Raw genomic sequence first — 57,671 nt, forward strand, 5'->3', positions numbered from 1 at the left:
TCGCCCTTGATACTTTTATCGCAACCTTTTTCGACTGTTTGTCAAGAGCGATTGCGGGGCCTCACGTCCCCCCAATGGAAGTGATCTAATACTTTACATAGTTTTCATAGAACTTTTGACACTACCAGGCCTCCCTCTTAGAAAAGGGAGTTCATTAATTCTTATATAGCGCCAACAACTGGATGTGGAACATATGGTTCTTCCAAATAGACTACCTCTTCAGGTGTTAACGAAACAGAAAGTGCTCCTACAGCATCTTCTAGATGGCTTATCTTTGTCGCGCCAACAATCGGAGCTGTTACAGGTTCTTTTTGGAGCAACCAGCTAAGCGCTATTTGAGAACGAGACACATTATATTTTTGCGATAGTTCTGCCACTCGATCAATGATGATTTGATCCGCATCCGCCATAGCATCATATTTTGATTTTTGCGTTTTGTCCGTTTCGGAACGATGTGTTTTTTCTGATTTGTCACGCGTTAACCTGCCTGAGGCAAGCGGGCTGTATGGAATCACACCAATTCCTTGGTCAAGGCATAACGGAAGCATTTCACGCTCTTCCTCTCGGTAGATAAGATTCAAATGGTTTTGCATGCTAACAAACTTTGTCCAACCGTTTTTCTCTGCTACATGATTTGCTTTTAAAAATTGCCACGCGTACATTGCGGAAGCTCCGATATATCTGACTTTTCCAGATTTCACAAGGTCATGCAATGCTTCCATTGTTTCTTCAATAGGAGTGCTATAATCCCAACGATGAATTTGGTAAAGATCGATATAATCGGTTTCAAGACGTTTTAAACTATGATCAATCTCCGTCATAATCGCTTTACGTGAGAGCCCTTTGCTGTTCGGACGCTTACTGTTTAAATCATTACCCATTGGAAAATATACCTTTGTGGCCAGAACGACTTCATCACGATTCGCATAATCTTTTAACGCACGACCAAGGATTTCTTCACTTGTTCCGTCGCTATATACATTCGCCGTATCAAAGAAATTAATGCCTAAATCAAGTGCTTTTTTGATAATCGTGCGGCTTTTTTCTTCATCTTGTACCCAAGGATGAACCCAACGTTCAGCAACCCCAAAACCCATTGTTCCAAGGCAAATTCTTGAAACATCTAATCCTGTGTTTCCTAATTTTACATAATTCATTTATATTCACTCCAGATTTAAGATTTAGATTTAAACAATATTAATTATAAGCAATTTAACAAAAAACCTCTTACCTATTCGTCTTCAATGTTTGCCTAATCCTCTTTGGATGCATATTCAGCCTCCCTTCATGAGTCGAACAAAAAAAAGAGCCGCAGCTACGACTCTTTGACTCGCTCAAACCTCGTTAAACACTCTTCTTCCGGCTTGATGTTAACCTGTTTCCACTCTTCATTGATGAATCTCCGAAATTGAGCAATTTCTACATCCGTTCCATTCGTCAATGTAACATATATAAACCAATAATCTGCTCCATCCGTACCTTTAAAATAAATATGTTTAAAGTATCCCTCTCTCACAGTGGGGTAAATTTGTTGTATTAATTTGCACCATTCCCCATATTTCACTTCGACGACTGCTTCCCCATCATGGTCCCAACCATGATAGGGTGCACATAAAAAATCCTCTTCAAACTTACTCATATCCGATATTTTAAAACCCTCTTTTTCATATACAAGATATATAAATCCATAGGAATAACCAAAATACTCCGCTCGCTTCCCTTTAAACCCCTCAATCGTTTCCATTTCGTAAAAAAATTTCAATCCATTTTTTCCATCAGGTACGTAAAAAAGCTTGATTAAACTCGTATGCCCGATCCCAGCAATCGAATCAAAATATTCATCAAAGCTTGATTTTTTTTTGATACTCTCTAGACAGAAAATTATAAGCAATTGGAAATGGAGTACGTGCCTGACCTACCGTACCGCAACTCCTCCCTCCTAGATTTTCAGCTTCACGCAGGATGCTAAAATAGTTAAGAAGGGTATCTTCCGGAGTTCGAAGCCATTCAGGCGGTAAGTGGATTTGGTCATGAGGCTTTTCAGAAAAAAGGGAATAGAATTCCCCACCGAATCTTACATTTAAAGCTTTCAAGCAAGATGGACGAAAATACTTTTGATGAATAGAAGAAATCTCCATCTGGTTTTGTTTTTGCATATTCATCACCCTAATTTCAGTTTATGGGTGTTTGAAGGATAGGTGAAAATTCTCTATTTCTTTCGTTTGTTTAGCTGTGAGAAAACAGGTGTGGCCTATTTACGCATACCCTTGACCCACATGAATAATTATCATGATTAATAAAAAATGAGAATACGATAGATATGAATGAAAATGAAAGCGTATAGGAATGGGGGATTTGTATGATCCAAATATCAGGGGTCCCGTTTCAACCAAATGAAAATTGGCAACTTGGGAGTATGGAGAAAACAATAATTCAACAGATGCAGAATGCTTCCTTTTTATATTCTTATTATTCCGAGCATGAATTATGGTTTGAGCTTCAAGTGCGAAAGAACATTATCCAAAGTGCGAAAAAAATGAATAATAGTCAAGCAGTGTTTACAACCTTTGCTTATGCCCGCTGCAACCCCAGGTATTGGCAATTAACAAGGGGAGGCGGGTTCCTATTAAGACCCGATGTGCAACCGTCAGATGCGATTCTGGATATTTATCGGAACAGTTCACTCTATGCATTTGAATGTGCAACAGCTATTCCAATCATCTATTACCATGCCATATTGAATAGCATTGGTAGCCATTTATTTAATTCACTGTTTCGAGATCTATATCTTTACAGCTGGCATACAGATACAGACCTAGGGATCAATACCTTTTATTCCAATCACTTTTTACCTGGAGATGTCCTGTACGTTAATAATCCTGACTTTGATCGAAGAACACCACATTTCAGAGGTGTTAATGCCGTTCTCCTTAATGATGGTACGCTGTTTGGACATGGATTTAATATAAGAACATCCGAAGAAATGATTCGAATTCTTAATGAAAAAAGAAAACCGGGTAGTCATCAATCAGCTTATATAACAAAGTTGGTGACAAGGCCATCTTTTAAGTATTTATACAGAGTGGCCAGTTGGAATAGAAACGGTCGAGCATACAAAATGCAGCGTCCGATCGTGCACCATAACAAAAGCTCTATTTCATATGCTCACTATCTTTATTATTCCATGTAATACACAATCCATGACATTCACCCATTTTTTTATAGACGGGCTCCAAATTCCCCTCCGAGAGTATAATATAGAGAAATTCATTACACGAAGGGAAGTGTAATCATGTATCCAAACGTTAACGCAGCACCGACTCTTGGAGCTAATGTTCCTCCAAATATGGCCCCAATGCCTACCTATACCGCTCCTGCTTTTGATTATGGATGTGCATATCCTGTCTGTCCTGATAATCGAAACGATTTTATCTTAATTGTCGTATTGTTTATTTTACTCATCATTGTAGGTGCAAGTTTTTGCTATAGTAAATGCTAAAATAATAAACAACCTACTGGCTTGAGGAACTATCCTCAAGCCTCAATTTTTATTTTCCAAGCTGTTGATGATAGCAAATAGTGATGATCTGTCCATTTACCATTAATTCTTAGATTTCCTTTAGCTATACCATCTTTTTTAAATTTTTCTAATACACGAATAGATGCTATATTGTCAGGAATAGCTCTGGATGTTTTGGTCCAAATCGTCAATGGTAAACCCATTCATGGCATGATAACTCAACTAAGCTACGTTGAATCTATAGTGAAGCATTTAATCTTACAAAGAATTTGAAAATAAACGGAGCTTTTCCGGTTAGACGGCAGAGTAGAGCTCTTTTCATGGTATATAAGCGGAGGTTTTCCGGTTAAGCAAAATAATATTACCCATTTTCACGTTTTTCGAGTCAATAGCCGGAATCTCTCCGTCTATTTGAGCTATTTTCAGTGCAATTTCTTAATTAAGCGAAAATTCTCCGCTTAATGATCAAACCCTCCCGATACCCTCATCTGGGTTCTTTTTTCAAAGACCCATGACCATGAGCTAAAGAAATCTCCTAATGCGACTAATAATTCAAACATGACTCAAAACATCTCCCTTATTTATTTGTTTACGTCACAAGTGAAACAAAGGTTAGCATTCCTATTGAGGTAATTCAATTTCTTATACAAAATCCTCCGATTTTTCCATTAAGAGAATGCTGCCCCTCTAGTTCCAAAAGAAGGTTTCAACTAATTCCTCTACTAAACTGCTCTTTTTCTACCAATAAGGAAATCCAACAAAAAGAAGCATAAATCCTATGGAATTAATGCCTCCGAAGTTATATAAATCAACTCATCCCTATTGACTATTTTACAAGTCATCCAATGTTTTTTGGGCCTTTTTGAAGTAAGCTGCCATTATTGCTTAATAAGATAACAAAAAAGCGTTAATCCGTTATGGATTAACAGCCCTGTTTGCTTATGTGATGTATTTACAATACGCTCTTTTAATACCTCCTGTACAAACCATGCTTCCAACAACTCCAACAAGTATACTAGAAGTTATGATTTTTAACGCATAATATATACCTGTACCAGTAATACAATCAAGTATAATAAACTTTTTAATTGTCGAACCTCTAATTGTATAGAAAACTACATTATGATTCTTCATGGCTGATCACACCCTATTTTTTTCATAAAGATATGAGTGATCTGGTTTGTCTTATTCCACAAAACTGCTCATTTTGTACAGTAACTTCAACAAAAATGGCTTTAATCCTTCTTGGAACAAAGCATATTATCGGATGTGGAATGAGCTTACACATCCAAGCTGTTGATGATAGCTAATATTTGATGATCTGTCCATTTGCCGTTAATTCTTAGATTCTCTTTAGCTATACCTTCTTTTTTAAATCCTACTTTTTCTAATACTCGAATAGATGCTAGATTGTCAGGCATAGCTCCTGCTTCAATTCTATGTAGTTTTAATTCTCTAAAAGCAAAGTCTACAACAAGTTGAAGAGCTTCTGTTGTATAGCCCTTTCCGTTATATTCCTTATCTAAAGTAAATCCCGTATAACAGCTTTGGAGGTCTCCCCTTGCAATTTGAGTTAATGAAATGTCTCCGATCAGTTTATCGGTGGCCTTTAAAAAGATTCCAAAAGCATATAATTGCCCTTCATCTGTCTTTTTTAATACCCGTTCAATGCGTATTCTTTGATGATCTTCTGTATAAAAGGCTTCTGGGAGTAATGGGCTAACTCGTTGAAAAAATTCACGATTTCTAGTTTGTAAGTTTGCTAACTCGCTGGCATCAGAAGTTTTAAAAAATCGAAGATAAATTTGTTCCCCTACTAGCTTCATAAAACCCCTCCAAAATCTTTTACTACCATTTTATTCTGATTGGGCAAAAGTATGTTGTTCTTATTCAACAAGCTACCCCTTTTCTACAATAAGGAAATTCAACAAAAAGAGGCGTCAATCCTTCTTGGATAAATGCCCCCGTTTCTTTAAGTACATTTCTTCACAATTTAAATAACCCACCCTTACTGGTGTATTTTAATTCAGTGAAAATTTTTGAAACCCCTTCCGTTTTCATTCGTAAATAACTGAAAAGGAGCGAGAACAATGATTAAAAATAAAAATTGGACTGTGCTATTTATTTTACTCTCAACATCTTTCTTCTTAGGTGGGGTATCATTAAGACCGCTATTTGAATATTCACCAATCTTTGGTTCAACTCTAGGTTTTCTATTTTTAATAATAGCATTATGTTTTTCATTAAATAGGTACCAAAAATAGTAAGTTTAACTTGAACTATCCTGCCACGTTAATCTGGTAATGAGGTGATTATTATGAACAGAACATTCCAGTTAGTTCAAAAAGTTACAGGGTTTGTTTTACTAATACTAATTATCTTCTCTTTACTAATGGAGAAATTTAGTGTCAGTTTAATCTTTTGTTATATAGGTATCTCTATTTACAATGGGGTACGTGCATTTGAATACTTAAATGCAAACCAGTTAAAAAAAGCACTTCTTTACTCAATTCTTTCGATTGGATTCTTCTTAATTTTTATATTTAGTCTTTAAATAGTTCTAATAGCTTTGTGAACAATAAGCTTGAACACAATAAATGATGTATTTCATCTTGTACAAAACTGCCCCTTTAGTTCAAGTAAAAAAGACTACTAAAATTAGCAGCCTATCTTAAAGGAAAGCCCCACAATGTGGACAAACGGCTTAAGAACCCTGTGCACTATGGTGTTAGTTTGGATGGACCTTACATTGTTTCGGTTCTTTCAACTGTGAAATTTCCATTCCCCATTTGTTTTACAGGACTATACATGTAGTATCTTATTAAAATAAATGCCAAGCATAATAATAACGATAAAAAGCCTACTAATAAGAAATATTGTGTACCTAATTGCGATATAAATAATCCACCTGCTGCGGTACCCACTGCGATCCCCAAGTTTCCTGATGTTAGAAATAGTCCATTAGAAAACTCTGGAGCTTCGGGCGCTGATGACACAACCCAATATTGAAGAATATTACCTCCTGCTCCAGCTACAATTCCCCATAAGAAAGTAGAGATAAACATAGGTACCGTCAACTGTCCAAACAGGAATAACATGATGTAAACAGCTCCCAAGGCAAAAGGAAAAGCTAATACCGTTTTAATAGCATTATTAGTAAGCAACTTTCCTGCCACGATGTTTCCTATAATATTGGCTCCACCGTATATGAATAACATGATTGTAATGATACTCGGAGACAAATTCATTCCCGTTTTCAGATACTCAGAAAAATAACTGTACACCCCAGTTATGGCTGAATTAATGAAAATGGCTGCCAGAATGGAGTGCCAAACCATTGGTCTTTTTAATACGGATAGTTGTGCTCCGTAAGAAAGTCTTTCCTTAACGGGCATAGATGGTACAAATACTAATATTGCAATGAATGCTACAGCGTTTACAACAGCATTGAATACCATCGCCATTGGGAAAGAAATGGAACTAGCAATAAACGTAGCGATCGGTGTACCGATAACCATACCGGCAGATACTCCTATAAATACTTTAGCAATAGCTTTTGGAGATTCCTCATTGCTTACCGAGGCAGCAGCAACTGTGAAAGCTAAAGAAAAAAACGCCGGATGAAAAAAGGCTGGAACTGCGCGAGCAATTAATGCAATGGTAAAGTTGTCTGTAAATATGGAAACGATGTTCCCTAGAACAAATACGCCAAGTACGAGTAACATGATCTTCTTCCGATTAAACCCCGAAAGTAATAAAGGAATAATTGGGGCTGAAATGGCGACGACGAGGGCAAAAAGACTCACCAACCATCCTGCCTTTGATACACTGACATTAAAGTGTTCAGCAACGAATGGCAGGATTCCCATCATTCCCAGTTCAGTATTAATAAGTCCGAAAGCACCGATCGCTAATATAAATATTAGCAAGTTGTTTTGTTTAGCCACAAAATATACCTCCTTTGTACTCCCACAACAAAAAATCATCACCGAACGATTAATCAACAGCCGTTTGTGAGTCGGCAACGATTGGTAAAACCAGGCTAGAAATGTAGTGGATTTGGATTAACTTTTTATTGATATTTTTTGTCCCGTTAATCCTTTACTATTTCAATTGTCACCGATGCGTTGTCTGGGATTGCACGAAGCTCGTCTATACTCGCGTTAATTCGTCCCAGTGGAACTTTTCCAGGCCAGTAACCAATATAACCATAATAGAGCGCAATCCATTGACCAGGCTCGTAATAACCAACTTCAGGAATCTCTGGCTCGTCGCCACGAGGCGCACCTTTCATTGAAAGCGGGTTTGATAGTCTAACAACTTTTTCATCATATCCAGGATAATTATTAACTTCTAAGGTAAGCGGCAATCGAGACATAAGGTCATTTGCCGTTGGATTGTCGTATAAATCGACGGTAAACGCATTTTCACCGATACGTATCGTTATTTTATTGTCGGACGGCGTTCTCGAATTACTATTCATGGAGCTTTCTTCTTGTGTATTGCTCCTAGTTTCCGTTGGTTGGTTGTTCGTCGATGTGTTCGAATTACTATCCGTAGATCTTTCTTCTTGTGTATCACTCTTAGTTTCCCCTGATAGGCTAGCAGTTGAGTTTTCTGTACCACTACAAGCGACTAAACCAATTAAAAACAAACACATGCCTAACAATAGTATCGTTTTACTTAATTTCATGTTCATTTCTCCTAAAAAGTAACTTTTAATCGAATCTCAACAGATCGTATTACAAATGACTCAAAACATTTTTACCTATCAATAGTGCTGTTTACCACAAAGCCAACGATTCCTTTGACGTAGGTTTACGAAATACTGTATCAATCTTACCAAGTTCATCAGTGGTGAGATTGATTTGTGCAGATTTAATATTTTCCAGCATGTGTGCAGAATTACTTGATTTAGGGATCGAAATGGTATTGCCATCTCGAATACTCCATGCGATTAATATTTGTTGGATAGTTGCTTGATGATTGGAGGCTACTTCTTCTAGAATGTTTTGTTGTTGGAGATTAAATCGTCCAAATTTCCCTTTAACCACTGGGGAGTAAGCCATTAATGGCATGTGTTGCTGTTTCATGTAAGGAATCAAATCATATTCAATTCCACGATAAATTAGATTGTACTTAACTTGATTCGTCAAACAATTTGTTCCATGAGGTAAAGTGAATAATCGTTTTAAATCAGCTGTATCAAAATTCGATACGCCCCAGGCTTTGATTTTTCCAGCAGCTCTCATCTCTTCCATCGCTTCAACTGTTTCACGCAAAGGAATCGAGCTTTTCCAATGGAGTAAATACATATCTAGATAGTTAACTTGTAGCCTTTCTAGTGTATTCTCTAAGCTGATAGGTAGATATCTCCTGGAGGCATTTTCTGGTAAAACCTTAGACACTAAATATAGAGAATCTCTTTTATATCCTTGAATTGCTTTTCCAACAAGTGTTTCAGAAAGTCCATCTCCATATGTTTCTGCGGTATCAATCACTTGTGCACCTGCATCTAACCCAACTTTTAAAGCTTCTATTTCTCTAGCTTCATCCGCCAAGCGATTGCCAACTTTCCAAGTTCCTATACCGATAGGGAAAACCTTTCTATCGTTGATTCCTACTTTATTTACCATCGGATTCCCTCCTATTGGAATATTGATAGAATAATGATGTTCATTGTTATTATAAAAGTCCTTTATATGATATTTCTCATACAAAGGACTTCCATTCTACTAATGCAGCCTTATTTCAGCTTTCCACCAAACACCGGGTAAATGCTTGCCTCACCATAATCCTTGATACGCTCGGCATTTTTCAACACGTCCATATCTGCATCAGAAATCTCAAAATCCACGGCAGCATTGCTACGGATATGATCTGGGTTTGCTGATTTAGGTAGAGGTAACAGACCAAGTTGCAAGCAGTAGCGAATGCACAATTGTGGTATAGTTACTCCATACTTTTCAGCCATAGCCGCAATCTCCTGATTCTTCAGCAGCTCACCATGTGCCACAGGAGAATATGCCTCTACTAGAATCCCTTTGCTTTGGCAATAATCAATCAACTCAAATGGTGTGTTACTTACATGAGCAAGCACTTGATTAACGACAGGTTCGACGGTACCGTTTTCCAGAATATTATTTAAATCCACCTGTTCAAAGTTGGAGACGCCGATAGCACGCAGTTTGCCTTCCTTGTATGCTTCTTCAAGTGCACGCCATACTTCTAAGTTTCCCTCAAAGAAATGCTCGCCCTCACGGAACTCTTTCCACGGTTGAGGACTGTGGATAATCATCAGGTCGATATAATCAAGTTCCATCTTTTTCAGTGAATCATTGATAGCAGCAACTGCCTCGTTGTAGGACTTGATGTCAGCTTGGAGCTTGGTAGTCACAAAAATCTCTTCACGAGCGAAGCCGCACGTGCGGATCCCTTCTCCAACACCTCGCTCATTCATATAACCCTGTGCTGTATCAATGTGGCGATAGCCAATTTCAATTGCATCTCTAACTGCCTGCGCAGCCTTATCATCTTCAATATTCCAAGTTCCCAGACCCAACTTTGGGATTTTCACTCCGTTAGATAGTGTATAAGTTTCATTAAAAATCATGTTTTTTTTCTCCTTTCAACCTTTACCATTCAAGGGCTTTGTTTGATTTTAGTTTTCTGATTAAAAAATCCATACAGTACAACTTGTCTTGTTTCGCATGAACATCAGATAGAAGTTTGAAACGATAGGACGTCAGAATCCGCCTTCCTTTATCCCTCTGTCCCAAACGGAAGCTTTCAATGAATTGTTCAATCATCTCCGGTTCCATTCCTAACTCCTCAAAAGCAAGAAGTATCTCCTGCTCATCAACAATTGGACTATTCAACTTCACACCTCCTATACCTTAATTATGCTCGGAAAAGATAGAATTACAAATACTTATATCACATGAATTCCCATACTTTTTATTTATGGATTGTTATGGTTTAATAAAGATAACGGAGGTGGTCTGATGGATATCCGAATTTTGAAATATTTCCTTGCTGTTGCACAGGAAGAAAGCATAACAAGAGCTGCCGAGGTTTTGAACACTTCTCAACCAAATCTTTCAAGACAGCTAACCGAACTTGAGCAAGAAGTAGGTAAAAAGCTGTTTGAACGTGGAAGCCGAAAAATAAATCTGACAGAAGAAGGGATGTTCCTTCGCAAGAGGGCAAAAGAAATCATCGAATTGGTAGAAAGGACAGAAACAGAACTGTCCTCCTTTGATGAAGTGATCAGTGGAGTGGTTCACATAGGTGCAGCTGAGACCCATGCCATGCGGCTTATGGCTGATGCCATGCTGTCACTCAGAGAAACTCATCCACAGATCCAATATGATATTTTCAGTGGCAGTACCATAGAGGTAACAGATCAGCTTAATAAAGGATTACTTGATTTCGGAGTTCTGGTTGAGCCAGTAGATTTGCAAAAATATGATTATCTCAGGCTTCCGGTGAATGATATTTTTGGTGTCCTGATGCGAAAGGACAGCCCTTTGGCAAAGCTAAACTCCATTAGTCCAGAAGACATAAAGAATCAACCGGTACTTGTTGCCCATCAGCAACAGGGTGGAAATGTTCTGTCCGGATGGTTGGGAGATGATTCCCAAAATCTGAATATCGTTTCCACTTTCAATCTGATAACGACACCTGCCATGATGGTAGAAGCTGGGCTCGGTCATGCTTTTACCTTTGACAAGCTAGTTAATACAGAAGGGGACCGGAATCTCTGCTTCCGTCCATTGGAGCCGAAGCTGGAAACAGGACTTTATCTTGTCTGGAAAAAGTATCAGATGTTTACAAAAGCTGCAAAAGTGTTCTTAGAGCAAATTCAGCGTAGTATGTTCTAAGTTGAGTAGCTCTTTCATCAATAATCCTGTTTTAATATTATCCAAATTATTCCTATGAAGTAAAAGGTACTTTTAAAAGACCTACTAACCATGCTAGTTTATAAAATTTGCTCCATCATAAAAAAGCTGATATCCTTTGTCTCTCTTGGAAAAGGACATCAGCTTTTTTAGTCTGAAGAACTACACACAAACATCTCTATTTCTTTTAATTAAACCAACCCTTTTATCTTCCTATTTTTTACAACGGAATCCCTGTCTCGCATAAGATCCCCCTTATTCCATTCAATCTTATTAAAGAAATCAGCCCCTATAGCGACACAAGAGAAAGGCTTTACTTTTATAAAGGAAAGCCACTAACACTGATTTTACAGTGTTAGTGGCTTTTAGTTCGAGTCCAAACTTTCTTGCACGTTTCATTTAAAGACGAATAGAACCATAATGATGTCGACCCTCAAAAAGAAACGCAATGATACTCTCATAATATGGTATAAATTGTTTTAGTTCGATTAGCTCTAAGATTTCCTCTTTAGAAGCCCATTTAACTGCTTGCACCTCTTCAGTCTGTAAAGTCAAATCATTCAAATCAAAGTCATATTCAATTAAATAATAATCATCAAAGCCACGTTCAAAGTTAATAGTAAATTGTGGACGAACCTTTTCAAAGTTATAATGAATTCCCAACTCCTCGAATAACTCTCTTGAAGCAGCCTGCTGACTTGTATCGCCTGCAACTGCACTACCACCACAGGTGATATCCCAAAGGTTCGACCATCCTTGCTTAAAGGGCTGACGCTGCTGAATAAGCATTTCTCCTTTTGAATTAAATATACATACGTGTACTACTAAATGAAACTCATCTGGTGTCATTTCATCTCCACGAGTTATTTGTTTCTCTATTTTATTACGATGCTTATCAAATAAATCCCACTTTTCCATTGCTAAACTCCTTATTTAATTATGAAGAATCGCCCTTTATCTAGTTTATATCTCCCAAATAAACAGGAGATTTTTCATTCTTAGAATATCTTACTATGTATTTTCTTAACTCCTTCGGATATATTCTATAATCTAGTAAATCGTTAATTTGAACCCATTCAACTCCCACTTGGTGACTGTCAGGATTAGTTGGTGATCCATAATTATTTAGTCCATTAATAAGGTTACAAATGAAGTAATATTCAACTTGATGAACATTAAAATCGAAAGAAGAATGTTCGTGGTTTTTACCTATATACTCTCTAATATGAAGGAGCTCTTTAATTTCTACTAGTTCCCCAATCTCTTCAATACACTCTCTAGTTAAAGTACTATGAATCGTTTCTCCGTGCTCTTGCCCTCCACCAGGAAAAAGATAAAAATAACCTTCTTCATCCTTATTTTTTGTTAGTAAGAGTTTATTGTCTTTAAGTATTATTGCTTTTGCTGAGTTTCTAATATTCATATATGCCCCCTCCTCTACCCTAATTTTACCATATGTTTGATTGACACTTATTTCATAAAACTGCCTCTTTTCTACAATAAGAAAAAAGAAAAATACAGCTGCCTATGGCAACTGTATCGACTGAAGGAAAGCTCCTTTAGTTTAAAAACCAGTTTACTACTTTAACGTTTTGCCCATCCTCTACCATTTAAGAAATCTTTCATAAAGGATCTAGGAAGACGCGCAAAACTTCCAATTGCTGATTCAGACCATGTACGATTCGATTTTCTTCCAGTACGATTTGCATAATACAATTTAGTAGTCTCGTCATATTGTTTAATTATCTCTTTTGTATGGCTGTTATAACGATTTGTGTGATAAATACCTTCAAATGGAATTCTAGGCTTACTGTCATTACGTTCAGCTGGATAACCAACGACGAGTCCAAAGACAGGGAAAACATACTCAGGAATATCAAGCAACTCAGATATTTTTATTATTCCATCTCTAACTCCACCAATATAACATACACCTAATCCCATGGATTCTGCAGCAATGACCAAGTTTTGGGCTGCCAATGTAGCATCTATAGCACCTACGAGAGCAGCATCTATTCCCTCAATTGTCTCTGTGATATCCATGTCTAATTCTTCTGCCATTTGTTTATGACGATTTACATCCGCACAAAACACGAAAAAGTGTCCGCCCTCTGCTATAAATGGTTGATTCCCTGCGAGTTCTGCTATTTTCTGTTTTAGTTCTTGATCAGTTACACCGATAATGGAATATGCTTGCTGAAAACTTGCAGATGATGCTGCTTGTGCTGCAGTAACTAGCTGCCTAATTTGCTCCTCTGTTAAAGCTTGATTAGTAAAAGAACGAACAGAAACATGGTTTAAGATGGTTTCAATAGTTTGGTTCATTTTTATTTCTCCTTCTACTTTAAAATATTTTTTGCTTTTGATTGTAGCCTAATTAATTTTTGAATAAACAGTACAAAATTATTGCAAAAAAAACAGCAAACTCAACTAATAGATGTTTGCCATAGTACCCTCGACGATTTGTTCCGCCATATCACGATTTTGTGTAGTGACGTTGAGAGTTCGTAGACCATAGTAACTACATATAAATGTCCTTGACAACTCTAGTGCCGATCTATCCGATGTGATTTCTCCGGATTCTATTCCTTTCTCTATCACACGATTGAGAACACTTTCCAGACATTCTACATGACGATTAGACCAAACCTCTACAATGGAGTCAGTTCGACCACGCTCCATAGTGGCATTAATTAAAAAACAGCCTTTACTCGAGTCCTCAAAATCCTTTTCCACTGCCCATTCCAACAGACCACGCAGTCTTTCTTTTACAGGACCAGGCTGTTCCAAAATGGCGGTTTGCACCTGAATCCAGTGCTCATGATAACGTTGGAGGGTTTGCTCATACAATTCATGTTTACTTCCAAACGTATTATATAAGCTTCCACGACCAAGCCCTGTACTGCTGCATAAATCCTCAGTAGAGCATGCTTCATACCCTTTTAACCAAAAAACATTCATTGCTGCATCAAGCACTTCAGGCTTATTAAATTCACGAGGTCTTCCACTTTTACTCATGTTGTCTCCTTTCTTAAAAAGTAATGTTAAACACAGTATATATATTTTGTAACGTTCAGTCAATAATTGAAATCACGTCCTCCATTTGAACGATACGCCTACCATTTACCCTAGAGTTAAAGACTTTTATTATTTGCATACCTTCTTCCCATTAACGAAGGTGAAAACTTTATTTTATATTTACCTCTGAGCTCTAACTTAACTTTTTCTGTTAAATAAGCACCTTGTCTGTTATGTTCCTCTTCTATTTCAACACCATTTTCAATTATTTGATCTAAGTCCCAATCAACCCATTCACCATACTTTGTTGCCCACTCGCTCAATTCTCTTTTTAGTTCATTTGAAATTGGAATATCATCTAAATCAAAATTACAGCCACATTGATTGCACCAAATAGGATCAGCTCCAACATCGCCTTCGACCTTTAACTTGTATGTTTCTTGTTGTTCACAAAAACACTTCATTTTCGGCTCCTCTGAGGAAAACTTTTTATTATTATTAGTATATATTCAACTCGATTAGTTTGCATATCCTTCTTCCACTAACCTGCTCTTAGTCGAATAAGAAAAGGCGATTTCCCTTTATAGAAGAATCCTGTCTCCATTGCTTATTTTTATAACAATCCTCATTTAATGTTTTTAACGACTTCATAATCAGGTGGAAGTTCTTTAATATCCCTTTCGTCGAAAGCTGCTTTCAGTTTCTTGGAGTCTTTCATAAAATGATATTCAATTTTCAGCTCCTTAGGAATAGTGGTAGAGGTGATTCCAGCTTTCAGGAATATATAAAAATAAACAGAGTTGCTACTCTGGCTTGGCCTTCGACAAATCATATAGGATTCTATATCACCCCATCCAATTTCAACGTTTCTTTTATCTTTCTCGACAATTACACCTGTTTCCGTCACAGTTATAAGTAATGTTGGATTTATTAATTGTTTAAACGAATAAACAACCATATATAAAAAAAGCATCGCAAATAATGAACTAAAAATCAGAACTGCCCAATAACGCCAATTCATTTCATTACCTAAATTAGAATAAATACCCGTTGCCATCATAATGAACAAAGGACCAGAAACAATTAATATGACAAACATATAAATTCTTGAATTATAAAACTTTTTCTCTTCCAACTAATCACTTCCCTTCTATTAAATTACGGCTCACTATGTAAGGAAGTTTCAAAATTTACTTCTAAGCTTAACTTGCCCATTAGTCAAAAAACCCCTTCATTACAGGAATTATTAACAAACGATATAATAAAAGCCTTTAATTTATGGGAATTATTACAAATATTTGGTAATGTATATAAAGAGGTGATTAATATGGGGCAATACACAGGACTATACGTGCTTTTGGGAATAATCTTCATAATAGTAACTCTTAATAGAAACTTGTTTTGGTGGGTTAAAGTTACTATCGTCGTTTATTACTCTATTATTTCTTATATCTTTATCACCATTAAAAATAAAATCGATAAAGAATATGAGAATATCACTCCTGTGCCAGATTCTTACTGGGATGAAAATTCCGGTTGGGTATATACGATGGTTGATTATTATTTCTGGCCTCTATCGCTCCTTCTCCTTTTTATCTATTACAAATGGTTTAAAAGCGTGCAAGGTAAGACAACAAGGCTATTAGTGTTATTAAGTATGGTTCCATCAGCTGCGATCTTTTTATTTTTTATGTTTATTTTTGGTTTTTCTTACGGGTACAGGCCATAAGGTTTGTACTTTTTATTTACATAATTGTTCATATCCTTATTAAATAAACCTGCTTATTTAGTTAAAACGCTGGTGGAGTTACCGAAAATAGAATGACGGCATTTTCAGTGAAATTATTTTCCCATTTATGTTTCATATAAGCTGGTATTTTGACACTATCACCGGTTTCTAATATATATTCTTCATTATCTAAAAACACTTTAATTTTCCCTTGTAGAACAAATGCAACTTCTTCCCCTTTATGTTCCAAAAGTTTCTCAGACGAAGATGTATTTGGAGGTACATTCATAATCGCGCTAGCCAGTGTTCCTGTAAATTCAGGCGACACTAACTCATATGAAAGGTTTTCAACAACCATTTTCTTACGATCAGTTGATCTAACAACTAAATCTTCGGTATTAGATTCTTCAAGTAAAAAACTAAAGGTGGGAACATCAAGGGCTTTGGCTAAAACCTTTAAAGTCTGAATGGAGGGATTTGCTAACCCCCGTTCAATCTGACTTAACATGGAAGGTGTTATTTCTGCTATTTTTGCTAATTCTCTACTGCTCCACCCTTTGGCTTTTCTAAATTTCTCAACTTTTCTACCAATATCTATATTTTCCATTCATTTACCCCTTAATATTAAACGTAATTTAATTTTATTAAATTATAGTTAACATAAATTCAAATCTCTGTTAAACTATACTTAACAAGTGTTAAATATTATTTTATCAAATGATGTTTTACAAGTCAGTAAGGAGTGAGGAGAATGAATGAGTTTTTTACGTTCCTAGTCCTTTCGTTATTTGTTGTTATGAGTCCAGGGATTGATACAGCACTTATTACAAAAAGGACCATTACGGACGGAAGAAAAGATGGTTACAAAATGGCTCTAGGTATTACAACTGGCTCATTAGTCCATACATTCGCTGCTGCTTTTGGACTTTCAGCTATTTTGATGCAGTCTGCTGTTGCATTCGAAACGGTTAAATACATTGGTGCCATTTACTTAATATACCTAGGATTGTCTTCCTTTATCTCAAGGAAAAAGAAGGCATCTGCAAGTGTTGATAAACAAAATAAATCCGCTTTTAAACAAGGTTTATTTTCGAATGTACTGAATCCAAAAGTTGCGATGTTCTTCTTAACATTTTTACCCCAATTTGTGAAAACAGGAGAACATGCAACCCAGCACCTGATAATAATGGGTGTGATATACACACTTCTGTCTATTTCTTGGTTTTTTATTTATGTCTTTTTTATCAACTATTTACGTGAATGGCTACTGGCTCCAAAAGTACAAAAGATCATGGATAAAGCTACGGGGCTTGTCTTAATTGGATTTGGATTAAAGTTAGCTTTAGATAAACCGAATTAAGATAGAAAAATAAAAAAAGAGCTGCAGAAACAGCTCAACGATCTAAAATTTGATTTTACTTTTTCAAAACTGGAATCCAAATTTCGCTTTTTACTGATGGTGAAGTTAAATCCTTACTTTTGATCGACAAAATTTCGGGTCCTTCTGTTACATGATAATTGGAAGATGGAAACCACTCAGAATAAATCCTTCCCCAAGTTTCCTGTAGGGTATCAGGAAAAGGACCAGTAGTTTCAAATATTGCCCATGTTAAAGCAGGAACTTCAAGTTTTGAAAAATTTTGAGGGTAGTCTTGTGTTGTTGCCACCCCAATATACTGATCAAGCTCGCCTTTTTCTTCCATACGACCATCCGAAAAGTTTGTTGAGGCTTGAATCATCCCTAGAGGTTCAACATTAGACAATTTTTTTAGTTGATCTATTTTTTCCATAGTCAAAGATTTCCACATCCGTGTAATTTCCGGGTTTTCCCCTTCAAAAATAATTGGAACTCTTTTCATAATACCCACTATGTTAAATGCGTCTTTTTGTTCGATACGGTAATTCATTTCGTTTCCTCCTCTAATTGATAATTGGAAGGTCATTGGAGGAAAAGCTTTTAATGGCTGTCCATCATTTCTTGCTTCTGATGGGGTTACCCCATGTAAATTTTGAAAAGCTCTAGTAAAGGAATCCGGTGAATTGTATCCATATTTAAGCGCAATATCAATTATTTTCAATTGACTATTTGTAAGTTCAAATGCTGCCAAGCTCAATCGTCTACGGCGAATGTATTCTGATAATGTTATACCTGCAAGAAAAGAAAACATTCGTTTAAAATGATATTCAGAACAATGAGCGACCCTAGCCACCACTTCGAAGTCTATTTCGTTAGTGAGGTTATCCTCGATATACTTCATTGAATCATTCATGCTCTTAAGCAAATCCATTATATGACCTCCTTTCATCAATAGAATAACAGGAGTTGAATGGTTCCGTCCGACATTCTGTGCACCATTTTGTCGGTTTCATCTCATCTTTTAGGTTTGTGGTAACTTGAGTAGGAATATATTAGGATTTATATAATTCTAACAATTTAAATTTTATAGAACTTTAATCTTACAGAAAGTTTGTAAATAAACGGAGATTTTCCGGTTAGACTGCAGAGTAGAGCGCTTTTCAGGGTATATAAGCGGAGGTTTTCCGGTTAAGCACAATAATATTACCCTTTTTCACGTTTTTCGAGCCAATAGCCGGAATCTCTCCGTCTATTTGGGCTATTTTCAGTGAAATTTTTTAATTAAGGGAAAATTCTCCGCTTAATGTTCAAATCTTGTGATACCCTCATCTGGGTGCTTGAGGGTCCGCTCTTATAGGGTGCTTTTCTAACTATACCCTAAAATATATTTGTCTTAAAATAGCCTAATTACTAGATACATTCCCTTATTTTTTGATTAGGTTGATATCCAGCAATCAAAAGAAGAATTGATTGTTTATAGGAGTCTACTACACGTCCTTCCATGTAATAGTTGTACCCTCTATCTAAAATAGTCTTGTTTATATAACTCTTAAAATCATTAATGTGCATATCTGTTCCCTCTTAAAGAATTTTTTTCATCTTCTTTGGTAGATTGATGCATTATTAGGGATATCAGCTACTTAAACAGCACTTTTTATACTTTTTCCCACTGCCACAGGGACATGGTTCATTTCTACCTATAGCAGGCGCAGCTTCTACAGGCTGAAGGTTAACCGTGGAGTCAGAACTGCCCTCACTCTCCTCGACATAGTCTGGAAGTAATGCTAGCTTTTTCGCATATCGTTTTTCATTAAATGGCTCATTATTTTTCATGATATAATACATTTCTTCTATAAGAATACTACCAATCATCTCTTTGGATTCACCCGCCTCGTAACCTAAATTCAATAAACGGTTGAAGGTTTTCTTTGTACATTTAGGATCATTTGCTTTTAATTGATTATCAACTGTATCGAGAATCTGAGATTTCAATCTATAGTTAACCATTACCTTATACTCCTATCATTTGTTAATTTATATGTATCTATCATTATGACACTTCCAGTATTTTTCTAACCCTTTAATTTCATGCATTCTTAAGAATGCTATACTTAACATAGTAACATGTGAAGAAGAGGGATGTATCCTTGGGGAAAAAGAAGAGTGAAAAGAAAAGAGAAAAAAGAAGAATGAAAGACCTAGAATTAGAAGCGTATATAGAATCCGATGAAACCTTCGCCTTCATTGCAGGGTATACCGAAGGCGGCGCTCCTTATGGGATTACACATGAGGAAATGGACGAATATTCTTCATTAAACAACAAGAAAAAAATTCAATCAAACGTTTGATTGAATTTTTTTTACTATTATCCTCTTTCATCTTCTACTATAGAAGCAACATCTCTGTTACATCTGTGCATTTCCCGCACCAAGCATTGCCTAGTAGGCTTTTTCACATCTCATTCGGAATAGAAAGGCACTAATCACCATACCTTGTCTAATTCTGTGAAACTCTGTTTACTGATTTAATGTTACTTTTTTGTTCAATCACATAAACTAATTCCTCGATAATATCGTTTAACCTCATTTGGCTAGTATCTTTACCTAATATAATGGTAGTTTTATTACATAATTTTTTCTCCTGTTCAGTCATTCCTATCCCTCATCTCTAACATGGTCTTACACTCATTATTCCCTCTTTTTTAAATTATATTCATAGTTTCGAAGTTTTTATTGAACAATAAAACGATTTTCTCCATGTTTCGCCTCCCAACCCCTTTAATACAATAAGTAAAACTTATTAAAGAGAGTATGATAGGTAGTCTCTTTTAGGATTAATATTGAAATAACCTATGGAAATCCAATTGACGTCGCCGGTCCTGGTGGAGATAAAGGTCCATTATACGATAGCTTATATCGGAAAGATCCAAAAGGCCACTGAGAGGATCTCGGTGGCCTTTGAACTGTCTATTAGCAATACTTACTCATTTTTTTGCCTATAAAAATAAAAGGATTCTAGGATGTGCCACAATGTTACATGAGTTCCTGAACCTGTAATTAAATGCACTAATATGCACTGTTTCCTGTTTCACCTTGGACAATCGCCACACTAGAACTTGCTCCAATACGTGTCGCACCTGCTTCTACCATTGAATCTACACCCTCTCGGTTACGAACACCACCTGAGGCCTTCACTCCGATTTCCGGACCAACGGTTTCACGCATGAGTTTTATATCCTCAACCGTTGCTCCACCAGTCGAGAAGCCCGTTGATGTTTTCACATAATCAGCTCCTGCTTTTACAGCAAGCTTACAAGCTCGGACCTTTTCCTCTTCACTCAGTAAACTTGTTTCAATAATTACTTTAACTAGTGCTTTCCCATCTGCTGCTTCCACTACTCCACGGATATCCTGTTCAACAGCATGATCATCACCGTCTTTTAATTTACCAATATTGATGACCATATCCACTTCATGAGCACCTTTTTTAATTGCGTCTTTCGTTTCAAAACTTTTTGTCTCTGTAGTCGTTGCCCCTAATGGAAAGCCAATGACTGTACATACTTTTACATCAGAACCCTTTAATAATTCGATTGCCGTTTCTATCCAAGTAGGATTTACACAAACGGAGAAAAATCCATGTATTTTCGCCACTTGACAGAGAACTTCCACCTGATCCTTTGTAGCATCGGCTTTTAATAGTGTATGGTCAATCATGTTTGCAATATTTTTCGTCATTCGTTTCACCTTTCCTTTTGGAACTTATTTGTTTATGTTAAATCCTCTGGAGAAAATGCTCCTGGTATTAGTTCTTTAACCGTCATTTCCTCTACGTCGCCCTTTAAGTTCGTTAAAATCACTGCCATATCTGGATCACATAGCTCTGAAATCACTTGGCGACATGCACCACAGGGTGGAATTGGACGATTGGTATCTGCCACAACAACAAGCAGATCAAATTCCTTGTCTCCTTTTGCATAAGCACTAAAAAGCGCTGTACGCTCAGCACAATTACACATCGAATAGGCTGCATTTTCAATATTACAGCCATGGTATACCTTCCCATCTTTTGTTCGTAGTGCCGCCCCCACCTTAAACTTTGAATACGGAGCATAGGCCTTCTCTCTTGCTTTTTTTGCTTCTTCAAACATGAATGGATGATTCATCCTTCCTCCCCCTTTCTCTTCGAGTTAGTTCTTCAATTATGAGTTTGTAAAAGTTTTAAAAATAAAATCGACTAGTACACCACCGAGGTATACACCGAAAACTCCTAATACACCTGCAAGCACAGGTGGAGCTGGTAATGGTAGACGCAAGAACTTAAAGACAACCCCTATTACAATTCCTGCAAAAATACTTAAAAGTAACTCCTTCATCTTCATTCTCCTTCTTTTCGTAAAAATAAAAGTCTTTACGTTGTAGGATGTCCGACATCTAATGGTAAAAGTCAGGCCACTCATTGGGCCCTGTTTTCTATTGATAAATAATGTCATAGTGTAAAACTTTAAAATCATATATTTATAATTTTGTAGAAAACGCTTACTAATTCTTCTAAAAAAATTTCATTGTCACCTTTATTAACGGGACATTCGTTATCAGACGTCTGACAACTATAAAACAAAAAAATTTGATGAAAAAGTATTTGGTTACTTTTCATCTTTGTATCCCCTTTCATTTTGTTGGATGACTTTTCTCTCACATTATAAAGGTAAGAGGTCTAACAACTCAACACTTTTTTTTGTAAATAATAACCGGTTTGGAAACAAAGACAGCTTAAATACACCTTACCACTAGAAAAAATTCAATCAAACGTTTGATTGAATTAACTCCAAATGCTCTAAATCAAGCTTTCTCATCACCAGTCAAGGATACTTATATACAAAAAGAGAACAAATCATAGTTTGTCCTCTTCTTATACTTCACTTATATGAATAATCCGTGAATCGCCCCAAGCAGTGTGAATATAAGAATATGGCCACTGCCTCCCCCTCTTGAAATAAGCGGAGAAATTTCTCTTATATAGGAAATTGCACGGAAAAAAGCTAAAATAGGCGGAAGGATTCCGACTATTGACTCGAAAAACGTGAAAAAGAGGAATTTTTCTTTGCTTAATCGGAAAATCTCCGCTTATATACCCCGTACCGAGCTCTATTCTTGAGTCTAACCGGAAAACCTCCGCTTATATACCCCGTACCGAGCTCTATTCTTGAGTCTAACCGGAAAACCTCCGCTTATTTCTTACCTATGGCTGGTTTATGTTTCCTCCCCTTTTAAACTCTAAGAAAACTTAACAAACAAGCTATCAATCCTTCTTGAATCAATGCCTCGTTTGTTAATTTTCTTGACGGCAATATCCTGTAATGTGGTTATATCCCAACCAATATAGTTGTAGCTTGCGTTCCTCTAAAAATATTTTATTGACAACCTATTAATGAGCAATTACACTGATGATAGTGATAATCATTATCAACTAAACTTATTATAGGAAGGATACATACAATGATTGCAAAACAAAAATTCTCATTATTCTTAACATTACTACTTGTTACGCTTATGACGGCACTAGTTGGTTGTTCAGCTGAGGAAACAAATTCAACTGAAGAATCTAGTACGGAAACAGCTGGTTCCGAGGAAGCATCAACCGAATATCCAATCGTAATTAAGCATGCACTTGGAGAAACGACCATTGAAGAAAAACCTGAAAGAGTGGTTACCATTGCATGGTCAAATCATGACGTTGCTCTTGCTCTTGGTGTTGTACCTGTAGGTTTCTCAGCTGCAAACTATGGTGTTCAAGATGATAGCGGAATGTTACCTTGGACGGCAGACAAATTAAAAGATCTTGGTGCAGAAACACCAACTATTTTCCAAGATACGGACGGTTTAGATTTCGAAGCCATTGCTGACGCTAGCCCAGATGTGATTCTTGCCGCATACTCAGGTATTACTCAAGAAGAATATGATACATTAAGTGAAATTGCACCCGTTGTTGCCTATCAAACTAGCCCTTGGGTAGCTTCATGGCGTGAGCAAGTGACATTCAATGCAATGGGTATGGGAATGGAAAAAGAAGGCGAACAACTGATTGCTGATACAGAAAAATTAATTGAAGAGAAAGTAAATGAATACCCTGAAATTAAAGGGAAAAAGGCTGCATTCGTAAGTATTAGTGCCGCTGATTTATCTAAGTTCTACATCTACTCACCTGGAGATCCACGTGGTGCATTCCTTTCTGAGTTAGGGATGGAATACCCTGAAAGTATTACAAGTCAAATGACTGATCCAAATAGTTTCTATATAGAAGTAAGTGCAGAAAATGCAGATATGCTTAACGATGCTGAAATTTTAGTATCCTATGGTGATGATAATACACTTGCCGCTCTACAAGCTGATCCAATCCTTGGGAAAGTTCCAGCAATAGAGAGAGGTTCTGTGGTCATTATTGGAGATAACACTCCACTTGCAGCAGCAGGAACGCCAAATCCACTGGCCATTGAATTCTCCATTGATGAGTACTTAACTTTACTCTCAGAAGCAGTTAGCAAAGTTCAATAAAATGAATCATACATCCGTTTTAGAAAATAAGCAGTTACTTTTACCGAAACATTTCATAAAAGTACTTGTACTTTCTATTGTCTTACTCGGTATATGTGTATTGGCTTCTCTTGCTTTTGGATCTCGTATAGTTGGATGGAATGAGCTTATAGATGGCTTATTCCATCCTGAAGTACAGAGTCATGGGGCCAATGTTGTCCGCCAAAGAATAGCTAGAACCGTATTTAGTATTATGTGTGGGGCTGCATTGGGTGTTTCTGGCGCTCTCATGCAATCAGTCACTCGTAATCCTATTGCAGACCCTAGTATATTAGGAGTTAACACAGGTGCAGCACTATTCGTTGTTTGTGGAATTTCCTTTTTTAATATTGGTACTGCTGGTCAATACATTTGGCTTGCCTTAGCAGGAGCAATCATAACTGCCATTTTTGTATTCGGAATTGGTTCGATGGGGAGTGGCGGTGCCACGCCCCTTAAACTAGTTTTAGCGGGCGCTGCTACAAGTGCGGCGTTGTCATCTCTTGTCATGGCCATTATGATTCCCCGCTCAAACGTGATGGATCAATTTAGATTTTGGCAGGTTGGTAGTGTTGGAGCAGGAAATTGGAACTCTATCTCTCTTTTTATTCCTTTTCTTATTATCGGAATACTCATAGCCCTGTTCTCTGCTCCAGCACTCAATGCAATAGCATTAGGTGATGAAGTAGCTACAGGATTAGGGGTACGTACTGGAACACTTAGACTGGTTGCTGCTTTTGGAGGCGTGCTACTATGTGGTGTAGCAACCGCACTAGCAGGTCCTATTGGTTTTATCGGTTTAATTGCCACACATGTGATTCGACTCCTCATCGGTCCTGATCTACGATACATTATTCCGATGTCAGCGTTATCAGGTGCCATTATATTAACCATCTCCGATGTATGTGGTCGAATTCTAGGAAGTCCTGGTGAGCTTGAAGTGGGTGTCGTGACCGCATTTATTGGGGCTCCTATATTAATCTTAATAACTATGAAAGCGAAAATGCGTGCCTTATGATGAATGAAACGATCAACCTTATTATGGTAGGTAGAACGAAGAGACGTCGTCGTTTTTTCCTCGTCACATCCATACTTGCAATCATTGCCTTTGCCCTTTGCTGCACGATGCTGATGCTAGGAAATACGATTTACCCTGTTTCCGATGTGATCAGTGTTTTACTAGGTGAAAAAGTAAAAGGTGCCTCCTTTTCAGTGGGAACCATACGCTTTCCAAGAATGGTAGCAGGTGTTTTTGCCGGATTTGCTTTTGGTGTAGCTGGAACGGTATTTCAAACGATGCTTCGTAATCCCCTTGCCAATCCAAATGTTATCGGAATCACAGCTGGTTCAAGCGCTGCTGCGGTTTTTTGTATTATCGTTCTTCAGGCAAGTACTACCTTTGTTTCCATTGCTTCTATTATTGGTGGACTTGCAACAGTAATTGTTATTTTTCTATTATCAAAAGGTACTTCTTTTTCCATTGGCAGATTAATATTAATAGGCATTGGCATTCAAGCCATGCTAAATGCCATCATCTCTTACTTATTAATGATTGGCCAGCAACATGATATTCCTACTGCCATGAGGTGGTTAAGCGGTAGTCTAAACGGGGCTAAAATGGAGACTCTTTATCCTCTTATGATAACGGTTCTTATCTTCGCCCCCATTATTATCTTGCTTGGTAAACGATTAGATATGTTAGAGCTTGGAGAACAAGCAGCAACTTCACTTGGGGTTGATACGAATCAGACACGGCTTATTCTTGTGATCAGTTCCGTACTTATTATTGCGTTAGCTACCGCTACAACAGGACCCATTGCCTTTGTTGCCTTCCTATCCGGACCTATCGCAAAAAGACTCGTTGGTGTTGGATTTTCAACCATTATTCCAGCAGGTCTTGTTGGCATCATTTTAGTTTTAGCATCAGATCTTATCGGACAATTCGCATTCGTTGCTAGATACCCTGTAGGTGTCATCACGGGCATACTGGGAGCGCCATACTTGATCTACTTGCTAATCCGAATGAATCGAAAGGGAGATTTATAATGAAACCTATACATGCTTTTCAAGCTGAAGGAATCACTGCTGGATACGAGAATAAAACCATTTTACATGATGTAAGTATTTCCATACCTAGTAACAAAATAAGTATTATTATTGGCGCCAATGGTTGTGGTAAATCTACATTACTTAAGACAATGGCTAGGCTTATTAAACCGATCTCTGGGCAAGTGACCCTGGGAGGAAAATCCATTCAAAAAATACCACCCAAACAGCTGGCCCGTGTATTAGGCCTTTTACCACAATCACCGATTGTACCTGAGGGAATTACCGTTGCAGATTTAGTTGGACGAGGAAGATTTCCACACCAAACCTTCCTAAAAGGCTGGTCAAAAAAGGACTATGAAGCCGTTGGTGAGGCAATGGAAACCATGAAAATCACTGAATTCGCCGATCGACATATTGATGAGCTTTCAGGTGGTCAAAGACAGCGCGTGTGGATCGCCATGGCTCTAGCACAACAAACAGACATCCTGTTTCTTGATGAACCCACCACTTTTTTAGATATCACCTATCAAGTTGAAATTCTCGACCTGCTAACTGACCTTAACCGAAAATACGGAACAACGATTGTCATGGTTCTTCATGATATCAACCTGTCCGCACGTTATGCAGACCATATTTTCGCCCTACATAACGGAAAGCTAGTCGCTGAGGGACAGCCATCAGAGGTTATTACAAGCACATTAATTGAAAATATTTTTGGTCTTCATTGTACGGTCATAGATGATCCTATTTCCGGTTCTCCTTCTGTGGTACCGATTGGGCGGCATCATGTGAAAAGGGAAGTTGCTATTAGTTAACCTGAGGTTGCGCACGGACTGTGCGTAACCATTTTTGTTGTTATGAGTTAGTGGTTAGGGCGGTTTACCGCAATGAGGAACTCAACCCAGCAAAAGTAGAATAAGCGGAGACTTTCCGGTTAAATACAGAATGAAGCTCGTTTCGGGGCATATAAGGGGAGATTTTCCGGTTATGCAAAGCAAAACACCAAATTTCCACCTTTTTTGACTCAATAGGCGGAATATCTCCGTCTATTAGGACTGTTTTTTAGTTTATTTTTTACTTAAGCGGAATTTATCCGTCTATTTAACAAATAGGCGCTTAACCCGATTTCCCACCGATAAAAGCACCCACCATTTTATAAAAAAATGAAATGTTCTCTCTCTTTACAAAAAAGCTTGCCGACTACTAGTCAACTCTTTGACTTAATCAGCAAGCTTTTTAATTCATTAAAAATATACTAATGCCACTTTTTCTTTTGCTTCTAAGTTTTCAATCATTGAATACCAAGTCTCTGGTTTATTTGATAAGACGGTATAATAGCGTTTCAAAAATTTCACTATTAAGTCTGTTTGCAGTTCATTCATTTCTCCATCCATTGGGAGGAAACATAGGTCTAGACCTGTGACAGCTTCTCCATCATTGTTCCAGGACGGGTGAACATATGGAAAATCCAGACGTTTGTATCCAAGGTGTGCCAGCACTTCACGACGAACATAAGGATCCATCGGCTTAACACCGCCAAATTCATAATGCTCTACACGATATGGATCATAGATTTCAGCAAACATCCCCCTCAGTTTCTTCCCATTCGCTGCTGCTAATTCATTCAGGTCTTCTAGTCTTTTACTCGCTAAATATGGACCGATTCCCATGCCAGCTTGGCCAATAATTGTAAAATCCGTCATTGCTACATTAAAATCTTCATAATACCGGTACTCAGTTGCGCCCACTACCTTACCTTCATGAACAGCGACAAAGACACGGATACCTGGATCTTCTAACGGTTCTTTCCAAAGATTAAATTCTAGTACTTCTTCTGGGGGGAACACATCTTGCATTAATTGATGCATTTGTTTAAATAACGGATCGTTGATATTGGTAATTCTACTATATTCCATTGGATCATCTCCTTTTCATTATTTTGAATAGGAAAACGGATTTTTCCATTCCATTAGCGTGCCATAATTATTCGATTCTTCATCCTCTAAATAATTTGCTACTACTTTTACTGGTGTACGGCCGCAACGGAGGAGAAAAGTGATAACTGGATCCTTCAGCTCCCCTTTGACCACAGCATCTATATATTGTTCAGGTGACTTTTCATTCGCATGTTTGTGATAACCTGGCATCCTACCCCCACCAAGCAGTCTTTCCAACCCCAAATGTACAACAACATCATACATGGAAAACATCAGCCACTTGCCTAACCCCAATTTACGAAAAGCAGGACGGACACCTATATCGACAACGTATAGAGTATTTCCATTTGGTTTGTGGTTACGTATATAGCCATTGTCGGTTATCGCTTCCCAGGAATGTTCAGGATGTTGAGGATCAAAGTCAACGAGTAATCCCGTCATAGACCCAGCGATTTCACCATTCACCTCAATACATAGAGCGCCTTGCGGAAAAAGGGTTACATGGTTATTTAGTTGCACATCGTTCCACCATAATTCAGATGGAAATGGAGGAGGAAAACTTTCCTGTTGAATACGAATTAAATCAGGAAAGTCCTTTTCTTCATAATTTCGGATGACAACTGGAACAGGTTTGTCTTGGTCGAAAACGAAAAATTCTTTTCGATACATGATGATCCCCCATTTCTATTTGTTCAAACTTCTATTTTGTTCCCATAATCATTTAACCTTATTATTAGCTAGATAAATAAATTGAACAAGTACGCACTTTTTTATTACATAGTGTAAAGAACTATACTATAAAATTTATATAGTTCCCCTACCTTATTTTATTAGTATAAAATAATCTTTTCTTTTTCATAATAAAAGGAAGAATTACCATTACCATTACACTTTTTCTACAGTGAACAAATGGCAACTTATATCAGTGAGGGATGTTTATGTTTTGGAAAAAGGGTAAAAGCATTGCTAATGATAGCAGTGACACACAACAACCTGTGCAAAGAAAGATATCACTAGACTCTCTAAAACAGGTTTTAAACAATATGGACGATGTAGAGATAATCGAACGCACTACACTTAACGATCAAAAAATTGTCTTTATCTATTTAAGAACCTTAATTGACCAGGAACGTTTGAATGAATCGATAATAGAACCTGTTATCCAATGTCCACATGCCATGATTTACGAAAGCATAGCCACACCTAAAGTAATGAAGGTCCAATGGCTTGAAGAGGCACAGAAATTACTCCTCACCGGTGCTGTGCTTCTGAATGATTGTATCCAAGAACAATGGTTGGTCATTCCTCTTCCTAACGAATTAAGTAGGGGGATTGAAACCTCTGATACAGAAACCATTTTATACGGTGCAAAAGATAGTTTCACTGAACAATTAGAACCAAATATCACCCTCATACGCAGAAGACTACCTATTACTGAATTAAAAACAGAGAAATATAAAGTAGGTTCATTAAGTGAAACAACGGTTGTCCTAATGTACATTGACGGGTTAACCAATCCTGAATATATCTCAATAGCAAGACAGAAAATCTCTGAAATTAACTTTGATTTATTTTTCGACTCATCCCAGGTAGCAGCATTTATGGAGGAACATCATCACAGTATTTTTCCACAATTCCAACAAACTGACCGCCCAGATGTTTGTGCTTATTCCTTAGGGCTCGGTAAATTAACGATCATGGTAGAGAACACACCGTTTGTATTAATTGCACCAATCACCTTTTTTCACCTTTTCCAATCACCTGAGGATTATATTAATCGTTGGCCAGTTGCAAGTTTTTTAAGAGTTATTCGATATTTAAGTTTTTTTCTGTCTGTCACACTGATACCATTTTATGTTGCACTAACAACCCACCATTATCAAATGATTCCCTTACAAATACTAATTGTTTTAGAGGAATCTAGAAGTAAACTACCTTTTACACCATTTTGGGAAGCAATACTGATGTTAACTATTCTTGAAATTATAAAAGAAGCGAGTTTACGGATGCCGACCAAATCAAGTCAAACCTTAGGGATGATTGGTGGTATAGTTATCGGTCAAGCAGCGGTTGAAGCGGGTTTTGCGAGCAAAGTATTAATTGTATTAGTTTGTATTTCAACCATCTCCTCATTTTTAGTACCAAACTATTTGATGACGAAGGCAAATACACTCATTCAATTTGGTTTCCTAGTCCTTTCATCCATTTTTGGTGTTTTTGGCATTACCATGGGAGCTGTTGCCATTTTGGCACATCTAAATGGTCTTACTTCCTTAAAACAACCCTATTTTTCACCAATCGCTCCATTTTACTGGAAGGACTGGATCGATCTCTTTATTAGAGGGCCTTTAATAAGCATGAAATCCCGTCCGGATCACTTACACCCTTTACAGAAATGGAGATACAAACGAAGGATGTGATTCATAGTTGACCACATTTTCCTTATTTGATAAACCATCTAAATTTGACGGAATCTATGCCTTTTTCATCGTCAACCGTTTCCAAATGCTTTACCTAGTTTTTTTAATGCCTACCTACTTATTACACCCGTTTATGATTTGGGGCATTGTTGCAATGGCAATCTTTTCCCAACTCAATATATGGCTGTTATGTAAATGGATAGAATCCAATTATGCTAAAAAGGGATATCAAGGTTTTGTAGAACTTTTTGGTGTTCGAATGGTAAGGCTTTTGACTTTTATAGGCCTTATATTGATACTAATAAAAATAACGGTGATCACACTCGGATACTTAGAAGCCATTCATGATTTTATTTTCCCATCCATGAATTCAAATTGGATTATTTTTTTCATTCTTCTTACCAGCTCCTATGTCGCTTCACTAGGAATGAAGAATACCATACGGTTTGTGGTAATTGTTTTTTTATGTGTTTTTGGGAAGATTTTTTTATATTATCCCTTTTTTATTCCACCAATCGCTGCATTACATGATTTGTATCCCTTGGTACCAACAAGTTGGACAACTGCTTCATGGAAAGGATTGTTACTCATTTGGGCATCATTTTCAGGACCAGAGTATTTAATCTGTTTAATTCCTTGGATCAAACCACAACAAAAAATGCGTAAATATTTATCCTATGCGAATGCTCTTTCTACTTTAGAGTATTTGCTATTGTTTATTGCGAGTTTATTCTTTTTCGGTTCAAATTATTTAAGTAAAACTAAATACCCTATTATTCATATGATTCGATACTTACAATCTCCCCTGTTTGAACGGCCGGATATTATCCTGATTTCACTACATATGTTTGTATTGGTGTTTGCTATCTCCATTTTTTTGTTATGTATATATGGGGCTATAAGAATCATCCTAAAAAAAACAAGTACCCAACCTTCACGTATGGGTTTTGCTGTCACTTGTATTATGTTATTTCTCTGCGTTGTAATTGTGAATAATTGGGTTTGGTCCATTGAAACGCAACAGAATATTCTCCTGAATATTCAAATTTGGTTAGGTGGAATAACTTACTTTATCGTCCCAACATTCTTGCTCCTATTGACAAAGCTAAAAGGGCGTGTTAGTGCATGAGACGAAAGAAAATGCTTTTCGGCTGGGGAATCTTTGTTTCATTAGTCCTGATTCCAGGATGTGCCCCATTTGTTGAGAACAACACAATTGAAGATATTGCCCCTGTCACTTTTTGGTCAATTAGGAAAGGCGAAGAAGGAAAAATAAAAATGAGTACATTAGTCCCTCCATTAGTAAATGAGCCAAAAAGCTTATTAACACTAGAAGTTGATCTCCTTAAACAGGGAGGAAAAGACTTTAATTTAAGATATTATCGTGAATTGAAGGTTGGACAACTCCGTTATTTTTTAATTCATGAGGAATTAGCGAAACAAGGGATTATTCAGTTGATTAACACGCTATTGACAGACTATGATGTTTCGCAACGAATGTATTTAGTAATCGTTAAAGGAAATTTTGACGAATATATTAGCAGACAAGCAAAGAAGCAAGAAAACCTTGATTATTACCTGTATCGGATGCTAAGACACTATGAGAGGAAAAACCAAGGTGAAATGACCATTGTCAATTTGCATGAATATAAAAATAAGCTGTTTTCACCATATTCAGATCCCGTTCTTCCTGTTTTCAAAGTAGCGAATGATAACTTTACTTACGAGGGGACTGCTTTTTTTAGCAATGATAAATTAGTAGAAACGGTCACAAATACCGAAGATCAATTATTTCAACTTCTTGACAACGATCACTATTTGAAATTCTTCCCAATATCCAATTTAGATGTCGTTATTGGACATCTACGCTCAAGAGTAAATGTGGATTTAGATAAAACTCTTTCCCAAGTTACAATAAACGTGAAACTAAATGGATTAATTGAGGAATATCAAGGTGATAAAAATTTATACAACGGAAATGAACTGATGGAGCTTCATAAGGAAATCGAAACGGAATTAGAAATGAAAACAACGGACCTCATAAAAAAAATGCAAGAGCTGAAGGTGGATCCTCTTCAAATCGGTACACACACCCTTAGCCCCTTTACCAAACCCATCAGCGAAAAAGTTTGGTTAGCCGCTTGGGAAAAAGCGGAAATAAAAGTTAATTATCAGCTTTATTTTGAAGCATTACAAAACACTGAAAATAATTATTAAATTATCATGAAATGAGGTTGATCCCCTTGGGCGGAGTCAACCTTAGATTCAACAGTTAAAATTCACCTAATCGACTCTTGTCTTACTAAAGGATTCAATCCAGCCGTTTCCATATAATCTTTCCCCCAGTTATACATAGCATCGAGAATCGGCATCAAGGTTCTTCCTTGTTCAGTAAGGGAGTATTCTACTTTTGGAGGAACAACGGGATAGACTTCGCGTTTTACAATCAAGTCTTCTTCTAGTTCTCGCAATTGATTAACTAGCATTCTCTGCGTGATCCCTGGCATAAGAGCTTTCAGTTCACCAAATCGCTTCGTTCCCTCTTTTCCTAAATGCCATAGTATAAGCATCTTCCATTTACCACCGATAACGGAAAGAGTTAATTCTTTTTCACAATTAAACATCTTATCCTGCATTCGTGACATTTCACTTCACCTCCATATTTATTATAACCCATAGTATACTTTTTTCACTATATGAAATAAAAGTATGTACTTGTAATATTTTTCCGTACATAATATATTAACAAGGAATATATAAATTCTATTCTGCTGTTCAAGAAAGGAGTTAAAGAATGATGGAACAATTTAAAGCATTGATGGTAGATAAAAAGGAAAACGATTTTTCTGTTCAAGTCAAAAATATTTCCTTAAATGAGTTACCTCAAGGTGATGTTTTAATCAAGGTTTCTTATTCTGCGATTAACTATAAAGACGGTTTAGCTAGTATTCCGAATGGAAAAATTGTCACAACCTATCCCTTTATTCCAGGTATTGATTTAGCAGGTGTAGTCGTATCGTCTCAAGATCCACGCTTCCGCGAAGGAGATGAGGTCATAGCAACAAGCTATGAAATAGGGGTATCCCATTATGGTGGTTATAGTGAATATGCCCGCATTCCTGGTGATTGGATTGTCCCTTTACCTGAAAATTTAACGTTGAAGGAATCAATGATTTTAGGGACAGCAGGTATTACTGCAGCCCTTTCTATTCAAAGGTTAGAAGATAACGGTTTATCGCCAGAAAAGGGTAAAGTCCTTGTCACTGGAGCTACTGGTGGGGTAGGAAGTTTAGCTGTTTCCATGCTTTCAAAAAGAGGATACGAAGTTGTCGCTAGTACGGGTAAAATGTATGAGAATAGCTTTCTACATAAACTTGGTGCAAAAGAGATTATCTCTCGAGAAGATGTCTTTAACGGGAAAATTAAACCCCTTGATAAACAAATGTGGGCCGCAGCGGTTGATCCAGTAGGGGGAGAGCCCCTTGCATCCATCTTAAGTAAAATCCAATACAATGGTTCTGTTGCGGTGAGTGGCTTAACTGGTGGAGGAAACGTTCCAACCACTGTATTTCCCTTTATTTTACGTGGCATAAACCTTCTCGGAATCGATTCTGTTTATTGTCCAATGCATGTTAGACAAGACCTTTGGAATCGAATGGCAACCGATTTAAAACCTTCTACTCTTTCTGAAACTGTGAATAAAGAAATTACACTAGAAGAATTACCTGAAACCTTACCTACTATTTTAAAAGGACAAGCAAGAGGTAGAATCATAGTAAAGATTTAATAAAACAATAGAGAGGGACCCAAAGTCTCTCTCTAAAGGAAATTTCTTAACATGTATTTTGACACCAATCATAACTTAGTCCTCTCTTTTTCATTAAGCATACTTATCTTGATCTAATTCTTTGCCAAACTTTCGTGATCAGTGGCAGAGGGAGGTTGTTCCATCCATCCCTTTTCTATTAATAGATTTATACCATCTTCAGCAAGTAAGGCAATTTCGGTATTCATTCGTGCGTAATCTGCCGTTAAGTCTCTTCTTTGTCCCATTGATAATGCCTCACTATAATAAGCAATTGCTGCAGAAAGCAGTGTCGCTATATGAAATAGCATAAGTTTATCTGAAAAGGGTGGAACGGTTGAATCTGTTACTTCTGTTTCAAATAACTTTGGAACATGAAGATTCTCCTCTTTTAACATTGAACTTAGAATATCAAAGTGTTTAACACAAAGCTTACGAGCACGTTCCATATAATCTCGTACCTCTTTAGATTGACAAACTTGACTGAATCCTAACTCCAATACCATTTTCACCATTGTTTTCTGCATATTAAGATGCACACCACTGATTTCAATTGCGTTAATAGGTCTACGTTTCCCGAACCAACCAGTTAAATAATTTTGTTTCCTAACAAAATCAATCTTTTGTTGATTGTTTAAAGTAGGAGGTTTGTTAACAATTCCCTTATTTAAGGAAACACTAGTTACCCTATCATATAGTTCCAATGTTTGGGAAGTACATTCAATAAAGTATTTTCTGACATCCTCTCGTAAACAGACACTAGTGGCACCAGCATATCTCGTCAATCCGTGAATGGTCATAATATGTAAATAAACAATCTTAAATGTATCAGTAAATAAACTAGGAGCGTCTACTGTGACATCTTCGTCTGTAAAGCCTATTGGAATTGGAAGATTTTCTAAGGATAAGAATTGCTTCGTTTTTTCTAAATGAGTTTCTGATAATTCTAAGGCAAATTTCAGTAAATCGCGAATATCTTCATCCTTTACATCATGTAACATATAGCGAAGAATACATCGTGACAAACTGTCATTAATATATTGTGACCAAATAACAGCATTTTCTGATGCATTAATTTTAGTATGGTGATTAACTTGTTCCATTTTATCGTCCCTCCTAGCTATTACAGATTAGGATAACCATTTACATTAATTTTAATTGTTAAAAGTTCCTGGCAAGATAAATATATTATCGTTTTCAGAATTAGAAGAAGAAGTTAAATAGGGAATTCATACCGTTTAGAATCCCTATTTAACTTATCTAAAAAACATTCTTCAAAAAAATTCCCTATCATTATTAAAGGTTATTTCGGAAACTAGTCTTTCACTTCAACATTTTTCAATAGATCTAGATAAGTCTCTATACCATATTGGGTATTTATCATTTTTGCATCCAATACATTCATGAACTTCACATCCTTTTCTACATAATATTCATTGTTTTCATTACCTTTTCACAAATAATGAGCTATTTTTCTTCACCGTTTTTATTGACCCATATCTATTAAATGTGAAAGATGTATTTCTGTTATTTTTTTTCAACAACATGTCCACCAAATTCATTTCTTAATGCAGCTACCACTTTACCTGTAAAAGTATCGCTGTCTAATGAACGGTAACGCATCAAAAGAGACATTGCGATAACAGGAGTGGCTGCTTGTAAATCTAAAGCTGTTTCAACTGTCCATTTCCCTTCACCAGAAGAGTGCATAATCCCTTTAATTTCATCTAGCTTTGCATCTTTTGAAAAAGCACGTTCAGTCAACTCCATGAGCCATGAACGAATAACTGAACCATTATTCCACACTCTAGCCACTTTTTCGTAGTCAAAATCGAACTCGCTTTTTTCTAATACCTCGAATCCTTCACCAATCGCTGCCATCATACCGTATTCAATTCCATTGTGAACCATTTTTAAGAAATGACCACTCCCTGCTTTACCAGCATAGATAAATCCGTTTTCGACAGCTGTATCCTTGAAAATAGGTTCCACGATGCTCCAGGCTTCAGGGTCTCCACCAACCATATAACATGCTCCATTACGAGCACCTTCCATTCCACCAGAAGTACCGACATCCATAAAGTGAATTCCTACTTCCTTTAGCTGATTATATCGGCGAATGGATTCCTTATAGTGAGAATTTCCAGCTTCAATAACGATATCTCCAGTGCCTAATAATGGTGTTATTACATCAATTACTGAATCTACCACAGCATGCGGAACCATAATCCATACAACTCTTGGTTTTTCTAATGATTCAACAAGTTCTTTTAAATCAGATGTACCTTGAGCACCGTATTTCTTTATTTCTTCAACTGCACTTCCATTTACATCGAAAGCTACTACTTCGTGCTTGTTATCAATTAAATTTTGACCTAAGTTTAATCCCATTTTTCCTAAACCAATTAATCCAACTTTCATGTTCATTTCCTCCTTAATAATCTAAAAAATTCTTCATCTTTTATTACTACCACCATTTATATCCTTCCTCTGCCAATAATTGATGGGAAGCATCTGGTCCCATTGACCCGGATGGATATAATTGAAGGGGAATTGTATTTTCCTCAAATGCCTCTAAGATAGGCTGTACCCATTTCCAAGACAACTCCACTTCTTTCCAATGTGCAAAGAAAGTTGAGTCGCCACGCATTGCATCATATATTAAAAGCTCATACGCTTCAGGAACATCTGCTTGCTTAGCTGAAAAACCAACATTGACTGGTTCGATTTTTCCATTGTTTAATGGGTTTTTACTATTTAATTGTAATGAAACACTTTCGTTTGGATTGATTTCAATCACTAAAAGATTTGGCGCAGTTTCTACTTCTTGAGTCCTATACAAATCCTTTAAAGTATTTTTGAATTCAATCACAATTCGGGTCGATTTCTCTTTCATTCTTTTTCCTGTACGGATATAGAAAGGAACCCCTCTCCAAAAATCATCATCCACATATAGACGGGTAGCCACAAATGTGTCATTTAAAGAAGAAGGAGCAACTTCAGGTTCTCCTGTATACCCAACAACTGGTTTACCTTGGATTTCACCAGGACCATATTGACCTCGAACCACATGATTCACCACATCCTCTTTCTTTAATGGACGAAGTGATTCTATTACTTTTCTCTTTTCATTGCGGATCTCTTCTGCACTAATTTGTTTTGGCAGCTGCATGGCTGTCATCATCAACATTTGCAGCATATGATTTTGAAACATGTCACGAATAGCCCCAGCTTGATCATAATAACCAGCTCTATCTTCAACCCCAACTGTTTCGCTTGCAGTAATTTGCACATTTGCAATGTATTGGTTGTTCCATAATGCTTGAAGCACTGGATTTGCAAATCCTAACGCTTCCAGGTTTTGTACCATCGGCTTTCCAAGATAGTGGTCGATGCGAAAAATTTCTTCTTCATCAAAAGCTTTACTTAGTTTATCGTTTAATTCTTGAGCTGATTTTAAGTCATGTCCAAACGGTTTTTCGATAATTAGACGTTTCCAACCTTTAGTAGAACCTAGACCACTCTCTTTAATGTTGAAAGCAATCACATTAAAAAACTCTGGAGCAACAGATAGGTAGAACATACGATTTTCTGGAATATTCAATTCTTCTTCACGTTGTTTAACGAGTTCAAGTAATCCTTTATATCCTTCAGCCTTGGTTGCATCTACATGGCTATACCGAAAGGCACGGATAAACACTTCAAGGTTTGAATCATCATTTAGTGATCGTCTAGAAAATGTTTTTAAGGAATCTTCCACATGGTTTTGGAAATCTGTATCTGATAAATCTCCTCTGCCCACCCCAATAATTGAGATGGGCAGAGGTAATTTTTGATCCAAAAATAAATTATATAGAGCCGGGAAGATTTTTCTTTTTGCTAAGTCCCCTGTCGCCCCAAATAAGACAAATGTCATTGCCTCCATTTTACATACCTCCTAAATTAAAAATTTCACTTATGCCTTTCAATGTATTAAACGGAATGCGGAAGATCAGATGACTGATCAATTACCACAGTATTTCGTGAATCCAATGTTGCAACAGATGTAAGTATAATACCTACATTTATCAAATGTAAGTACGCACTTTTTATTTAAATAGTGATAAAAAAAGAATATACTAACAAAAAGTATACTAAGGGAATTAGACTCATCTATTTTTGTGGAAAATAAATAAAAAAGCCAGGGTAAGCATCCTCTCCCTGGCCACAAAAATATATGTGATATAAATATGCGGTTTGTCTCATAGTATACTTTTTAACACTATGTAAAATAAAAGTGCGTACTTTCAATGTTAAATCATACGTTGTATACTTGCATTGTTCAGTGAGAGGACATGATATTCCTTATTGCTGGCAGGTACAGATAATGCACTATAAGGATAATATTACTGTAGAAGTATTTTTACCCTTTGGAGATATTATCACTGTACAACAATAAAAAAATTATAGGAGTGAATATAGATGGAATTACAATTAGCATTAGATTTAGTAAATATTCCAGAAGCAATTGAGCTGGTAAAAGAAGTAGAGGAACATATTGATATCGTTGAAATCGGTACACCGGTTGTAATCAATGAAGGTCTTCATGCTGTAAAAGCAGTTAAAGAAGCATTCCCTAACTTAAAGGTATTAGCAGACCTAAAAATTATGGATGCCGCTGGTTATGAAGTAATGAAAGCTGCTGAAGCAGGTGCAGATATCGTTACCATTCTTGGAACTGCTGAAGATATGTCAATCAAAGGTGCTGTTGAAGAAGCCAAAAAACAAGGTAAAAAAATCCTTGTTGATATGATTGCTGTAAAAGATCTTGCAGGACGCGCAAAAGAAGTGGACGCTATGGGCGTTGATTATATTTGTGTGCACACTGGCTACGATCTTCAAGCTGTTGGAAAGAACTCATTTGAAGATTTACAAACCATCAAAAGTGTTGTAAAAAATGCTAAAACTGCAATCGCAGGTGGTATTAAATTAGACACACTTCCAGAAGTCATCAAAGTACAACCAGACCTTGTCATTGTAGGTGGCGGGATTACTGGACAAGCTGATAAAAAAGCTGCTGCTGCCAAAATGCAACAAATGATTAATCAAGGGTAATTCAGATCATGAATACAACTCAATACCTAGCTGAAATCATAAAAGAGTTAAATCGGTCCGTAGATTTAATTTCGAATGATGAAGCTGAAAAATTAGTTAATGGGATTCTTGAATCAAAAAAAATCTTTGTTGCAGGCGCAGGTAGATCTGGATTTATGGCCAAATCATTCGCCATGCGAATGATGCACATGGGGATAGATGCCTATGTGATTGGTGAAACAGTAACCCCTAACTATGAAAAAGATGACATCTTAATCATTGGATCTGGTTCAGGAGAAACGAAAGGTTTAGTTTCCATGGCTGAGAAGGCAAAAAGTATCGGTGGGACGATTGCAGCTGTAACCATTTTCCCTGAGTCGACTATTGGACAATTAGCTGATATCACAATTAAGTTGCCTGGCTCGCCTAAAGATCAGTCGGAGAGTGATTTTAAGACGATTCAACCAATGGGCTCATTATATGAGCAAACACTTTTACTATTTTACGACGCTGTGATTCTTCGCTTCATGGAGAAAAAAGGTTTGGATACCAATAAAATGTATGGTAGACACGCCAACTTAGAATAAATTTATTCCTCGAGTTCAAAATAGGAAAGACCGCAAGCTGTTTCCATGCAAGATTGCGGTCTTTCTGTTAAAATGAACTACTTCAATTTGTAATTAAATTTAGGAGTGATAAAATGATTTCTTTAAAAGGAAAAACTGCAATAATTACTGGCGCAGGAAGAGGTATTGGACGTGCTACTGCTATCGCCTTAGCAAAAGAAGGCGTTCATTTAGGCCTAATCGGCTTAAATATGTCTAATCTAGAAAAGGTAGCGGCTGAACTAGCACAATATGAAGTAACGGTATCTGCAGCAACAGCAGATGTGACCGATCTTGAATCCGTTACTCATGCTGTTGAACATATTAAATCAGACTTAGGTCCAATTGATATCCTAATCAACAATGCAGGTGTTGCTAAATTTGGTGGATTCCTTGATTTAACACCGGAAGAATGGGAAAAAATCATCCAAGTCAATTTAATGGGTGTGTATAATGTAACACGAGCAGTATTACCAGGAATGATCGAAAGAAAATCAGGAGATATCATCAATATCTCTTCATCTGCTGGCCAAAAAGGTGCTCCTGTTACAAGTGCTTACAGTGCTTCTAAATTCGCTGTATTAGGACTAACAGAATCACTTATGCTAGAAGTAAGAAAACATAATGTCCGTGTTACTGCTTTAACGCCAAGTACGGTCGTTACAGATTTAGCCATTGATACAAATCTTGTTAAAGGCAATGAAGAAAATGTGATGCACCCAGAAGACCTTGCAGAATTAGTCGTGGCTAGTTTAAAATTTAATCCAAGAGTATTCGTTAAAACAGCTGGATTATGGTCAACTAATCCATCATAAAAAGAAGCAGATCCAGTTGGGTCTGTTTCTTTTTAGTAGAAAAAGTGCCACTAAGGGCAACTTTTCTACTTTGGTCTTATGCATTATTTTTTATTCAATAAGTGGTTCTGCTATTCGAACCATCTATCAAGAAAAAAGACTCCACTCCCAAAACTTGCAACCTTGTGCAGTTATTTGGTTCACCTTTTTGGAGTTTTATATTTATAATAATGGAAAATTATATTTCTGTGGTTAGCTACACATCCTTTTTAACAATCCCCACTATCTTACTTGAAGGGATGGTGGGGTCATGTTGAACTACCAAGGCCTTAGAAAACCGCTTTAGGTAATGTTCTTCATGAGATTTCGGTGTAAGAATAATTAGCTTCCTTCTTAATTCTTGAACATATAAATCAAACACCTTTAATTTCCTATTTTCGTCCAGGGCACTATCGAATTCATCTAGTACAATGAACCCGGGTTTAAAGGATAGGTTTTGTAAGAGAGCTAAGGCAAATAACAATGAACTGAGCGACTCTTCTCCCCCAGATACACCTTTACCAACCTTTCCTCCGCGAGCCTTTGTACTAACATCTTCTAAAGTTCCTCGGTGACCTTCTTTTCTAGCCTTTATGAACAACTTAAAATTTGTCCTACCTTTTTTATCCTCGGAGGAGAGCCAATCTACTTCGCCTTCAAATTGAAAATGACCCATATAAGTCTGAAATCTTCTACGGATTTCCGTGACTCTCATATTAATAGTCGTTTCTAGCTTATCCTTCAGTTGCTCTGCTCGTTCTCTATCTTGCTCTAGTAAGATATTTGTACGTTTGTATTCATTGTCTAGTCTTTCAAATTCTTGTTTGACGGCTTCATAGTTTTCAGGTGCGGCTGGATCAATATCAGGTTCCCTTCTTGCGGAATCAAACATAATCTTTCCGTTTTCACGATCATTCTTTAAGCTTGATATGGAGAGTGCTTGACTAAGAAGTGGTCTGCTAACAATATCTGAATATATATTTGGAACTATTTTTTGGATCTCTGTTATTTCATTTATATAGCCCACAAGCTGGTGAGCGTTGGTATCCTTCTCTTCCTTTTTACTATTCTGTTGATTAACCACCCTATTGAACTCCCTGTTGGAAAGTTCAATATCATCAGCAAGTTGGACTATCTTCCGCTGAAGTTTCTTTATATTTCCTTCTGTATTTTCGAGGTTACTTTCTAGTCCCTCTAGTATCATCTTCTGCTGTTCGTAATCATCCTTCAGAGAAGTCAATTTAGTTTTTAAAGTGAGTAAATAATCATACTTTCCTTTCATCTTCCCGAGTTCTTCGTAAAAAGCCTCTTCCTCTCTTAAGACCTTCTTTTTATCTTCTAGTTGAATCAGCAGAACTCTGAGATCTGTCTTTTCTTTATCAATTTTCTCTAACAATATTCGAATCTCTGCTAATCTTCTTTTCTCGTCTTCTAATCGTTTAATACGACTTTTCCTCTCATAATCGGTTGCCATAAACGCTTCTGCTTCTCTGACAAGCTGTATAATACGATTCAATTCTTGTGACCGATTAGTATAACTGTTAATAGATTCCTCCAATTCTAGCTTTCTGGATTCCTTCACATTAAGTAAGTTTTCTACTTCTAGTTTTCTAGTTGCTAAAGCCTTATTACTTAATATATAGCGTCCTTTTTCCTGAGGTCCACGAATCCCCATCGAATCATGCAGGATTCCATTCTGTATTTTAATAGCACCTTCTTTAAAAAACTGCCCTACCCACCATAGCGCTTTGATAGCATGTGGGATATCCTCTTCCTTAATTCCTTCTTTAATTTTCAACCGAAGATTAGGCAAAGTACTCACAGAATGGTCGGGTACCGTCTCCATTAATGGTACATGGTAAAGATCATTTGGAGGAATTATTCGTTTCCCTTGAAAAAAGATGGTATATTTAATGGCATTAAATAAGCTTTCATCTCTTAGTTGCGCCTTTTCATCTAGCTCGACCAATTCACGAAGAGGGTAGGCTTTGATATTTTGCGTACGGAGATATGCTAATGATTCACTCTGTCGTTTAGATAGATCGCGATTTTCTTGTAGAGATTTCTTTTCTACGATTAGCTCTTGAATATCATTAACTAAAGTAAAGTGTTCATTTTTAAAAGAGACAATCTTTTCTTCCAACTTACTAATGGTCATTGAAACCTCATGACTATTTTTGTATTCTGCCAATCTATTACTATGTTCTACATATAATTTTTGATCTATTGTTAATTGATGTTCTAGTTTTGCAATTTCAGCATGTGATCCATCACGTGATTGTTCTTGCTGTTGATACTGTATATTTACCTCATCTAATCTTTGGCGGTTGTTCTCGATTTCCTTACCCAATTGACTTAATTGTACCTGTACTTCTATTTCCGTACGTGTGATAAGGTGTTTACGTTTAATTAAGTCCTCGAGTTCTGCTTCTAGCTGGCCAATTAGTTGCTTTCCATCATCTATTTCAGCTTTTTGGACTTTTAGTAGCTTTTCAACTTCATTTTGTTTATCTAACAATAGTTCTTTTTCATGAAGCAGCTGTTTACACTGATCCGCTAATTGTTGTTTTTCTTCTTGTTTATGAGAGATTTCTCCCTTAGCCTCTTCAATCGTAAAAGAAAGTTCCTCTATAATCTCTTCTAACCTTTTATCTTCTTTTCTTAGAGCTACTTCTAATTGTAATAGTGCTTCAATATATTTCGTTGCTCCACCTAAAAGACGCTCTTGATTATCCCTAAAACGCTCTAAATGGCTCTTTTTAATTTGGAGCTCTAATCTTTTGTTTTCCAGATTAACCTTTGCTGATCGTAATGTTTCGCTCGTATCCTTTAGTTTTTCAATACTTTCTTCCCAATCACATTGAGTTTGATTAATTCCGTACATCTCGCTAAAAATTCGGAATCGTTCTTCCGGACTCATAACAGCAAATTGATTGACCTCCTGCTGATACCAAATAAGGTAATAGGCATCGGGTTCAATTTTGTATTTGTGGAGTAAATCTCTCTTATAGGCGGAAAAATTAAATTGACGATCTCCAGATGTAAATTTAATGGTATTCTCCCATTGATCAATCTCCTCACCGGTTGAGATAGTGAATTCCTTTTTTATCGGTTGCCCTGGTTCTTGAACCATTCTTAAGGAGAACTGAATGAAAGTAGCTGCATCAATTTTTATTTGGCCATCATTTTTAAATACAAGAGAAATTTGAGCTTTCCAGGTTTGTTCAGGTAATAGATTTCGAGATTTCAAACCTTCCACATCCACTTTTGAAGAATAGAGTACTGCCCCCATGCAATAAGTTATCGTTGATTTCCCTGAGCCGTTTGGACCTGTAATCATAATATGCTGATCGCTTCCTGACAAATCAATCTGCTCCGGCCGATAATCACGAATCCCCGATAATGACATTCTCCAAGGAATCATTCGCTTTCTCCTTTCTGATATAAGTTATACCGTTTGAAAAATTTCAATACTTCCTCTTTGTTTAACTGATTCGACTGACTAAACTCTGCCGTTCTCCTTAAAAACGAATCAGAAAACAGGTTGACCCCAATCGCTGTAAGTTGAAAAGCTCTTTCGGGAGAATTGGTTTCATACTCTTCAATAGCACCAATTTTTTTTAAAGGATCTATATTTACAAGTACTCTCTGGTTTGCCTTTTTTGTTTCGTGTCCTAAGGCATCAAGCAATTGATCAAATAGGGTAAATTCATGCTGCAACACTTCTTGTTGGTAAAACATGTATAGTAATATTGCTAGACTTTCTTTTGATAAAGTGTTTCGTGCAGAATGGGCAGTCACTCTCATCATTACAACAACCTGATCGCGTTTTTCATCATAGATTAACTGAAAATATCGACTGACGGCTTGATTCACCCTTGTAATAAAAGAGAAAAAACGGTTGTCATCTCCTGGAATACCAAGCTGTTTTTCAACCTCTTTCCGGGATAATCCAAAATTACCTGACCGGATTGAAGCAGAGGAGGAGAAAAGGATGTTCATAAACGTTAACTCCTCTTCCTGGGTTAAGATTCCTCTAATTGACTGCATGACGTTTAAAGGATTTAAATTACTTTCTTTTATGGAATCATTCGGATTCTTTTTCTCTTTGGAAAGAGTTCCTTCGTTTAATAATGTCTGATCCATCTCCATCCTTCATCCACTCCCATTTTTTTTCGAATACCTGAAATTTTCTGTTTTGTTCCCCAGTAGTTACTGTCACTTTTTTATTACTAACCAATGCCGATATTGCGGTCAAAGCATTTATCGCATCACTCCACTGGTCGGTGGTTGCTTCAATAATTACCTGTTCTAAAGGAGCTTCCTCCTGTCTTTCAAAATAGGATTCAATTGCTTTAGTATCTATCATGTTCTTCGTTAGTAGCCAGTTTGACTCGCCCATTAGACTTTCCAGTTCTTCCTCTAATACTTCCTCGGTTGTGTATTCAATCTCTTCATCTTCCTCCAAAATGGGTTCCACGACCGGTTCATATGTCTCTAAATATTCAATCGCCTCCGCTACGGCAAACCCAGACAGAGGTGCAGCGAACTTAACTGGTATCCATATCCCATCGATGGCTTCATCCTCGTATTGATTTTGCTCCATAAAACTTAACAACTGGTGAGCATTAGGTATATCAGAATCAAGCGAGGGATCAAACATTTTTGAAATGAAGGCTCTAACTTTTTCAGGCTGAATGGCTAAAGTCAACGGTGTCTTTTGCATATTAGTGAACTTAACATACTTATTAATCATTCCTAAACTAAGGTTCGTTCCCTCAGCTAAAACAGCTGTCCCTCTTTGCATTAAATCTGATAGTACTAAACTATCTTCTACTGTTTGAAATTGTCTAAACCTCTCTTCTAACTTCACCTCTAAATCCTTCATTAACTGATGGATGAGTTCAAGCTGTGGCAATGCATTACGATCTGCAAGCATCTCTAATTCGCGTTCCCTTAGAAGGGAAATCGCATTTTCTACATTTCGGATCATACTTGCAATCTTATTTCCACCTGAAATTCCATTATCATCGTAAGCTTCACTAATTTCGGCGTCACGCCTTGCTTGAAATAACGACCGTCCTATATCATCGTTCATATAATAGGCAAGAGAATCATTAGCCAGACGTATAAGTGCATCCATCATGCGCTTTCCGACATCTCGTAGTTTGATTTTTCGCGTTTGTTTTGAGATCCAATTGTTTTTTACTAAAACATTAATGATTTGTTCGACTTTCTTTTTAGAAGGTGGTTCTGAGTCATCGTAACGATTCCGATAACGATAATAGACGGTTTCCACATTCTCAATCGGATCATCAAGACCCAGTGCCTCTTCATTTAAGAGTTGAATGAGCCTTAAAAATCTCAAAATTTCCCCTGGAGTTTGAAAAAAGTTATGAGCTCCTAAATCGCTTAAAACCCCAGCTAATGAAGATATATCTTTCATTGACTGCATGACCTCAGGAGCTGATTCGTTTGACTGAAATATCGATATTAATCCAGAATCCACCTTTTCCATAGAACCACACCTCCCATCATTTGTTCTTGCTCCATTTTGTTATTCTCCAAGAAGCCCTTTAGATGTTCTTCATACTTATGCCAATCACTTATAACTTCCTGTTCAGGTAAAATCAATTTTATTTTCAAATTGCTATATTTATAAATGGTTGAGTAGATCTCTTTTGAGATTTGTAGACCATCCGGATCATAGTCACACCATATTAGTACTTGTTCAATATTACTGTTGTCTAGAATTTGTGTGATAGCATTTCTGTGAGCGGAACGTAAATGCCCATCCACACATATGATGAAAGAATTGGTTTCTTCTAAAAATTGCTCAGTTGCTGCTAACCGTGTCAGGATCGCTCGATTTTCAACAAGCCAAAGATTCGTAGCCTTTGTTAGATACTTCTCTTGTGCAATTGATAGATTCGTTAAAGCATGAACTGGTCCCAATTGGTAAGCAACATACCTCCCACTTAATTGCCCTGCAAAATACACCGAAGTAATTTGCCCAAGACTTGCTAAACCTAACTCAGTTGCCGGAACACTTGCCCACTCTTCTAATTGATCAATAAACTCTTGCTTATAGGGATCGAATTCCTTAGATCCTCCGATTTTTTTATAATAAGTTGCCCCGATTTCCTTCCAGTCAAAATCCTTCTTCTGAAGACATAATTGACTAAAGGCGTCAACAAATTGTAAATACTTCAAACTTTTTTTCACATGCCACTTCTGTGGAAAATAATCCGATTCATTTAAATCACATTGCTTAAGCTGATTTATGATTTTTACCATGTTCTCTAGTCCAAGCTTTTTACGATGTGGAAAATGATTATAATTATCATCTATAGTTGCTAGAGTTCTTAGAAGTTTATCTTTAACTTTGGAGAATTCGGAATAAACATAGTCTACTTTTTGTTGGACCTTTAATTGTTCATGTTCGTATAATCGATACCCCATCCGATATTGGGATGAACGAACCGTTTTCTCATCTTTCTCAAACCTGACTTCCTTTAAAATCCACCCTTCTTCCAGCCATTTAAAAGTCTGACGATCGTTATCATCTAAGCTAACTTTTTTCCTGGGGGTAAATTTTATTGCATCTAACTTATGGTCATTTGTCGATTCTATATCTTTAGTCGTTTTAGTTGATACTATTAAAAGCCCTAGGATACGATAGGTTCTCTCCGAACGCTTGATGATCCTTACTTCTAGTAAAAAGTTATCTTTATTGGGTTCCCCCAACTCGAGTACCTCTCCACTTTTAAGGATGAAATCCTTAATATATACTTGAAATGATTCTTCTATCATATTGATACCTCGTATAACGATTTTATATTTATTCTAACAAATTAATATAATAAAAGTTTAAGGTATCATTAGGAAAATCGGAGCCCTTTTGTCTCGAGATAAGGATATATAACTTGTTTGATAGGTTATATATTGGTACTTAGTTCAGCAAAATAATAGAAATGATTTTATGAAGTAATAATGAGGAGTTTTTGAGTGCTATAGAAGGGCAATCGAAGGGTTTTAAGTCCTAGGTGTACGTGGACATAAGAATGATGGGTATTTTCCGGATTCCTCGGTATAGACTTTTACAATAAGAGGATTTTTCAATAAATCCTCTGTTTCTAATATAAGTTGAGAAATAAAATCAAGAGTTTCTTCAGGTGTAAATCTTGAATTTCTAAATTCAATAAGCTTCTCTCTCACAGCGGGAGTCCAAATCACAAAACGGGTTTCCATTATCAAAAATCCTTTTCCGAAAGTGACCTTAAAAGATCTAAAGTGTTAATTCCAAGTCCTTTCTTGTATTAACCTCTGACTACCTTAATTACGTAGCCTATTCGTAATGTTTTTTACATAATCTACTTCTATATTTTTTAAAGAACCCTTTTATTGGATAGAGAGAATTGATAAAAAACCACTAATTTGAATCAATTTCATAATTGCCTATTTTAAAAATGATTAAAGTATCCCTAAGAGAAATTTGGGATTTTTAAAAATTTAACACTACGAACTTTGTTGTTGATTTCCGCTCCAGGCGGATGCTTTCCGCGGGCGGTCCGTGAGCCTCCTCGTCGCTTCACTCCTGCGGGGTCTCACCTGGACACGCTTTTCCCGCAGGAGTCGCCGCCTTCTGCTCCAATCAACAAAGTTAAAATATTTATAGTTTTCTCATCGCCATTAGTTTAGGCAGCTTGCCGTTGATTTAACATTGCATTCATACGATCTGCTGCCAATTTTGAAGCATTATAAACCAATGTCACCAAATCAAAGTGAACTTTAGCACGTTTTCCAGTTCGATAACGAACATTGTTAAGTTGAAAGTACTCCTTCAGATAAGCATTTACACGTTCTACTGCGGTTCGGCGCTTAAATATTGTTTTCCAAGTTTTCGAACCTCGGGCTGGTGCAGTGTACTTTCTAAGATCAGTGGTAATCTTTACTTTATATACTTTTTGACATATTCCCTGATCGGCTAACGGACAATCCTTACATTCTTTTGGACGCGTGTATTTTAGGGTCTCGTATTTTGCGTCAAAACTATCGTAACGATAGGAATGTTCCCTAAAACAAGTTGGGGCAAAGTGTTTATCAAAACCGATCGGTTCGGGTTCATTGCGTTTATTATAAGCAATGACGGATTGTCATCCCAATCGATGAACTTGTTCATAAATTGGTTCGTAATCATACCCAGCATCCATCGTTGTATAACGAAGGGTCTTTAAAGAAACATTTTCTTGAATTCCTTTTAACAAAGGAATGGCTGCTTTTCCATCATTTAAATTTCCAGAAGAAAAGAGAGATTGAAGGATATATTGACTTTTTGTGCCAACTAACAAATGTGCTTTATAACCATACCAAAAAACGTTCTTTCCTTCGCTGTTTTTCTTCACACCCCATTGTGGATCCTGGGGCATTTGAGAACGAAGTTCAGACAAAGAAACGTCCAACTGTTCTTCAATTTTCTTTTCATAAAGAGGAAGATTCACTTCACGTTCAGCTTGTTCAACCAGCCATTTTTCACGTTCTTCCTTTGATTTGCGACCACGCTTCTTAGGTTCTGATGTTGTTTTTTCCTCTTTTGGAGGAGCCTGATCCTTCGCTTCAAAATGAGAGGCATTAAGGGCTGCAGTATCATCGTTGATAAACCCTTCTGTAATGGCTTGATTTAGAATCGTATTCTTAGCCCCTTCAAGAACTTCAGATTCACTGAGGATCGTTACAATTCTTGAATAAGCTGCCTCAGAAGGGACTATATCAGAAACCAAAAAGCCGCAGTCTAGTCGGAAAATCATATCGTTTCTTAATCGCTTTACCAAGTCTTTAATGAACGGAATTCGTTCCGATATGCGTGCAACTAATGAGTAAATCATTGCCGCATAATTAAGCTCCACAGGTCTACCAAAACGTGATTTCTTCGTTACCACAGAGAAGATGGGATCAATGTCAATAGTAGAAAAAATAGCCTCAATTCAATTGTTTTATTTCCGACTGTTACGGTTCTATAAACTAAATCAGGAGAGTTAGATAATTGTTTTTTAATACTTTCAACACAATTTGCTTAGCCTGTTTTTTAAAAAAATTCACATAAATCTCCCTTATACTCCAAATTTAACCTTTAATATTTTTCACAATATAAAATTTCTTATACACATAACTTTCCTTGTATATTTTTTAATTCTAAGAAGAAAATACATGTGATAATAAAATAAGGAGTGATTTGTATGTCATTAACACCGTATGATCCATTTAGACAACTAGCAAATATGAGAAGAAATTTTGACCGTTTTTTCTCTGACTTCCCTCTAGATCTTGGGATGGAAAACAATAATTTTGGTAATATCAGAGTTGATGTGCATGAAACTGAAAATGAAGTAATTGCTTCATGTGATATTCCAGGTCTTGAGAAAAAGGAAGATGTAAATATTGATATTGAAAATAATATGTTAAGCATCAACGGTACCATCAATAAAACAAATGAGATTAAAGAAGAAAGTATGTATAGAAAAGAACGCTATACAGGTAGCTTTCATAGGACTGTATCCTTGCCAAGCCCTGTATCTAATGAGGGAGTAAAAGCAACCTATAAGAACGGTGTTCTTGAAGTCAGAATGCCAAAGAAAACAAATGATAACAAAAAGAAAATTGATGTAGACTTTCACTAAATGAGTAAACTATTACCTGTTATGAAAGAGTTCGGCAAAGATTACTTGCAAGAAATAGCTAATGAACAACCAGATTTAGTTGATTTACTTATTTTAACTGTACATTTACCCTCTCATAAGAAAAAATTTATATTAAAGCAGTTAAACAATGATATTAAGAAATCTTTTATCATACAATAATGTATTACATTTGCATTACTTCATAAATTGGAGTAATGCTTTTATGTTTATAAAAGGGAGGGAAATTCACCTTGGCAGTCATAAAAGCTACTGAAGAAGACGTTAAACTATTAGCACGTTTAATTCGTGCAGAAGTTGAAGGAGAAGGAAGGTTAGGTATGTTATTGGTTGGAAATGTAGCTGTAAACCGAGTGCGCTCTAGATGCCTTGACTTTGAAGATATTAACTCAATTAGAAGAATGGTTTTTCAACGACCTGGAGGATTTGAAGCAACTATAAAAGGATATTTTTGCGTGCCACTCCTTCTAGAGTAGCACTTGCCATAGTTTCATCGTAAGTAGAACCTATTTGCGAATATTGCTGTTTGCGCTGACTGTGGTTCTGGAATGCATTTTAAATCTGACCGAAGAAACGGCGCATATGTTGTTTGTGGTACTTACGTTAAACATTCGAGCTCTTTCTGTTCGTCTCATATTATTGAAGAAAAAAAGCTATTAAAATTAGTCAGGAACGACGCACAAAATTTAATGAAAAGTGCGAACAACATAGACGAATTGTACGGCCTAGCAGAGGAAAAAGCATTATTGAAGCAGTCAAGTATTCTTAAAAAGATTAAAAGCCTGGAGAATCAGGCTGAGAAGCTCAGTAATCAATTTAATAGCCTATTATCGCTGCATGCTGAAGGTATCATTACAAAAGATCAATTTAAGGTGAAAAATCAGTCTATCTCAGAACTGCAGCTTGCATTAGCAAATCGCAAAATGGAATTAGAATCTCAGCTAGAGCAAAAAAAGAACCAGGAAAAGAATATCCTGGCTTTTAAAAGAATTGTTGACAACTTCTTAAACCTTGATGAGAAAGATCAACTAGACATGAAACAAATTCTTCAAAGAATGATTGACAAGATCAAAGTCTCTGAAGAAGGCGAGATTGACATCCACTACAATCTTGCCCCTTAGAATAATGCTTAGGTACAGTTTAACCAGCTGTACCTTTCAAAACAAGCTTCACTATCACCTCCACATGTCTTGAATGATGATGGCAGATAGTTTTGGATGTAGTAGTATACATACCTTAATCTAGTTTTTTCGTACCTCCATATTTAAAAAGTGATGATTAATTTATTTCACCACACGTAATAAACCGCAGATATGGTGGGCAATAAATTTTATTAATGATATAAAAACAACAAGATTAATCGATTTGAATGATATCCCTGTATAAGGCATCAATATGTCTTTCCTGATAACCCTTCTTTTTAACTCTCGACATTTCATGCTTTAGTGCTAATAGCTCATGTTCCGTAATATTTTCTAGTTTGGAAATACTCAAGGGTGATATTTCCTGCCCCGATAATGCCACCAAGTAATCCTCTACTGTATACCGCCAAAAATGAATCTTTTGACCAAATTTCACTTTTAATCTTTGTGCCATTTGGAGACCTTCAGGGTCATAATCACCCGAGTAATAGATGGAAATATCTTCATTGCATAATTTTTCTATCAATTGTAATGCAGCTAATTTAAATTGTCCATGTGTACAAATAAGGGGTAAGGGGGCGCCCTCATGGATATCTAATATGCTTGAAAACACGCCTGAATTTTCAACGATAAACACCTGATTCCCTTTTTTAGGAAAGATTCTATCATATTTAGCCAACTCTCTAAGCGGCACATTGTGCACACTTTTTTCTTCATACAGACATTCCCAAGAAGCCAATTTTTCATCATTCTTAACTGCTGACAACCCGAAGCAGGTTACAAAGTTTTGTATATCATCCTTTAATATGCCATAGTCATACAATAATTCATTGACTGTTTCGATATTTGAATTATTTGCATAAGGAACTTTATCCTTCTTTGATTGGATAATTTGTAACGCTGTAATAAACTTGGATTCTTTGTCAAAATAATGGGGATCTCCCGCAATTTGTTCTGCTAAAACAGGTAATCGTACTTTTTTCACCAGTGGTAATAGACTTATTGTCTGATATATTCTCTCAATTGCACTAAAATCTGTCTGATTGTAAGATTGAATAAAGCCGATTGAACCAGGCTCTTTATTAAGAATCGATTCCGTTAACCAAGCTGTATTTTCTGATGGATATTTTTCGATTAAATGGCTAAAGAATCGAATCCTTTCCTCTTCCTTTAACAACTTGACATCCTTTTTGTAGGAGATTGTTCTTCCTAATACCCCTTCTATTACCTTGTTAAAATCTACTCCTTGAAATTTCGTTTCGTCTAATTGTCTTTCAAATTTCCTCAGAGATACAGTAGTAGAACTTTTCTTTGAATAATCACGTCCGAACCAATTACGAAGTAACCTTTTTTCATCCTCTGTTAAATTGGAAAGTGTGACACTGCCACCAATATGACCCAAACTTTCGATTTTGTCTGCAAAAGCCTCAAAGAGCCGAATGTAGCCCGGCTCTTTCTTAAAGTAAACGATTGCCTCTTTCATTTCATCCATTCAAATCACCTTAAACTTCCATACTTTCCAACACATCGAACAAATTTTGCTGCTCCTGTGTTGGTTTTATATGCACTTCTTCTTTCACAGTATTTAGCTCAATACCATTCCATTTATACAACATAACCGTTACATTTTTGGCATTCTGCGGGCGGATAATTTCTGCAATGGATAAGGCATCAACTGTTTCATACGTTCCCCATAAAGCTTGGGAGTTTAAAATATAGTTCAGACCAAAGTCATTCATTAATTTAAACATCGTAGCAATATTATTTTCATCCACTCCGGCAAATGCTTCATCCATAGAGATGATGTAAGGAGCTTCATCACTTGCAGAAATAAACTTAGAATATAAAGCCGATAGTAATGGAATATACATGGACATAGCACGTTCTCCGCCGCTTAATGTATTATAGTTTGTTTTGGTTAACTCTTTGCGATCTTCCCCTTCTTTTTGAAAGTAAATTTTAAACTCAAACCATTCACGATAATCTAAAATCTCTTTAATCAGCACATCAAAAGATTTATCTCTTAAGGCATCATCGCTTTCATAGCTTTCTTTGGCAAACTTGATTTTAGAATTAAAGTGCTTGCTTAATCTTTTGTAGTCACTTTCTTTTAAGGTGTCAGGGTCTTTTTGCAATAAACGTACTAAATCAGCAGTCGACATTTCACCGTCTTCCGTTGCTTTTCGCGGCTTCCATTGTAACCATAACTTTAAGCCATTTGAGGCATTTGTTTGCATCATATACTCATTTATTTCTTCTTTCCACCTAGCTGCTTGGCTAATTAACTCACGTATACGCTCCCCAATATTATCGAGGATCACTTCCTTGTATAATCTTTCATCCTCTTCTGTTAAGGCAATTTTGATTGCTTGAACCTGTTGCTCAATAATTTGTTGAAGTTTCTGAGGAGACACCAATTTACCATCAGAAGTTAAATGAATTAATTGACGTGCTGAGACAGATTCAATTTTTTCAAGCTCATGTGAAAATAGCTCGTATCCTTCGTCACTAATCTCTTTAAAATAGGAATCCGTATCCGATAGTGTAAGGGAATATTCCTCCAGTCCTTGAACGCGAACTTCATTAAAGACAGCCACCATTTTATCCCTAATTCCTTGAACATTCTCTCTTGAAATTTCCTTATCATCTTCTATGGCTGCCTCTGCCAAAGCAACCATGTCCTCATCAACTGTTAGGACATCCCGGTCATACGTCTCCACTAATTTACGATTAACCTCTTGAACAAAAATTTCTTTCGACCAATCATAGGCTTCTTGATAAAAACGGACAGAAGCTTCTTCGAGCAAAATGTTATTTTTTAACAAGGGGATTTGTCCCTCTAAATGACCGACTTCTTTATTTAATTCGTCTCGGTATTGTGGAATTTCCTGAATCCGTCTCTCGGTTTGTTCAATTTGTTCTTCAATATTGCCAATATCTTTTTCTGCAATGGTTTTTCTCAGTTCGTTAACCTTAACTTTCGTTCGGTCAACTTCCTTTTCTTTTTGTAAGGTGAGGTCTCTGGATTGAGCAATATCGTCTTCCTCTCGCTCTTTCTGTTCCTCTAATATTTCCATATTTTGCAGAACAGTGTTCCAATCGTTAACAGTTTGCTTCATCCCTCTTAATTCACTTAAATATTCCTTCACATCTCGATTCACAACAGAATAGGCCTCAATCGTTAAGGGGGTCTCTCTTCCTTCTGTCAGTTCCATTCGTTTTCTCTTAACTTCGATATACGTTTTATGAAGGTCGGAAATCCTTTCCTTTAAATGAGTAATGGTCTTCTCAAGAATAATTAATTCCCGATCATAACTATCAATGGTTACATTTATCTCTTCCACTTCATCAAATGTAATGTATTGATCTGCCTCAATTTGCAACATCTGACCACGTTCTTTTAACTGCTGCAATTCAAATTCAGATTCTGTTTTTTGACTTTCTAACACAATTAATTCTTCTCTTAATTGGTGTAACATCCTCTCACGGTGTAACTTTCGCGCTTCCTTGCCGATATAAATTGAATTTTCTCGAGGGATGGCATTCCCTTTTACAACACCATGCTGATAATTACCAAACGTGGTGACATAGCTTTGATTTTCATGTTCGACAATGGAAATACTCGCTAAGATATCATTTGTCATTTGTTCCAGGTCTTTTGCCTCTTTAGGAAGATTGACTGTCAAATATTCCTTTAACGTTTCCCCTTCTGATAGCGGCTTTGGAATTAAGACGGCATCCGAATCATTCACCAGATGAAGGTATGCCGGTGATACGATTAAACTATCTAATATTCCCATTTCAATAAGGGCCGATTCTAGTCTCTCTTTTTCATAAGGATTTAATCCGTCAATAAATTCGACTGCTTCATAGAATGAAATGAAAGGAATCCCCTTTTTGGCTAAGCTTTTTCTCATCGTTTCCGTTTCCACTTTTCGAAAAGCAGGAGTCGACTCTTCCTTCTTCTCCCACTCATCAATTTTGCCGTGCTTATCCTTTATCTCCCTTCCTATCAACTCCAATTTGTTATCAATTTGCAATTCTTTTTTTCCTAATGTTTGCCTTTTAGAGTGAAGAATCCCTGCTAATTGCCTTTCAATTTCTTTAACCGAGGTTGTATCAAATAGCCCCAAAATGGAATAGGCTACAAGGGATAGCTCATCTTTTGATAAAACAAATTCCTTATTCTGTTCATTTTTCTCCAAAATCAATCGATTTAGCTGTTCCAAATGACGTTCTAATTCATCGCGTTTTTCATCTATTGCTTTACGGATTCCGTCCCTTTCTTTCTCTTCTTTTAATAGACCTAGTTTTTGCTGATCTAATTCTTCTTCCACCCGTTTCTCTTTTTCTAATTCTCCTAAAATGTTACCAACTAATGTTTGAAAGGTTTCAGAGCTGACTTCCCACTGATTAATTGCCTCAAGAGCTTTCCTTTCGTTCAAAGCTGTTTTAAAATAATCACGGTTCAAAGAGTGAGCTGGATACTCCACATCCTCAGCTATAGCATCCAACTCTTCGACCGCTATGTTTATTTTATTTTCTAAGCCATATTTTTCATCATTCTTATCCTTTAGATTACCTTCTAGTTTTCTTAAATGGGCCACTTTTTCATCTAAACTATTTTTTAATTTGCCCCACTCCTTCGCTGCTTCCTCCAAGCGAGTTTCTAGGGCAATTAGTTCTTTTTTCATTTTGTAGACATCATTGTCTTTTAGATGTTCGACTTTCTTTATTAATGACTCCAGTTCATTACCTAATTGTTCAACTTCTTTTTGTTTCAAGCCCGACGTTTCCGTTGCCTTTTTCCATGCCTTTTGTGCTTTGTCCACACCTTTTTTGGATGCATCCCGCTTTGCCTTCATAGACAGAAACATGTTCGCCTTTTGGGATAAAACAGCGAAGTTATAATCATTGTATTTAGCCGATAGATTTTTAATCAGTTTTAAATCCTGCTCGGCTTTTGCCAAACGGCTCTTGATTTCATCCATATTTTGAATAGTTTCAGACAGCGAACGCAGGTCATTCGTACTTAATTCGGGCAATGAGCTTTGTAGCATTTCATATAATACATTTGGCCCCATATTGTTGGACAATTTCGGTGCACGAATGCGGACAATTAAGTCGACCATTTCTTTGAATTCCTGAATACTTTCAAACTGAAAAATATATTTATTTACCAGTTCTGCATACTCAGCTTGAGTTGTCACTAAATACCCGCATTTTTCGCGTTCAATAAGGTTTTTTAATTCCTTTTCACTTAAAGGAACCTTCACCTTTTGCCCGACTGTATCCAATTGATATTGAAAAAGTTTAATATCTTCATTAATTCTTTTATTCTTAATCAAAAAGTACCATGAGTCTACTTTATCGTTATTTAAATTACCTTTTAGACCAATTCCGGTTGTAATATATTCTTCGGCATCTTTTCTCTTATACTCCATATATAAATAACTCGTTTTTTCATTTTCCTCTGAAGATTCCCCAAATATATAATCAATCATTTTCCGGGATCGGGTTCCAAACGGATCTAATCGCTGTGGAGATTTGTTGCCGTCTAACAATAATGGTAAAAAGCTTTGTGTCGTTACCGACTTACCTGATCCATTACCGCCTCTTATTAATAAATGGCCATTTTCAAACGGAAATTCTTCTTCATCAAAGTACCAGTAATTTAAAATGCCAGTTTTATTTATCAACCATTTATGATTGTTTTCCATTGGATTACTCCCTTAATTTTTGTCTCGTTTCCGTACCTTTTCCATATCAATAACACAAACATTCCGTTCTTCGTTCAAGTCAACAAAACTACCAATCGAATCTTCAACACTTTTCCAACTGAATTTTTTCAATTGAAATCTAATTTTAAATTCATAGATCCAATCTTCTAAATCGGAAATAGCAATGGAATGCTCAATCCTTTCATTAAATTGGTCTGCCAATTTATTTTTTATTTTTCCTATAAAATAGCGCTGAAAACGATACTCAATAGGATATTGGCCACCGATTCGGGTT

55 protein-coding genes and 3 pseudogenes (1 of these 58 running past the window's edge) are annotated in these 57,671 nt (G+C 36.6%); 21 read left to right on the plus strand and 37 right to left on the minus strand.

Features of this window, described 5'->3' with window-relative positions; all coding sequences use genetic code 11:
- Nucleotides 1-161 precede the first annotated feature (161 nt).
- The 3 genes from ACFFHF_RS06580 to ACFFHF_RS06590 form a co-directional block, all read right to left on the minus strand.
- On the minus strand, nucleotides 162-1,157 hold the full coding sequence (locus ACFFHF_RS06580) for an aldo/keto reductase (RefSeq protein WP_377057758.1): 996 nt from the start codon (nucleotides 1,155-1,157) through the stop codon (nucleotides 162-164).
- A gap of 158 nt (nucleotides 1,158-1,315) precedes the next feature.
- Complete coding sequence (locus ACFFHF_RS06585) at nucleotides 1,316-1,762, minus strand: hypothetical protein (protein ID WP_377057759.1); 447 nt, start codon at nucleotides 1,760-1,762, stop codon at nucleotides 1,316-1,318.
- Between the two features lie 79 nt (nucleotides 1,763-1,841).
- Nucleotides 1,842-2,156, minus strand: a complete 315-nt coding sequence (locus tag ACFFHF_RS06590; protein WP_377057760.1) for a hypothetical protein — start codon at nucleotides 2,154-2,156, stop codon at nucleotides 1,842-1,844.
- 203 nt (nucleotides 2,157-2,359) lie between these two features.
- Between ACFFHF_RS06590 and tgl the strand changes: the two genes are divergently transcribed.
- Nucleotides 2,360-3,190, plus strand: coding sequence for a spore coat transglutaminase TGL (gene tgl / locus ACFFHF_RS06595; RefSeq protein WP_340902193.1), 831 nt, complete (start codon nucleotides 2,360-2,362; stop codon nucleotides 3,188-3,190).
- Between the two features lie 165 nt (nucleotides 3,191-3,355).
- On the plus strand, nucleotides 3,356-3,499 hold the full coding sequence (locus tag ACFFHF_RS06600) for a YjcZ family sporulation protein (RefSeq protein WP_160548301.1): 144 nt from the start codon (nucleotides 3,356-3,358) through the stop codon (nucleotides 3,497-3,499).
- Nucleotides 3,500-3,541: 42 nt separating this feature from the next.
- Here the strand turns inward: ACFFHF_RS06600 and ACFFHF_RS06605 are convergent.
- Together ACFFHF_RS06605 and ACFFHF_RS06610 are read right to left on the minus strand one after the other, a co-directional pair.
- A pseudogene (locus ACFFHF_RS06605) lies at nucleotides 3,542-3,684 on the minus strand (GNAT family N-acetyltransferase); the annotation flags it as partial.
- Between the two features lie 1,116 nt (nucleotides 3,685-4,800).
- Nucleotides 4,801-5,346: a GNAT family N-acetyltransferase gene (locus ACFFHF_RS06610; RefSeq protein ID WP_340902190.1), complete on the minus strand. Its 546-nt coding sequence runs from the start codon at nucleotides 5,344-5,346 to the stop codon at nucleotides 4,801-4,803.
- 491 nt (nucleotides 5,347-5,837) lie between these two features.
- On the opposite strand from ACFFHF_RS06610, the gene ACFFHF_RS06615 reads away from it, so the two are divergent.
- On the plus strand, nucleotides 5,838-6,074 hold the full coding sequence (locus tag ACFFHF_RS06615) for a hypothetical protein (protein WP_340902189.1): 237 nt from the start codon (nucleotides 5,838-5,840) through the stop codon (nucleotides 6,072-6,074).
- A gap of 190 nt (nucleotides 6,075-6,264) precedes the next feature.
- Here ACFFHF_RS06615 and ACFFHF_RS06620 read toward each other — a convergent pair whose 3' ends face one another.
- From ACFFHF_RS06620 to ACFFHF_RS06640, 5 genes are all read right to left on the minus strand, one after another.
- Entirely contained in the window at nucleotides 6,265-7,467 is a 1,203-nt protein-coding gene (locus ACFFHF_RS06620; protein ID WP_340902188.1) for an MFS transporter, read from the minus strand.
- Nucleotides 7,468-7,613: 146 nt separating this feature from the next.
- The gene (locus ACFFHF_RS06625; protein ID WP_340902185.1) at nucleotides 7,614-8,213 is read right to left on the minus strand and encodes a cyclophilin-like fold protein; all 600 of its coding nucleotides are present in this window, start codon (nucleotides 8,211-8,213) and stop codon (nucleotides 7,614-7,616) included.
- A gap of 91 nt (nucleotides 8,214-8,304) precedes the next feature.
- Entirely contained in the window at nucleotides 8,305-9,156 is an 852-nt protein-coding gene (locus tag ACFFHF_RS06630; RefSeq protein ID WP_340902183.1) for an aldo/keto reductase, read from the minus strand.
- A gap of 110 nt (nucleotides 9,157-9,266) precedes the next feature.
- Complete coding sequence (locus tag ACFFHF_RS06635; protein WP_340902182.1) at nucleotides 9,267-10,133, minus strand: aldo/keto reductase; 867 nt, start codon at nucleotides 10,131-10,133, stop codon at nucleotides 9,267-9,269.
- 22 nt (nucleotides 10,134-10,155) lie between these two features.
- Entirely contained in the window at nucleotides 10,156-10,398 is a 243-nt protein-coding gene (locus tag ACFFHF_RS06640; RefSeq protein WP_340902180.1) for a hypothetical protein, read from the minus strand.
- 126 nt (nucleotides 10,399-10,524) lie between these two features.
- Here ACFFHF_RS06640 and ACFFHF_RS06645 point away from each other — a divergent pair, with 126 nt between their 5' ends.
- Nucleotides 10,525-11,403, plus strand: a complete 879-nt coding sequence (locus ACFFHF_RS06645) for a LysR family transcriptional regulator (RefSeq protein WP_340902178.1) — start codon at nucleotides 10,525-10,527, stop codon at nucleotides 11,401-11,403.
- Between the two features lie 417 nt (nucleotides 11,404-11,820).
- Here ACFFHF_RS06645 and ACFFHF_RS06650 read toward each other — a convergent pair whose 3' ends face one another.
- From ACFFHF_RS06650 to ACFFHF_RS06675, 6 genes are all read right to left on the minus strand, one after another.
- Nucleotides 11,821-12,339: an NUDIX hydrolase gene (locus tag ACFFHF_RS06650; protein ID WP_340902176.1), complete on the minus strand. Its 519-nt coding sequence runs from the start codon at nucleotides 12,337-12,339 to the stop codon at nucleotides 11,821-11,823.
- Between the two features lie 40 nt (nucleotides 12,340-12,379).
- Nucleotides 12,380-12,844 carry an NUDIX domain-containing protein gene (locus tag ACFFHF_RS06655; RefSeq protein ID WP_340902175.1) on the minus strand — a complete coding sequence of 155 codons (465 nt, stop codon included), beginning with the start codon at nucleotides 12,842-12,844 and terminating at the stop codon, nucleotides 12,380-12,382.
- Between the two features lie 161 nt (nucleotides 12,845-13,005).
- Nucleotides 13,006-13,746 carry an oxygen-insensitive NADPH nitroreductase gene (gene nfsA, locus ACFFHF_RS06660; protein ID WP_340902173.1) on the minus strand — a complete coding sequence of 247 codons (741 nt, stop codon included), beginning with the start codon at nucleotides 13,744-13,746 and terminating at the stop codon, nucleotides 13,006-13,008.
- Nucleotides 13,747-13,851: 105 nt separating this feature from the next.
- Nucleotides 13,852-14,439, minus strand: coding sequence for a TetR/AcrR family transcriptional regulator (locus ACFFHF_RS06665; protein ID WP_340902171.1), 588 nt, complete (start codon nucleotides 14,437-14,439; stop codon nucleotides 13,852-13,854).
- A 116-nt stretch (nucleotides 14,440-14,555) separates the two neighbouring features.
- Nucleotides 14,556-14,903 (minus strand): immunity protein CdiI family protein, encoded by a 348-nt coding sequence (locus ACFFHF_RS06670; RefSeq protein ID WP_340902169.1) that lies wholly within the window; start codon nucleotides 14,901-14,903, stop codon nucleotides 14,556-14,558.
- 161 nt (nucleotides 14,904-15,064) lie between these two features.
- Entirely contained in the window at nucleotides 15,065-15,574 is a 510-nt protein-coding gene (locus ACFFHF_RS06675) for a hypothetical protein (protein ID WP_340902167.1), read from the minus strand.
- 192 nt (nucleotides 15,575-15,766) lie between these two features.
- Here ACFFHF_RS06675 and ACFFHF_RS06680 point away from each other — a divergent pair, with 192 nt between their 5' ends.
- Nucleotides 15,767-16,168 (plus strand): hypothetical protein, encoded by a 402-nt coding sequence (locus ACFFHF_RS06680; RefSeq protein ID WP_340902165.1) that lies wholly within the window; start codon nucleotides 15,767-15,769, stop codon nucleotides 16,166-16,168.
- A 61-nt stretch (nucleotides 16,169-16,229) separates the two neighbouring features.
- Here the strand turns inward: ACFFHF_RS06680 and ACFFHF_RS06685 are convergent, their stop codons facing one another.
- Complete coding sequence (locus ACFFHF_RS06685; protein WP_340902163.1) at nucleotides 16,230-16,775, minus strand: helix-turn-helix domain-containing protein; 546 nt, start codon at nucleotides 16,773-16,775, stop codon at nucleotides 16,230-16,232.
- Nucleotides 16,776-16,919: 144 nt separating this feature from the next.
- Between ACFFHF_RS06685 and ACFFHF_RS06690 the strand changes: the two genes are divergently transcribed.
- A complete protein-coding gene (locus tag ACFFHF_RS06690) occupies nucleotides 16,920-17,528 on the plus strand; it encodes a LysE family translocator (RefSeq protein ID WP_340902161.1) in 609 nt (202 codons plus the stop codon).
- A 55-nt stretch (nucleotides 17,529-17,583) separates the two neighbouring features.
- Here the strand turns inward: ACFFHF_RS06690 and ACFFHF_RS06695 are convergent, their stop codons facing one another.
- The gene (locus tag ACFFHF_RS06695) at nucleotides 17,584-18,456 is read right to left on the minus strand and encodes an AraC family transcriptional regulator (protein ID WP_340902159.1); all 873 of its coding nucleotides are present in this window, start codon (nucleotides 18,454-18,456) and stop codon (nucleotides 17,584-17,586) included.
- Between the two features lie 701 nt (nucleotides 18,457-19,157).
- Nucleotides 19,158-19,532 (minus strand): SEC-C metal-binding domain-containing protein, encoded by a 375-nt coding sequence (locus tag ACFFHF_RS06700; RefSeq protein ID WP_340902157.1) that lies wholly within the window; start codon nucleotides 19,530-19,532, stop codon nucleotides 19,158-19,160.
- A 140-nt stretch (nucleotides 19,533-19,672) separates the two neighbouring features.
- Between ACFFHF_RS06700 and ACFFHF_RS06705 the strand changes: the two genes are divergently transcribed.
- Nucleotides 19,673-19,873 carry a hypothetical protein gene (locus ACFFHF_RS06705; protein ID WP_340902155.1) on the plus strand — a complete coding sequence of 67 codons (201 nt, stop codon included), beginning with the start codon at nucleotides 19,673-19,675 and terminating at the stop codon, nucleotides 19,871-19,873.
- A gap of 717 nt (nucleotides 19,874-20,590) precedes the next feature.
- On the opposite strand, the gene deoC is transcribed toward ACFFHF_RS06705, so the two are convergent.
- Genes deoC through ACFFHF_RS06720 form a run of 3 tightly spaced genes read right to left on the minus strand, consistent with a single transcriptional unit; the run spans nucleotide 20,591 to nucleotide 21,900 of the window.
- A complete protein-coding gene (gene deoC / locus ACFFHF_RS06710; protein ID WP_340902154.1) occupies nucleotides 20,591-21,262 on the minus strand; it encodes a deoxyribose-phosphate aldolase in 672 nt (223 codons plus the stop codon).
- Between the two features lie 32 nt (nucleotides 21,263-21,294).
- Complete coding sequence (gene cdd / locus ACFFHF_RS06715; protein ID WP_340902153.1) at nucleotides 21,295-21,690, minus strand: cytidine deaminase; 396 nt, start codon at nucleotides 21,688-21,690, stop codon at nucleotides 21,295-21,297.
- A 36-nt stretch (nucleotides 21,691-21,726) separates the two neighbouring features.
- Entirely contained in the window at nucleotides 21,727-21,900 is a 174-nt protein-coding gene (locus tag ACFFHF_RS06720; protein ID WP_340902151.1) for a XapX domain-containing protein, read from the minus strand.
- A gap of 1,123 nt (nucleotides 21,901-23,023) precedes the next feature.
- On the opposite strand from ACFFHF_RS06720, the gene ACFFHF_RS06725 reads away from it, so the two are divergent.
- From ACFFHF_RS06725 to ACFFHF_RS06740, 4 genes are read left to right on the plus strand one after another with little or no spacing between them, the layout of a single operon-like run.
- A complete protein-coding gene (locus tag ACFFHF_RS06725) occupies nucleotides 23,024-24,079 on the plus strand; it encodes an iron-siderophore ABC transporter substrate-binding protein (RefSeq protein ID WP_340902148.1) in 1,056 nt (351 codons plus the stop codon).
- A gap of 1 nt (nucleotide 24,080) precedes the next feature.
- The gene (locus ACFFHF_RS06730; RefSeq protein WP_340902146.1) at nucleotides 24,081-25,115 is read left to right on the plus strand and encodes a FecCD family ABC transporter permease; all 1,035 of its coding nucleotides are present in this window, start codon (nucleotides 24,081-24,083) and stop codon (nucleotides 25,113-25,115) included.
- The gene (locus ACFFHF_RS06735; RefSeq protein ID WP_377057763.1) at nucleotides 25,112-26,143 is read left to right on the plus strand and encodes a FecCD family ABC transporter permease; all 1,032 of its coding nucleotides are present in this window, start codon (nucleotides 25,112-25,114) and stop codon (nucleotides 26,141-26,143) included. Before ACFFHF_RS06730 ends, ACFFHF_RS06735 begins: the two co-directional genes overlap by 4 nt.
- A complete protein-coding gene (locus tag ACFFHF_RS06740; protein ID WP_377057764.1) occupies nucleotides 26,143-26,961 on the plus strand; it encodes an ABC transporter ATP-binding protein in 819 nt (272 codons plus the stop codon). Before ACFFHF_RS06735 ends, ACFFHF_RS06740 begins: the two co-directional genes overlap by 1 nt.
- Before the next feature lie 429 nt (nucleotides 26,962-27,390).
- Here the strand turns inward: ACFFHF_RS06740 and ACFFHF_RS06745 are convergent, their stop codons facing one another.
- Nucleotides 27,391-28,062 (minus strand): GNAT family N-acetyltransferase, encoded by a 672-nt coding sequence (locus tag ACFFHF_RS06745; RefSeq protein WP_377057765.1) that lies wholly within the window; start codon nucleotides 28,060-28,062, stop codon nucleotides 27,391-27,393.
- Between the two features lie 18 nt (nucleotides 28,063-28,080).
- The gene (locus ACFFHF_RS06750) at nucleotides 28,081-28,752 is read right to left on the minus strand and encodes a GNAT family N-acetyltransferase (RefSeq protein ID WP_377057766.1); all 672 of its coding nucleotides are present in this window, start codon (nucleotides 28,750-28,752) and stop codon (nucleotides 28,081-28,083) included.
- A gap of 269 nt (nucleotides 28,753-29,021) precedes the next feature.
- On the opposite strand from ACFFHF_RS06750, the gene ACFFHF_RS06755 reads away from it, so the two are divergent.
- From ACFFHF_RS06755 to ACFFHF_RS06765, 3 genes are read left to right on the plus strand one after another with little or no spacing between them, the layout of a single operon-like run.
- The gene (locus ACFFHF_RS06755; protein ID WP_377057767.1) at nucleotides 29,022-30,503 is read left to right on the plus strand and encodes a spore germination protein; all 1,482 of its coding nucleotides are present in this window, start codon (nucleotides 29,022-29,024) and stop codon (nucleotides 30,501-30,503) included.
- A 7-nt stretch (nucleotides 30,504-30,510) separates the two neighbouring features.
- Nucleotides 30,511-31,632, plus strand: a complete 1,122-nt coding sequence (locus ACFFHF_RS06760) for a GerAB/ArcD/ProY family transporter (protein WP_377057769.1) — start codon at nucleotides 30,511-30,513, stop codon at nucleotides 31,630-31,632.
- Nucleotides 31,629-32,720, plus strand: coding sequence for a Ger(x)C family spore germination protein (locus ACFFHF_RS06765; protein ID WP_377057770.1), 1,092 nt, complete (start codon nucleotides 31,629-31,631; stop codon nucleotides 32,718-32,720). The genes ACFFHF_RS06760 and ACFFHF_RS06765 overlap by 4 nt, the downstream gene beginning before the upstream one ends.
- Before the next feature lie 62 nt (nucleotides 32,721-32,782).
- Here ACFFHF_RS06765 and hxlR read toward each other — a convergent pair whose 3' ends face one another.
- Nucleotides 32,783-33,148, minus strand: a complete 366-nt coding sequence (hxlR, locus tag ACFFHF_RS06770) for a transcriptional activator HxlR (RefSeq protein WP_119706756.1) — start codon at nucleotides 33,146-33,148, stop codon at nucleotides 32,783-32,785.
- 149 nt (nucleotides 33,149-33,297) lie between these two features.
- On the opposite strand from hxlR, the gene ACFFHF_RS06775 reads away from it, so the two are divergent.
- Nucleotides 33,298-34,290, plus strand: coding sequence for an NADPH:quinone oxidoreductase family protein (locus ACFFHF_RS06775; protein ID WP_377057771.1), 993 nt, complete (start codon nucleotides 33,298-33,300; stop codon nucleotides 34,288-34,290).
- Between the two features lie 113 nt (nucleotides 34,291-34,403).
- On the opposite strand, the gene ACFFHF_RS06780 is transcribed toward ACFFHF_RS06775, so the two are convergent.
- The 3 genes from ACFFHF_RS06780 to zwf form a co-directional block, all read right to left on the minus strand.
- Nucleotides 34,404-35,411 carry a DUF3231 family protein gene (locus ACFFHF_RS06780; protein WP_377057772.1) on the minus strand — a complete coding sequence of 336 codons (1,008 nt, stop codon included), beginning with the start codon at nucleotides 35,409-35,411 and terminating at the stop codon, nucleotides 34,404-34,406.
- Between the two features lie 424 nt (nucleotides 35,412-35,835).
- Nucleotides 35,836-36,729, minus strand: coding sequence for a phosphogluconate dehydrogenase (NAD(+)-dependent, decarboxylating) (gene gnd / locus ACFFHF_RS06785; protein ID WP_340902133.1), 894 nt, complete (start codon nucleotides 36,727-36,729; stop codon nucleotides 35,836-35,838).
- A 46-nt stretch (nucleotides 36,730-36,775) separates the two neighbouring features.
- Complete coding sequence (gene zwf / locus ACFFHF_RS06790) at nucleotides 36,776-38,233, minus strand: glucose-6-phosphate dehydrogenase (protein WP_377057773.1); 1,458 nt, start codon at nucleotides 38,231-38,233, stop codon at nucleotides 36,776-36,778.
- 536 nt (nucleotides 38,234-38,769) lie between these two features.
- On the opposite strand from zwf, the gene hxlA reads away from it, so the two are divergent.
- The 3 genes from hxlA (at nucleotide 38,770) to ACFFHF_RS06805 (ending at nucleotide 40,801) form a co-directional block, all read left to right on the plus strand.
- Nucleotides 38,770-39,402, plus strand: a complete 633-nt coding sequence (hxlA, locus tag ACFFHF_RS06795) for a 3-hexulose-6-phosphate synthase (RefSeq protein WP_160548260.1) — start codon at nucleotides 38,770-38,772, stop codon at nucleotides 39,400-39,402.
- Nucleotides 39,403-39,410: 8 nt separating this feature from the next.
- Nucleotides 39,411-39,968 carry a 6-phospho-3-hexuloisomerase gene (gene hxlB / locus ACFFHF_RS06800; RefSeq protein WP_377057775.1) on the plus strand — a complete coding sequence of 186 codons (558 nt, stop codon included), beginning with the start codon at nucleotides 39,411-39,413 and terminating at the stop codon, nucleotides 39,966-39,968.
- 113 nt (nucleotides 39,969-40,081) lie between these two features.
- Nucleotides 40,082-40,801 (plus strand): 3-ketoacyl-ACP reductase, encoded by a 720-nt coding sequence (locus ACFFHF_RS06805; RefSeq protein ID WP_377057777.1) that lies wholly within the window; start codon nucleotides 40,082-40,084, stop codon nucleotides 40,799-40,801.
- 235 nt (nucleotides 40,802-41,036) lie between these two features.
- Here the strand turns inward: ACFFHF_RS06805 and ACFFHF_RS06810 are convergent, their stop codons facing one another.
- The 6 genes and pseudogenes from ACFFHF_RS06810 to ACFFHF_RS06835 form a co-directional block, all read right to left on the minus strand.
- Nucleotides 41,037-44,243: an AAA family ATPase gene (locus ACFFHF_RS06810; RefSeq protein ID WP_377057778.1), complete on the minus strand. Its 3,207-nt coding sequence runs from the start codon at nucleotides 44,241-44,243 to the stop codon at nucleotides 41,037-41,039.
- Nucleotides 44,240-44,965: a hypothetical protein gene (locus tag ACFFHF_RS06815; protein ID WP_160548296.1), complete on the minus strand. Its 726-nt coding sequence runs from the start codon at nucleotides 44,963-44,965 to the stop codon at nucleotides 44,240-44,242. The genes ACFFHF_RS06810 and ACFFHF_RS06815 overlap by 4 nt, the downstream gene beginning before the upstream one ends.
- Nucleotides 44,907-46,337 (minus strand): hypothetical protein, encoded by a 1,431-nt coding sequence (locus tag ACFFHF_RS06820; RefSeq protein ID WP_377057780.1) that lies wholly within the window; start codon nucleotides 46,335-46,337, stop codon nucleotides 44,907-44,909. The genes ACFFHF_RS06815 and ACFFHF_RS06820 overlap by 59 nt, the downstream gene beginning before the upstream one ends.
- The gene (locus tag ACFFHF_RS06825) at nucleotides 46,313-47,632 is read right to left on the minus strand and encodes a DUF2399 domain-containing protein (RefSeq protein WP_377057781.1); all 1,320 of its coding nucleotides are present in this window, start codon (nucleotides 47,630-47,632) and stop codon (nucleotides 46,313-46,315) included. The genes ACFFHF_RS06820 and ACFFHF_RS06825 overlap by 25 nt, the downstream gene beginning before the upstream one ends.
- Before the next feature lie 222 nt (nucleotides 47,633-47,854).
- Nucleotides 47,855-48,070 carry a hypothetical protein gene (locus tag ACFFHF_RS06830; RefSeq protein ID WP_377057782.1) on the minus strand — a complete coding sequence of 72 codons (216 nt, stop codon included), beginning with the start codon at nucleotides 48,068-48,070 and terminating at the stop codon, nucleotides 47,855-47,857.
- A gap of 446 nt (nucleotides 48,071-48,516) precedes the next feature.
- Nucleotides 48,517-49,800, minus strand: a pseudogene (locus ACFFHF_RS06835) (transposase); the annotation flags it as partial.
- Between the two features lie 255 nt (nucleotides 49,801-50,055).
- Here ACFFHF_RS06835 and ACFFHF_RS06840 point away from each other — a divergent pair.
- From ACFFHF_RS06840 to ACFFHF_RS06850, 3 genes and pseudogenes are all read left to right on the plus strand, one after another.
- Nucleotides 50,056-50,496, plus strand: coding sequence for an Hsp20/alpha crystallin family protein (locus tag ACFFHF_RS06840; protein WP_014481451.1), 441 nt, complete (start codon nucleotides 50,056-50,058; stop codon nucleotides 50,494-50,496).
- Between the two features lie 251 nt (nucleotides 50,497-50,747).
- Nucleotides 50,748-50,966, plus strand: a pseudogene (locus ACFFHF_RS06845) (cell wall hydrolase); the annotation flags it as partial.
- A gap of 66 nt (nucleotides 50,967-51,032) precedes the next feature.
- Nucleotides 51,033-51,635 carry a recombinase zinc ribbon domain-containing protein gene (locus ACFFHF_RS06850; RefSeq protein ID WP_377057790.1) on the plus strand — a complete coding sequence of 201 codons (603 nt, stop codon included), beginning with the start codon at nucleotides 51,033-51,035 and terminating at the stop codon, nucleotides 51,633-51,635.
- Nucleotides 51,636-51,870: 235 nt separating this feature from the next.
- Here ACFFHF_RS06850 and ACFFHF_RS06855 read toward each other — a convergent pair whose 3' ends face one another.
- The 3 genes in view from ACFFHF_RS06855 to ACFFHF_RS06865 are tightly spaced (at most 12 nt apart) and all read right to left on the minus strand, a layout consistent with a single transcriptional unit that may run on beyond the window.
- The gene (locus ACFFHF_RS06855; RefSeq protein WP_160549667.1) at nucleotides 51,871-53,148 is read right to left on the minus strand and encodes a TIGR02679 domain-containing protein; all 1,278 of its coding nucleotides are present in this window, start codon (nucleotides 53,146-53,148) and stop codon (nucleotides 51,871-51,873) included.
- Between the two features lie 10 nt (nucleotides 53,149-53,158).
- Nucleotides 53,159-57,376 (minus strand): TIGR02680 family protein, encoded by a 4,218-nt coding sequence (locus tag ACFFHF_RS06860; RefSeq protein ID WP_377057783.1) that lies wholly within the window; start codon nucleotides 57,374-57,376, stop codon nucleotides 53,159-53,161.
- A gap of 12 nt (nucleotides 57,377-57,388) precedes the next feature.
- Nucleotides 57,389-57,671, minus strand: the end of a protein-coding gene (locus ACFFHF_RS06865; RefSeq protein ID WP_377057784.1) for a TIGR02678 family protein. It continues 1,097 nt past the right edge of the window; 283 of the gene's 1,380 nt are visible here — the last part of the coding sequence; the start codon falls outside the window, past its right edge; it ends in the stop codon at nucleotides 57,389-57,391.

The sequence above is a fragment of the Robertmurraya beringensis genome (assembly GCF_042433785.1).
In the GTDB taxonomy this organism is placed as follows: domain Bacteria; phylum Bacillota; class Bacilli; order Bacillales; family Cytobacillaceae; genus Robertmurraya_A; species Robertmurraya_A beringensis.

Excerpts from the sequence above, each read along its gene's own strand:
- ACFFHF_RS06680 (WP_340902165.1), top strand. The coding sequence starts at position 15,767 with ATGGGGCAATACACAGGACTATACGTGCTTTTGGGAATAATCTTCATA.
- ACFFHF_RS06630 (WP_340902183.1), bottom strand. The coding sequence starts at position 9,156 with ATGGTAAATAAAGTAGGAATCAACGATAGAAAGGTTTTCCCTATCGGT.
- ACFFHF_RS06735 (WP_377057763.1), top strand. The coding sequence starts at position 25,112 with ATGATGAATGAAACGATCAACCTTATTATGGTAGGTAGAACGAAGAGA.
- ACFFHF_RS06775 (WP_377057771.1), top strand. The coding sequence starts at position 33,298 with ATGATGGAACAATTTAAAGCATTGATGGTAGATAAAAAGGAAAACGAT.
- ACFFHF_RS06665 (WP_340902171.1), bottom strand. The coding sequence starts at position 14,439 with ATGAGTAAAAGTGGAAGACCTCGTGAATTTAATAAGCCTGAAGTGCTT.
- ACFFHF_RS06840 (WP_014481451.1), top strand. The coding sequence starts at position 50,056 with ATGTCATTAACACCGTATGATCCATTTAGACAACTAGCAAATATGAGA.
- zwf (WP_377057773.1), bottom strand. The coding sequence starts at position 38,233 with ATGGAGGCAATGACATTTGTCTTATTTGGGGCGACAGGGGACTTAGCA.
- ACFFHF_RS06650 (WP_340902176.1), bottom strand. The coding sequence starts at position 12,339 with ATGGAAAAGTGGGATTTATTTGATAAGCATCGTAATAAAATAGAGAAA.
- ACFFHF_RS06690 (WP_340902161.1), top strand. The coding sequence starts at position 16,920 with ATGAATGAGTTTTTTACGTTCCTAGTCCTTTCGTTATTTGTTGTTATG.
- ACFFHF_RS06740 (WP_377057764.1), top strand. The coding sequence starts at position 26,143 with ATGAAACCTATACATGCTTTTCAAGCTGAAGGAATCACTGCTGGATAC.
- ACFFHF_RS06750 (WP_377057766.1), bottom strand. The coding sequence starts at position 28,752 with ATGTATCGAAAAGAATTTTTCGTTTTCGACCAAGACAAACCTGTTCCA.
- ACFFHF_RS06645 (WP_340902178.1), top strand. The coding sequence starts at position 10,525 with ATGGATATCCGAATTTTGAAATATTTCCTTGCTGTTGCACAGGAAGAA.
- ACFFHF_RS06700 (WP_340902157.1), bottom strand. The coding sequence starts at position 19,532 with ATGGTTAACTATAGATTGAAATCTCAGATTCTCGATACAGTTGATAAT.
- ACFFHF_RS06745 (WP_377057765.1), bottom strand. The coding sequence starts at position 28,062 with ATGGAATATAGTAGAATTACCAATATCAACGATCCGTTATTTAAACAA.
- deoC (WP_340902154.1), bottom strand. The coding sequence starts at position 21,262 with ATGACGAAAAATATTGCAAACATGATTGACCATACACTATTAAAAGCC.
- ACFFHF_RS06600 (WP_160548301.1), top strand. The coding sequence starts at position 3,356 with ATGCCTACCTATACCGCTCCTGCTTTTGATTATGGATGTGCATATCCT.
- ACFFHF_RS06655 (WP_340902175.1), bottom strand. The coding sequence starts at position 12,844 with ATGAATATTAGAAACTCAGCAAAAGCAATAATACTTAAAGACAATAAA.
- tgl (WP_340902193.1), top strand. The coding sequence starts at position 2,360 with ATGATCCAAATATCAGGGGTCCCGTTTCAACCAAATGAAAATTGGCAA.
- ACFFHF_RS06625 (WP_340902185.1), bottom strand. The coding sequence starts at position 8,213 with ATGAAATTAAGTAAAACGATACTATTGTTAGGCATGTGTTTGTTTTTA.
- gnd (WP_340902133.1), bottom strand. The coding sequence starts at position 36,729 with ATGAAAGTTGGATTAATTGGTTTAGGAAAAATGGGATTAAACTTAGGT.
- hxlR (WP_119706756.1), bottom strand. The coding sequence starts at position 33,148 with ATGTCACGAATGCAGGATAAGATGTTTAATTGTGAAAAAGAATTAACT.
- ACFFHF_RS06820 (WP_377057780.1), bottom strand. The coding sequence starts at position 46,337 with ATGGAAAAGGTGGATTCTGGATTAATATCGATATTTCAGTCAAACGAA.
- ACFFHF_RS06670 (WP_340902169.1), bottom strand. The coding sequence starts at position 14,903 with ATGAAGTGTTTTTGTGAACAACAAGAAACATACAAGTTAAAGGTCGAA.
- ACFFHF_RS06780 (WP_377057772.1), bottom strand. The coding sequence starts at position 35,411 with ATGGAACAAGTTAATCACCATACTAAAATTAATGCATCAGAAAATGCT.
- ACFFHF_RS06725 (WP_340902148.1), top strand. The coding sequence starts at position 23,024 with ATGATTGCAAAACAAAAATTCTCATTATTCTTAACATTACTACTTGTT.
- ACFFHF_RS06755 (WP_377057767.1), top strand. The coding sequence starts at position 29,022 with ATGTTTTGGAAAAAGGGTAAAAGCATTGCTAATGATAGCAGTGACACA.
- hxlA (WP_160548260.1), top strand. The coding sequence starts at position 38,770 with ATGGAATTACAATTAGCATTAGATTTAGTAAATATTCCAGAAGCAATT.
- ACFFHF_RS06860 (WP_377057783.1), bottom strand. The coding sequence starts at position 57,376 with ATGGAAAACAATCATAAATGGTTGATAAATAAAACTGGCATTTTAAAT.
- ACFFHF_RS06810 (WP_377057778.1), bottom strand. The coding sequence starts at position 44,243 with ATGATTCCTTGGAGAATGTCATTATCGGGGATTCGTGATTATCGGCCG.
- ACFFHF_RS06695 (WP_340902159.1), bottom strand. The coding sequence starts at position 18,456 with ATGGATTTGCTTAAGAGCATGAATGATTCAATGAAGTATATCGAGGAT.
- cdd (WP_340902153.1), bottom strand. The coding sequence starts at position 21,690 with ATGAATCATCCATTCATGTTTGAAGAAGCAAAAAAAGCAAGAGAGAAG.
- ACFFHF_RS06590 (WP_377057760.1), bottom strand. The coding sequence starts at position 2,156 with ATGCAAAAACAAAACCAGATGGAGATTTCTTCTATTCATCAAAAGTAT.
- ACFFHF_RS06730 (WP_340902146.1), top strand. The coding sequence starts at position 24,081 with ATGAATCATACATCCGTTTTAGAAAATAAGCAGTTACTTTTACCGAAA.
- ACFFHF_RS06610 (WP_340902190.1), bottom strand. The coding sequence starts at position 5,346 with ATGAAGCTAGTAGGGGAACAAATTTATCTTCGATTTTTTAAAACTTCT.
- ACFFHF_RS06635 (WP_340902182.1), bottom strand. The coding sequence starts at position 10,133 with ATGATTTTTAATGAAACTTATACACTATCTAACGGAGTGAAAATCCCA.
- ACFFHF_RS06765 (WP_377057770.1), top strand. The coding sequence starts at position 31,629 with ATGAGACGAAAGAAAATGCTTTTCGGCTGGGGAATCTTTGTTTCATTA.
- ACFFHF_RS06855 (WP_160549667.1), bottom strand. The coding sequence starts at position 53,148 with ATGGATGAAATGAAAGAGGCAATCGTTTACTTTAAGAAAGAGCCGGGC.
- ACFFHF_RS06580 (WP_377057758.1), bottom strand. The coding sequence starts at position 1,157 with ATGAATTATGTAAAATTAGGAAACACAGGATTAGATGTTTCAAGAATT.
- ACFFHF_RS06720 (WP_340902151.1), bottom strand. The coding sequence starts at position 21,900 with ATGAAGGAGTTACTTTTAAGTATTTTTGCAGGAATTGTAATAGGGGTT.
- hxlB (WP_377057775.1), top strand. The coding sequence starts at position 39,411 with ATGAATACAACTCAATACCTAGCTGAAATCATAAAAGAGTTAAATCGG.
- ACFFHF_RS06615 (WP_340902189.1), top strand. The coding sequence starts at position 5,838 with ATGAACAGAACATTCCAGTTAGTTCAAAAAGTTACAGGGTTTGTTTTA.
- nfsA (WP_340902173.1), bottom strand. The coding sequence starts at position 13,746 with ATGAACCAAACTATTGAAACCATCTTAAACCATGTTTCTGTTCGTTCT.
- ACFFHF_RS06685 (WP_340902163.1), bottom strand. The coding sequence starts at position 16,775 with ATGGAAAATATAGATATTGGTAGAAAAGTTGAGAAATTTAGAAAAGCC.
- ACFFHF_RS06825 (WP_377057781.1), bottom strand. The coding sequence starts at position 47,632 with ATGATAGAAGAATCATTTCAAGTATATATTAAGGATTTCATCCTTAAA.
- ACFFHF_RS06815 (WP_160548296.1), bottom strand. The coding sequence starts at position 44,965 with ATGGATCAGACATTATTAAACGAAGGAACTCTTTCCAAAGAGAAAAAG.
- ACFFHF_RS06830 (WP_377057782.1), bottom strand. The coding sequence starts at position 48,070 with ATGGAAACCCGTTTTGTGATTTGGACTCCCGCTGTGAGAGAGAAGCTT.
- ACFFHF_RS06805 (WP_377057777.1), top strand. The coding sequence starts at position 40,082 with ATGATTTCTTTAAAAGGAAAAACTGCAATAATTACTGGCGCAGGAAGA.